Annotated in this window: 64 protein-coding genes (2 of these 64 only partly in view); 42 read left to right on the forward strand and 22 right to left on the reverse strand. The window is 63.5% G+C overall.

Annotated features, from left to right (window positions below):
- Positions 1-14: the beginning of a glycosyltransferase family 39 protein gene (locus AC1RQ5_RS12385; protein WP_493199266.1), read on the reverse strand. It extends 1636 nt beyond the left edge of the window; only the first 14 of its 1650 coding nucleotides appear in the window; its start codon is at positions 12-14; its stop codon lies beyond the left edge, outside the window.
- A 357-nt stretch (positions 15-371) separates the two neighbouring features.
- Here AC1RQ5_RS12385 and AC1RQ5_RS12390 point away from each other — a divergent pair, with 357 nt between their 5' ends.
- The 3 genes from AC1RQ5_RS12390 to AC1RQ5_RS12400 all read left to right on the forward strand — a co-directional run bounded on the left by AC1RQ5_RS12390 (position 372) and on the right by AC1RQ5_RS12400 (position 2580).
- The gene (locus tag AC1RQ5_RS12390; protein WP_493199267.1) at positions 372-1319 is read left to right on the forward strand and encodes a hypothetical protein; all 948 of its coding nucleotides are present in this window, start codon (positions 372-374) and stop codon (positions 1317-1319) included.
- A 25-nt stretch (positions 1320-1344) separates the two neighbouring features.
- Positions 1345-1767, forward strand: coding sequence for a Ros/MucR family transcriptional regulator (locus AC1RQ5_RS12395; protein WP_398482560.1), 423 nt, complete (start codon positions 1345-1347; stop codon positions 1765-1767).
- A gap of 216 nt (positions 1768-1983) precedes the next feature.
- Positions 1984-2580, forward strand: a complete 597-nt coding sequence (locus AC1RQ5_RS12400) for a DUF6456 domain-containing protein (protein WP_493199269.1) — start codon at positions 1984-1986, stop codon at positions 2578-2580.
- On the opposite strand, the gene AC1RQ5_RS12405 is transcribed toward AC1RQ5_RS12400, so the two are convergent.
- A complete protein-coding gene (locus tag AC1RQ5_RS12405; protein WP_398482564.1) occupies positions 2577-3011 on the reverse strand; it encodes a SufE family protein in 435 nt (144 codons plus the stop codon). The two genes, AC1RQ5_RS12400 and AC1RQ5_RS12405, sit on opposite strands and share 4 nt — an antisense overlap.
- 90 nt (positions 3012-3101) lie before the next feature.
- Positions 3102-3503, reverse strand: a complete 402-nt coding sequence (locus tag AC1RQ5_RS12410) for a DUF5330 domain-containing protein (RefSeq protein ID WP_493199271.1) — start codon at positions 3501-3503, stop codon at positions 3102-3104.
- A gap of 524 nt (positions 3504-4027) precedes the next feature.
- Between AC1RQ5_RS12410 and AC1RQ5_RS12415 the strand changes: the two genes are divergently transcribed.
- Genes AC1RQ5_RS12415 through AC1RQ5_RS12425 form a run of 3 tightly spaced genes read left to right on the forward strand, consistent with a single transcriptional unit; the run spans position 4028 to position 6950 of the window.
- Complete coding sequence (locus AC1RQ5_RS12415) at positions 4028-5854, forward strand: PAS domain-containing sensor histidine kinase (RefSeq protein WP_398482568.1); 1827 nt, start codon at positions 4028-4030, stop codon at positions 5852-5854.
- Positions 5847-6569, forward strand: a complete 723-nt coding sequence (locus tag AC1RQ5_RS12420) for a peptidoglycan-binding domain-containing protein (protein ID WP_493199273.1) — start codon at positions 5847-5849, stop codon at positions 6567-6569. The genes AC1RQ5_RS12415 and AC1RQ5_RS12420 overlap by 8 nt, the downstream gene beginning before the upstream one ends.
- Before the next feature lie 33 nt (positions 6570-6602).
- Positions 6603-6950 carry a DUF1491 family protein gene (locus tag AC1RQ5_RS12425; protein WP_398482572.1) on the forward strand — a complete coding sequence of 116 codons (348 nt, stop codon included), beginning with the start codon at positions 6603-6605 and terminating at the stop codon, positions 6948-6950.
- Here AC1RQ5_RS12425 and AC1RQ5_RS12430 read toward each other — a convergent pair.
- Entirely contained in the window at positions 6947-7924 is a 978-nt protein-coding gene (locus AC1RQ5_RS12430; RefSeq protein WP_493199274.1) for a DUF2336 domain-containing protein, read from the reverse strand. The genes AC1RQ5_RS12425 and AC1RQ5_RS12430 overlap by 4 nt on opposite strands.
- Before the next feature lie 102 nt (positions 7925-8026).
- Positions 8027-8944: a class I SAM-dependent methyltransferase gene (locus AC1RQ5_RS12435; RefSeq protein WP_493199276.1), complete on the reverse strand. Its 918-nt coding sequence runs from the start codon at positions 8942-8944 to the stop codon at positions 8027-8029.
- Between the two features lie 257 nt (positions 8945-9201).
- Between AC1RQ5_RS12435 and AC1RQ5_RS12440 the strand changes: the two genes are divergently transcribed.
- Complete coding sequence (locus tag AC1RQ5_RS12440; RefSeq protein ID WP_398482578.1) at positions 9202-9423, forward strand: hypothetical protein; 222 nt, start codon at positions 9202-9204, stop codon at positions 9421-9423.
- A gap of 25 nt (positions 9424-9448) precedes the next feature.
- Positions 9449-10219, forward strand: coding sequence for a hypothetical protein (locus AC1RQ5_RS12445; RefSeq protein WP_398482594.1), 771 nt, complete (start codon positions 9449-9451; stop codon positions 10217-10219).
- A gap of 68 nt (positions 10220-10287) precedes the next feature.
- On the opposite strand, the gene olsE is transcribed toward AC1RQ5_RS12445, so the two are convergent.
- From olsE to AC1RQ5_RS12465, 4 genes are all read right to left on the reverse strand, one after another.
- A complete protein-coding gene (olsE, locus tag AC1RQ5_RS12450) occupies positions 10288-11268 on the reverse strand; it encodes an ornithine lipid hydroxylase OlsE (protein ID WP_493199278.1) in 981 nt (326 codons plus the stop codon).
- 244 nt (positions 11269-11512) lie between these two features.
- Positions 11513-12091, reverse strand: coding sequence for a DUF1254 domain-containing protein (locus tag AC1RQ5_RS12455; RefSeq protein ID WP_493199280.1), 579 nt, complete (start codon positions 12089-12091; stop codon positions 11513-11515).
- Entirely contained in the window at positions 12088-12669 is a 582-nt protein-coding gene (locus AC1RQ5_RS12460; RefSeq protein WP_398482584.1) for a DUF1214 domain-containing protein, read from the reverse strand. The genes AC1RQ5_RS12455 and AC1RQ5_RS12460 overlap by 4 nt, the downstream gene beginning before the upstream one ends.
- A 27-nt stretch (positions 12670-12696) precedes the next feature.
- Positions 12697-14937 carry a transglycosylase domain-containing protein gene (locus AC1RQ5_RS12465; protein ID WP_493199282.1) on the reverse strand — a complete coding sequence of 747 codons (2241 nt, stop codon included), beginning with the start codon at positions 14935-14937 and terminating at the stop codon, positions 12697-12699.
- Between the two features lie 234 nt (positions 14938-15171).
- Between AC1RQ5_RS12465 and AC1RQ5_RS12470 the strand changes: the two genes are divergently transcribed.
- The 3 genes from AC1RQ5_RS12470 to AC1RQ5_RS12480 all read left to right on the forward strand — a co-directional run bounded on the left by AC1RQ5_RS12470 (position 15172) and on the right by AC1RQ5_RS12480 (position 18174).
- Positions 15172-15684: a YcgN family cysteine cluster protein gene (locus tag AC1RQ5_RS12470; RefSeq protein WP_493199284.1), complete on the forward strand. Its 513-nt coding sequence runs from the start codon at positions 15172-15174 to the stop codon at positions 15682-15684.
- Complete coding sequence (locus AC1RQ5_RS12475) at positions 15685-16437, forward strand: glycosyltransferase family 2 protein (protein WP_493199285.1); 753 nt, start codon at positions 15685-15687, stop codon at positions 16435-16437. It abuts the gene before it with no gap.
- Positions 16438-16587: 150 nt separating this feature from the next.
- A complete protein-coding gene (locus tag AC1RQ5_RS12480; RefSeq protein ID WP_493199287.1) occupies positions 16588-18174 on the forward strand; it encodes an MDR family MFS transporter in 1587 nt (528 codons plus the stop codon).
- Between the two features lie 102 nt (positions 18175-18276).
- Here the strand turns inward: AC1RQ5_RS12480 and AC1RQ5_RS12485 are convergent, their stop codons facing one another.
- The 9 genes from AC1RQ5_RS12485 to AC1RQ5_RS12525 are packed head-to-tail and all read right to left on the reverse strand — an operon-like array spanning position 18277 to position 27165.
- Positions 18277-18729, reverse strand: a complete 453-nt coding sequence (locus AC1RQ5_RS12485) for a hypothetical protein (protein WP_493199288.1) — start codon at positions 18727-18729, stop codon at positions 18277-18279.
- A 53-nt stretch (positions 18730-18782) separates the two neighbouring features.
- Complete coding sequence (locus tag AC1RQ5_RS12490; RefSeq protein WP_493199290.1) at positions 18783-19784, reverse strand: SphA family protein; 1002 nt, start codon at positions 19782-19784, stop codon at positions 18783-18785.
- A gap of 28 nt (positions 19785-19812) precedes the next feature.
- Positions 19813-21147, reverse strand: coding sequence for a DUF1214 domain-containing protein (locus AC1RQ5_RS12495; RefSeq protein ID WP_493199291.1), 1335 nt, complete (start codon positions 21145-21147; stop codon positions 19813-19815).
- Between the two features lie 11 nt (positions 21148-21158).
- Complete coding sequence (locus tag AC1RQ5_RS12500; protein ID WP_493199293.1) at positions 21159-22100, reverse strand: HlyD family secretion protein; 942 nt, start codon at positions 22098-22100, stop codon at positions 21159-21161.
- Positions 22097-22336: a DUF3302 domain-containing protein gene (locus tag AC1RQ5_RS12505; protein WP_493199295.1), complete on the reverse strand. Its 240-nt coding sequence runs from the start codon at positions 22334-22336 to the stop codon at positions 22097-22099. Before AC1RQ5_RS12505 ends, AC1RQ5_RS12500 begins: the two co-directional genes overlap by 4 nt.
- A gap of 8 nt (positions 22337-22344) precedes the next feature.
- Positions 22345-23358 carry a DUF1254 domain-containing protein gene (locus tag AC1RQ5_RS12510; protein ID WP_493199296.1) on the reverse strand — a complete coding sequence of 338 codons (1014 nt, stop codon included), beginning with the start codon at positions 23356-23358 and terminating at the stop codon, positions 22345-22347.
- 29 nt (positions 23359-23387) lie between these two features.
- Entirely contained in the window at positions 23388-24407 is a 1020-nt protein-coding gene (locus tag AC1RQ5_RS12515; RefSeq protein ID WP_493199298.1) for an HAD family hydrolase, read from the reverse strand.
- 50 nt (positions 24408-24457) lie between these two features.
- Positions 24458-26245, reverse strand: a complete 1788-nt coding sequence (locus tag AC1RQ5_RS12520) for an arylsulfatase (protein WP_493199300.1) — start codon at positions 26243-26245, stop codon at positions 24458-24460.
- Positions 26245-27165, reverse strand: a complete 921-nt coding sequence (locus AC1RQ5_RS12525) for a formylglycine-generating enzyme family protein (RefSeq protein ID WP_493203399.1) — start codon at positions 27163-27165, stop codon at positions 26245-26247. The genes AC1RQ5_RS12520 and AC1RQ5_RS12525 overlap by 1 nt, the downstream gene beginning before the upstream one ends.
- Before the next feature lie 723 nt (positions 27166-27888).
- Between AC1RQ5_RS12525 and AC1RQ5_RS12530 the strand changes: the two genes are divergently transcribed.
- The 13 genes from AC1RQ5_RS12530 (at position 27889) to AC1RQ5_RS12590 (ending at position 36798) form a co-directional block, all read left to right on the forward strand.
- Positions 27889-28053 (forward strand): Flp family type IVb pilin, encoded by a 165-nt coding sequence (locus AC1RQ5_RS12530; RefSeq protein ID WP_398478988.1) that lies wholly within the window; start codon positions 27889-27891, stop codon positions 28051-28053.
- A 201-nt stretch (positions 28054-28254) separates the two neighbouring features.
- The gene (locus AC1RQ5_RS12535) at positions 28255-28530 is read left to right on the forward strand and encodes a DUF3551 domain-containing protein (RefSeq protein ID WP_398478990.1); all 276 of its coding nucleotides are present in this window, start codon (positions 28255-28257) and stop codon (positions 28528-28530) included.
- A 29-nt stretch (positions 28531-28559) separates the two neighbouring features.
- Entirely contained in the window at positions 28560-28859 is a 300-nt protein-coding gene (locus tag AC1RQ5_RS12540; RefSeq protein ID WP_493199302.1) for a DUF3551 domain-containing protein, read from the forward strand.
- A gap of 314 nt (positions 28860-29173) precedes the next feature.
- Positions 29174-29326, forward strand: a complete 153-nt coding sequence (locus AC1RQ5_RS12545; protein ID WP_398478994.1) for a hypothetical protein — start codon at positions 29174-29176, stop codon at positions 29324-29326.
- 34 nt (positions 29327-29360) lie between these two features.
- On the forward strand, positions 29361-30074 hold the full coding sequence (locus tag AC1RQ5_RS12550; protein ID WP_493199304.1) for a hypothetical protein: 714 nt from the start codon (positions 29361-29363) through the stop codon (positions 30072-30074).
- Positions 30043-31317 carry a DNA-packaging protein gene (locus tag AC1RQ5_RS12555; protein ID WP_493203401.1) on the forward strand — a complete coding sequence of 425 codons (1275 nt, stop codon included), beginning with the start codon at positions 30043-30045 and terminating at the stop codon, positions 31315-31317. The genes AC1RQ5_RS12550 and AC1RQ5_RS12555 overlap by 32 nt, the downstream gene beginning before the upstream one ends.
- A 139-nt stretch (positions 31318-31456) precedes the next feature.
- A complete protein-coding gene (locus AC1RQ5_RS12560) occupies positions 31457-32632 on the forward strand; it encodes a phage portal protein (protein ID WP_493199305.1) in 1176 nt (391 codons plus the stop codon).
- Between the two features lie 9 nt (positions 32633-32641).
- Entirely contained in the window at positions 32642-33298 is a 657-nt protein-coding gene (locus AC1RQ5_RS12565) for a metallophosphoesterase (RefSeq protein WP_493199307.1), read from the forward strand.
- 114 nt (positions 33299-33412) lie between these two features.
- Positions 33413-33637, forward strand: coding sequence for a hypothetical protein (locus AC1RQ5_RS12570; RefSeq protein ID WP_493203403.1), 225 nt, complete (start codon positions 33413-33415; stop codon positions 33635-33637).
- A 22-nt stretch (positions 33638-33659) separates the two neighbouring features.
- The gene (locus AC1RQ5_RS12575; RefSeq protein ID WP_493199309.1) at positions 33660-33827 is read left to right on the forward strand and encodes a hypothetical protein; all 168 of its coding nucleotides are present in this window, start codon (positions 33660-33662) and stop codon (positions 33825-33827) included.
- Between the two features lie 259 nt (positions 33828-34086).
- Positions 34087-34743, forward strand: coding sequence for an HK97 family phage prohead protease (locus AC1RQ5_RS12580; protein ID WP_493199311.1), 657 nt, complete (start codon positions 34087-34089; stop codon positions 34741-34743).
- A gap of 151 nt (positions 34744-34894) precedes the next feature.
- Positions 34895-35380: a hypothetical protein gene (locus AC1RQ5_RS12585; RefSeq protein WP_493199313.1), complete on the forward strand. Its 486-nt coding sequence runs from the start codon at positions 34895-34897 to the stop codon at positions 35378-35380.
- Between the two features lie 164 nt (positions 35381-35544).
- On the forward strand, positions 35545-36798 hold the full coding sequence (locus tag AC1RQ5_RS12590) for a phage major capsid protein (protein ID WP_493199315.1): 1254 nt from the start codon (positions 35545-35547) through the stop codon (positions 36796-36798).
- Positions 36799-36844: 46 nt separating this feature from the next.
- On the opposite strand, the gene AC1RQ5_RS12595 is transcribed toward AC1RQ5_RS12590, so the two are convergent.
- Complete coding sequence (locus AC1RQ5_RS12595) at positions 36845-37174, reverse strand: hypothetical protein (RefSeq protein ID WP_493199317.1); 330 nt, start codon at positions 37172-37174, stop codon at positions 36845-36847.
- A gap of 271 nt (positions 37175-37445) precedes the next feature.
- Between AC1RQ5_RS12595 and AC1RQ5_RS12600 the strand changes: the two genes are divergently transcribed.
- Positions 37446-38279: a hypothetical protein gene (locus tag AC1RQ5_RS12600; RefSeq protein ID WP_493199319.1), complete on the forward strand. Its 834-nt coding sequence runs from the start codon at positions 37446-37448 to the stop codon at positions 38277-38279.
- Positions 38276-38668, forward strand: a complete 393-nt coding sequence (locus AC1RQ5_RS12605) for a DUF2019 domain-containing protein (protein ID WP_493199321.1) — start codon at positions 38276-38278, stop codon at positions 38666-38668. Before AC1RQ5_RS12600 ends, AC1RQ5_RS12605 begins: the two co-directional genes overlap by 4 nt.
- Before the next feature lie 130 nt (positions 38669-38798).
- Here the strand turns inward: AC1RQ5_RS12605 and AC1RQ5_RS12610 are convergent, their stop codons facing one another.
- The 3 genes from AC1RQ5_RS12610 to AC1RQ5_RS12620 all read right to left on the reverse strand — a co-directional run bounded on the left by AC1RQ5_RS12610 (position 38799) and on the right by AC1RQ5_RS12620 (position 40386).
- A complete protein-coding gene (locus AC1RQ5_RS12610) occupies positions 38799-39011 on the reverse strand; it encodes a hypothetical protein (RefSeq protein ID WP_398479017.1) in 213 nt (70 codons plus the stop codon).
- Positions 39012-39121: 110 nt separating this feature from the next.
- On the reverse strand, positions 39122-39439 hold the full coding sequence (locus tag AC1RQ5_RS12615) for a hypothetical protein (RefSeq protein WP_493199323.1): 318 nt from the start codon (positions 39437-39439) through the stop codon (positions 39122-39124).
- Positions 39440-39615: 176 nt separating this feature from the next.
- Positions 39616-40386 (reverse strand): S1 family peptidase, encoded by a 771-nt coding sequence (locus AC1RQ5_RS12620; protein WP_398479021.1) that lies wholly within the window; start codon positions 40384-40386, stop codon positions 39616-39618.
- Positions 40387-40458: 72 nt separating this feature from the next.
- Here AC1RQ5_RS12620 and AC1RQ5_RS12625 point away from each other — a divergent pair, with 72 nt between their 5' ends.
- The 16 genes from AC1RQ5_RS12625 to AC1RQ5_RS12700 all read left to right on the forward strand — a co-directional run.
- A complete protein-coding gene (locus AC1RQ5_RS12625) occupies positions 40459-41019 on the forward strand; it encodes a head-tail connector protein (RefSeq protein WP_493199324.1) in 561 nt (186 codons plus the stop codon).
- Between the two features lie 14 nt (positions 41020-41033).
- On the forward strand, positions 41034-41336 hold the full coding sequence (locus AC1RQ5_RS12630; protein ID WP_493199326.1) for a head-tail adaptor protein: 303 nt from the start codon (positions 41034-41036) through the stop codon (positions 41334-41336).
- Between the two features lie 15 nt (positions 41337-41351).
- Positions 41352-41762: a DUF3168 domain-containing protein gene (locus AC1RQ5_RS12635; RefSeq protein WP_493199327.1), complete on the forward strand. Its 411-nt coding sequence runs from the start codon at positions 41352-41354 to the stop codon at positions 41760-41762.
- 10 nt (positions 41763-41772) lie between these two features.
- Positions 41773-42180, forward strand: coding sequence for a phage major tail protein, TP901-1 family (locus AC1RQ5_RS12640; RefSeq protein WP_493199329.1), 408 nt, complete (start codon positions 41773-41775; stop codon positions 42178-42180).
- Positions 42181-42190: 10 nt separating this feature from the next.
- A complete protein-coding gene (locus AC1RQ5_RS12645; RefSeq protein ID WP_493199330.1) occupies positions 42191-42508 on the forward strand; it encodes a gene transfer agent family protein in 318 nt (105 codons plus the stop codon).
- Positions 42505-42708 carry a rcc01693 family protein gene (locus AC1RQ5_RS12650; protein WP_493199331.1) on the forward strand — a complete coding sequence of 68 codons (204 nt, stop codon included), beginning with the start codon at positions 42505-42507 and terminating at the stop codon, positions 42706-42708. Before AC1RQ5_RS12645 ends, AC1RQ5_RS12650 begins: the two co-directional genes overlap by 4 nt.
- Positions 42701-43234 (forward strand): phage tail tape measure protein, encoded by a 534-nt coding sequence (locus AC1RQ5_RS12655; RefSeq protein ID WP_493199333.1) that lies wholly within the window; start codon positions 42701-42703, stop codon positions 43232-43234. The genes AC1RQ5_RS12650 and AC1RQ5_RS12655 overlap by 8 nt, the downstream gene beginning before the upstream one ends.
- Positions 43235-43370: 136 nt before the next feature.
- Positions 43371-43997, forward strand: coding sequence for a phage distal tail protein, Rcc01695 family (locus AC1RQ5_RS12660; protein WP_493199335.1), 627 nt, complete (start codon positions 43371-43373; stop codon positions 43995-43997).
- 119 nt (positions 43998-44116) lie between these two features.
- Positions 44117-45016 (forward strand): phage/gene transfer agent baseplate hub protein, encoded by a 900-nt coding sequence (locus AC1RQ5_RS12665; protein ID WP_493203405.1) that lies wholly within the window; start codon positions 44117-44119, stop codon positions 45014-45016.
- A gap of 15 nt (positions 45017-45031) precedes the next feature.
- Positions 45032-45472: an NlpC/P60 family protein gene (locus tag AC1RQ5_RS12670; RefSeq protein WP_493199336.1), complete on the forward strand. Its 441-nt coding sequence runs from the start codon at positions 45032-45034 to the stop codon at positions 45470-45472.
- The gene (locus AC1RQ5_RS12675) at positions 45472-49314 is read left to right on the forward strand and encodes a baseplate multidomain protein megatron (protein ID WP_493199338.1); all 3843 of its coding nucleotides are present in this window, start codon (positions 45472-45474) and stop codon (positions 49312-49314) included. Before AC1RQ5_RS12670 ends, AC1RQ5_RS12675 begins: the two co-directional genes overlap by 1 nt.
- Positions 49315-49319: 5 nt before the next feature.
- Positions 49320-50390: a DUF2793 domain-containing protein gene (locus AC1RQ5_RS12680; RefSeq protein WP_493199340.1), complete on the forward strand. Its 1071-nt coding sequence runs from the start codon at positions 49320-49322 to the stop codon at positions 50388-50390.
- 169 nt (positions 50391-50559) lie between these two features.
- Positions 50560-51300, forward strand: coding sequence for a glycoside hydrolase family 19 protein (locus tag AC1RQ5_RS12685; RefSeq protein WP_493199341.1), 741 nt, complete (start codon positions 50560-50562; stop codon positions 51298-51300).
- A 2-nt stretch (positions 51301-51302) separates the two neighbouring features.
- Complete coding sequence (locus AC1RQ5_RS12690) at positions 51303-51875, forward strand: 3TM-type holin (protein WP_493199343.1); 573 nt, start codon at positions 51303-51305, stop codon at positions 51873-51875.
- 78 nt (positions 51876-51953) lie between these two features.
- A complete protein-coding gene (locus tag AC1RQ5_RS12695) occupies positions 51954-52625 on the forward strand; it encodes a response regulator transcription factor (protein ID WP_493199345.1) in 672 nt (223 codons plus the stop codon).
- Positions 52626-52805: 180 nt separating this feature from the next.
- Positions 52806-54193, forward strand: partial view of an ATP-binding protein gene (locus AC1RQ5_RS12700; protein WP_493199347.1) — the 5' portion only. Its footprint extends 1 nt past the window's final position; 1388 of the gene's 1389 nt are visible here — the first part of the coding sequence; it begins with the start codon at positions 52806-52808; only part of the stop codon is in view: it crosses the right edge, with 2 bases visible at positions 54192-54193.

Here is a 54193-nt window from a genome sequence, read left to right on the forward strand (position 1 = left end):
GTAATCGATGACATGGCTATAGACGATCCGGTGTCCCAAACCCAAACAATGGCTCGGCATTGCGCTTTTGAGCCTCGTTCCCCGGCATCGGTATAGCGCGTTTGTATTTTTGAGTAATTGAGAATTGTGGCTGAAATTCTCTTAAATTTAGTGCGGTGCAGTAAGAATAAAGCTTTGTTTCTTACTTGTTGGGAAAAGGCACCCAGCTCGACATCGCGGTGACGGGTCGCCCGGCGATCGAAACCCGTTATGGCATTGTGGCTTACCCCAAGCTGTGAACGTAAAATTGCCGTTTGGAAAACAGCGTTATATGACGCTATCGTGTTGCTCTGACGAGACTCGCGGAGCGTCCGTCCAGGAGTTCGAAGACCATGACAGTGCTGCTGATTGCCGGGACAGGCGTTATCCTGGCGGGCCTTGCCGCGATCGGATTTGGGGTTCCGGTCAAGGAATTCGGCTTCGGCAACACGTTGATCCTGACCGGCTCGGTCGGGGTTTGCACGGGCCTGATCATGATCAGCCTTGGCCTTGTGGTGCGCGAAATGCGCGGGTTGGCCGCGCAGATGGCCGCCGCCGAGCCGCGCGTCCCCGCACCGCTGCCGCGCCGGGAACTGAAGCTGCCACCACTTTCTGACGTTGCCGACGACGACAGCGATGAGCAGGCACCGCCGCCATTCGCGCGGGAGGCGTCTTCCCAGTCTGGCGCATCGATTCCAGCCGGTCCGGAAGCGGGTGTGCCGCCGTGGCAGGATGAGGTGCTGCGCGATCGTGAGCGTCTTGCCGCAGCTGCCGCCAGTGCAGCCGAGGAGCCGAAGCGGCGCAATCTCTTGTTCACCTCGACGCGCCGTGACCGCGAGAAGGATCGCACCGATGCGGTTGCGCAGGCGCTCGAGCTCGATCTATCCGGGCCTCCCGCTGCGCCGTCTCGCGAGGATGAGTCTCGGTTCGATGACGAAGCGCCTCAGGCCGAGCAGGCCCCGCGTTTCGAGGAGGCTTGGCCGCGGGGTGAGCGTCCCGCCGCTCAGCCAGATCGCCCGCGTTTCTCCGATGCGATCCGCCAGGCTGCGCGTGCGTCTGCCACCCACACCGATCGGTTCAGCGACCGGCTGCCAGACCCGAGCGAGATCCCCGATCGCGACGAGCCGGCGCCAGCCGCTCCCCAGCGCGCGCCGGGTGTGACCGTGCTGAAATCCGGTGTCGTCGATGGCATGGCCTATTCGCTGTATTCCGATGGCTCCATCGAGGCGCAGATGCCGGAAGGGCTGATGCGCTTTGCCTCCATCGACGACTTGCGCCAACATCTCGACAATCGCGGCTGATGCCTTCCCTCCGAAAGACGGCGCCATGAGCGACACCCCCGGCAAGAGCTTCATCGAACTGACGGCGAGTATCGTCTCGGCCTATGTCGGCAACAATCCGGTGCCGGCGTCGGAACTGCCGGCACTGATCAGTCAGGTTCACGGTGCACTGGCGCGCGTTTCGGGTACTAGCGCCGTGGCGGTGGCGATCGAACAGGCCCCCGCGAAGCCGGCGGTGTCGGTGAAAAAGTCGATGACCGCCGAATATCTCGTCTGTCTCGAGGACGGCAAACGCTTCAAGTCATTGAAGCGGCATCTCCGCACGCAATACGGAATGACACCGGAGCAGTATCGCGAGAAGTGGGGCCTGCCTGCGGACTATCCGATGGTGGCCCCGAATTATGCGGTCGCGCGTTCTCAGTTGGCCAAGCAGATGGGTCTCGGGCAACAGCGCAAGCGCCGAAAATAGGTATCCGGGTTCCATTCTGTGGAACTTTTGGCGAACAAATCGGGACGAAAAGTTGACCGATCAACCGGCCCGCGTGAGGCCGGCTACAAGCGCTCGGACAAATTTCGATTGTCGTTCGTGGGTCGCGGACTGAAACCACAAATAGGAAAGTGATCCAATATTTCGCTTGCAGGGGCGGCGGACTCGTGAACTTATGTCTCCAGCAAGGAGAACAAAATGAGAACTTTAGGAAGCCGCCAACCTCGTCCCGATCAAATCGACCCGCACCGCATGCGCCATATGTCGTTGGAAACGCGGCAGATACTCACAGAGGATGGCATTGCGAGCGTGCTGGTCAATGACAGCGAAAGCCCGCTGGCCTGGCTGGCGCGCCGCAAGGGGCGGGACGGGCGCAGCCTGATCGCGCCGCATCAGTTCATTGCCGGGGAGAAGCTGCGTGCCGATTTCACCCGCGGCAATATGGCCCCGCGTGTCACCGCCAATTGGGGCACGCGCACCGGCGGCCGTCCACGTGGGTCAGGCCTCAGTCCCGGCGAAATGACCGATGCGATGCTGGCGTCGCGGCAGAAGGTCGGGCATGCGCTCGATGCCTGCGGGCCGGAATTCGCAGGGCTTCTGATGGATGTCTGCTGCTTCCTGCGCGGGCTCGAAGATGTCGAGCGCGAACGCAGCTGGCCGCCGCGTTCGGCCAAGGTCGTGCTGCAACTCGGCCTCGACCGGCTCGCGCGGCACTATGGTTTCGCGGGAGAAGCGAAAGGCGGTCCGGCGAACGTGCGGACGTGGCTGGCAGAGGATGCGACGTTCGAGGTTTAGCTCGCCGTTTCCAGCGCGGCGCGCGCGTCATTGCGGATGCGCTCGACCATCGAGCGCAGGCCGTTCGAGCGCTGTGGCGTCAGGTGCTCGCGAAAGCCGAGTTCGTCGAACACGGCGATCGCATCGGTCTCCAGAATGTCCTTCGGCGTGCGATCGGACATGAGCGCCAGCAGGATTGCGATCAGGCCGCGCACGATATGGGCGTCGCTGTCGCCGAGATAGCTCAGTACCGGCGCGCCTTTGTCGCTGGTCGCCAGTTTACGCGACAGCCAGACCTGGCTGGCGCAGCCGTTGACCTTGTTGGCGGTCGAATGCTCGTCTTCGGGCATCGGCGCCAGCGTGCGGCCGAGCTCGATCACATAGCGATAGCGATCGTCCCAGTCCTCAAGCAGTTCGAAATTGGCGCGGATGTCGTCGATGCTGGTGGTCATGGCGGCCTTGATGCGAATGTCAGCCCTATATAGGGGCGATTTACATCGAATGCGACCGCAGTTCCGGCATTTATCGGCCGGAACCGGGGCTCATGGCACCAGTGGAGCGTCCGGCGACTGCCAGTCGACGGCGAGATCGTCCTGGGTCAGCGTATCCGGCTTCGCCATCACGACAGCGCCTTGCTCCTGGTCACCGCCTTCGCCGATCGAGCCGGTATGGTCGGGCTTCTTCTCGGTGATGATCTGATAGACTTTGCGCGCGCCTTCCTTGGCGCGTTCGCCGATAAAGGCCGCGGCATTGCCACCGACCTCGCAAGCCGCCGGCTGGCGCTTGCAGAATTGGCTCATATCCGATGCCGCCGCCGTTGCGGCCGATATCGCGTCGGAGGCGCCGACCTGGGGCGCCGCTTTCTCTGCTTCGGGCGTGTGATCCCGCGGCAGCAGAACAAGCACGAGCCCGATCCAAAATGCCATGCGCAGCAGGAAGAACATGAAAACCCCGTCGCCTTTTCTTGACGTTGCGGATGACCGCATTCACGGCCAAAGCTAAACCGCGTCGATAAACTTCAAGTATTTGCGAAGCGATTAATTCGATAAAAATTGATGCGATTGGAGATGGCGTAAATTTTTGATTGATGCCGACACTCTGCCCCTCATGGTGAGGAGGCGCGAAAGCGCCGTCTCGAACCATGAGCTGGTGAAGCTCGGAGCCTGCGGCCATCCGTCGAGACGCGCGCAATGCGCGCTCCTCAGGATGAGGGCAGAGGCTGTGTGCTGCTTATCCAGCTATGTCCATACTTTCGAAACCATAATGCCTGCTCCGGTGAAAGTTTCCGTTCACCACAATGCGCGAACAAAAACGCGAAAACTCCCTTCAAATCGAGACTTGCGCGTTAGGCATGGTCCTGTCTGCGATCGCTTTAGTGTTCGTTTAATCCCGCTCTGACAGGTTGGCTTCAACGATGAAGGAGGCGTTTCGACACGTCGATGTAGACGAGTATGTCGAGGCGAAACGAGTGACAGGTTTGAACATCATCCGCGACTGTCTTGATGCGATGCTGCACCCGTCTGTGCGCTATGATGCGATGACGAGCGCGCGTCATCGCGCCTTCATGGCACCGCGGCTATTGGGCAGTCTCGCAGCCTTTGCGGCATTCCCTGTCTATCTCGTGCTGCGCGGCGCGCCGACCGCGCTCGAGGTCACGGCCTTCGCCTGGCTGATTGCACCGATCCTGTTGTCCTATTTCCTGTCGCGTACCGGCCGCTATGAGAGCGCGCAGATCATGTCGTCGCTTGCGGTTGCGAGCCTCGTCATGATGGTCGCGATCTTCACCGGTGGCATCGCGAGCTTCGCCGCGATCTGGCTCGTCGTCGTGCCGATCGAGGCCGCGCTGTCAGCGTCGCGACGTATCGTCGTCGCGGCATCCACCATCGCGATTGCCTGTGTCGCCGTGTTGGTCACGCTCACGGCGCTTGACTGGCTGCCGGCATCCGAAGCCGGCGCCAGCCATATCGTGTTCATGACCTTCGGCATCGCCTCCGCAACGCTCTATGCCGCCGGTCTCGCTTTCGGTGCGGAGTCGCTGGCGCGCACCAGTGTGTCGCTGCTCAATGTCGAGGAAGATCGCTATCGCCTGCTGGCCCGGCATATGAGCGACGTCATCTCGCGTCATCGCCCGAACGGCACCGTGCAGTTCATCTCGCCTGCAGCCGAGACGCTGGTCGGCGTGCAGCCGCAGCGCCTGTTCGGCCATGGCCTGTTCGATCGCGTCCATGTCGCCGATCGCCCGGCCTATCTCACCGCGTTGTCGGATGCCGCACGCGGTGGTGAAGCGCGCAGTGTCGAATTCCGCCTGCGCCGCGATGGCGCGCGCGGCGAGGCCGGTGACTTCATCTGGGTCGAGATGCGTTGCCAGCCGCTGGAAGAGGCCGCCGATCGTTCGGCGCCTGCCAATCACGAGACCGAAGTGGTCGCCGTGCTGCGCGACGTCACCGACCGCAAGCTGCAGCAGCAGGCGCTGGAAGAGGCGCGCATCGTGGCCGAACGCGCCGATGCATCAAAGACGAGATTCTTGGCCACCATGAGCCATGAACTGCGCACGCCGCTGAATGCCATTATCGGTTTTTCCGATATGATGGCGCAGGAAGACGTGCTGATGCTGGATGCCGCCAAGCGCAAGGAATATGCGCAGCTGATCAATGATTCCGGCCTGCATCTGCTGTCGGTCGTCAACGGTATCCTCGATATGTCGAAGCTCGAATCCGGCAGCTTCGAACTCGCACCGGAGCCATTCGCGCCGCGTCCCGCATTGATCAATTGCTGCAATCTGCTGGCGCTGAAGGCGAGCGACAGTGGCGTCGATCTGATCACCGATGCGCCGAAGGATCTGCCGGAAATCAATGGCGATCCGCGCGCGTTCCGCCAGATCCTGCTCAATCTCGTTTCCAACGCCATCAAATTCACCGAGCGCGGTGGCAGCGTCACCGTCACGGCTGGCGTCGATTTGGCGCAACTGATCGTGCGCGTGCGCGACACCGGCGTCGGTATTGCCGCTGACGATCTCGCGCGCATCGGCGATCCGTTCTTCCAGGCCGGCGAGACCTATCATCAGCGCCGCCACGAAGGCACCGGCCTTGGCCTGTCCATCGTCAAGAGCCTGGTCGGCATGCATGGCGGCGAGATGCGGGTCCAGAGCCGGGTAGGCGAGGGCACCACCGTCACCATCGCGCTTCCGCTGGATTACACGCCGCCGCATGCTATGCCGAGCAACATCACGCCATTGAACATTGCGCCACGCAGCGCGTCGTCCGAGACGATCCATCAGGTGAAGAAGAGTGCCTAAAGCGAGTTCGAAATCCACCAAGTCCAAGCGCGCAAGCGTCGCCGTCATCGACGAGCCGGCCGAGCGCGGTCTGCTGATGCGCATGCTGCTGCACAGCCCGAAGGACATGGTGGCCGGTCTGATCGCATTCTCGGCGGTCAGCGCGATCATTGCCAATGCGATCTTCCTGCAGAAGGGGCACCACCCGTCGCCGATGTTCGGCTCCAGCACCGTGGTCGCCTTTCCCGCGCCGACGCCGACCGTCAACCCACTGCCGAAGCCGCGCCCGAGCGAGGCCACGCTGACGTCGTCCGATGCAAAGCTCGATGCGCGCATGATGGATGCCAAGCCCGTCAATCCCGTGAACGAGCCGAAACCGTCGGTGGTTGCCAGGCCCGCCGAGCAGCGCGGTGGCGATGCCATGGGCAATCTCGTGAAAGCGACCGCTGCGCCGACGCCGACCTCATCGGTGCAACGTCCGCCAGCGGCAATCCCGAACGCCGGCAAGTCCGATCCTCTGGGCGATCTCATCACCAATACCCGCCGCGTCGCCGCCGTGCAGCGCGCGCTCACGGAATACGGCTATGGCCAGCTCAAGCCGACCGGCAATGTCGGCTCGGACACGTCGGCCGCGATCCAGCGTTTCGAACGCGAGCGCAAGCTGCCGGTGACGGGCCAGATGTCCGATCGTCTGGTGCAGGAGCTTGGCACTGTGACGGGGCGCGCGATCAACTAGCGGTCGCCCGCTGGCTGTCGTATCGTCAGCGCCATGAGCCGTTTGAAATCAGCAATATGGGTGGCCGCCTATCTGCGCCGCTGCCAGACCGAAGGCATATTCGGTGCCGTGAGCCGGCGCGGGGCGGAGGAGGCAGGGGCGATCTTCGTCAAGCTCGTGCTGCTCGATGGCAATGCGATCCTGTACACGCCGGCACCGCAGACCGCCTATGACGACAGCCGCCCTGTCGATCGTGTCTTTGCGCCATCGCCGCCGCAGCCGGTGGACGAGCGCAAGATCGATGAGCGGCTGCAGAAGGAAATGAACTTCGATCCCGATCTGTGGATCGTCGAGATCGAGGACAAGGCCGGCCGCCATTTCCTCGATCTGGCAAAAAACTAGCTTCCCGAACTATTCCGGGTGCGCGTGATGTCCACGCCTGGCTGCATGCCCGGCTGGACGCTCGGCCGCGCCATCGGCGTTGCCGCGCGGGCGCGCTGACGTTCGTCGTCATACAGAGCCGGGCGGAATTTCGCGCGCGTGGCGGCAAGATGCGCGCCGCGCCAGGCGGCGACCATGATCAGCGCCGCGCGCTCGGTGAGCACGTCATACATCCGCGACAGCCGGTACACATTGTTCACCGATGTGCCGAATTCCGGATTGAGAAACAGCAGCACGCGCTGGAACACGGCGCCATGCATGCCAAGCGCCTTGGCGCAGCAGGCGAGCGGTTCGCCGCCGGGATCGCTCACCACCTGATCGGCGATCGCCAGCGGCAGCATCAAGGCTTCGCTGATCTCGCGGGCGAAATTCTCGCGGTCTTCGGCAAACGCAGCCATTTCCAGAATATGCATCGCACGTTCGGCGCGCGCCTGCGGGATGCGTGCCGACGGCTGCAGCGGCGTGTCCGCCAGATTGTGCAGCATCTTCGTGCGCTCGGTCGCATTGGCGGCAAAAAACAGATTGCTGATTTCGGCGGCGTCGTTCGGCTGCATCGTGCGATTGACGACGCGCGACGGCGGCGGTGTCGGCTGCGACAGGGTCGGCGCGGAGACCTCAGGAACGATCGGCGGCGCGACGGGGGCCGGCTGTTGCGCCGCCGCAGGGCGCAGCGCGAGTTGATTGAGGATCACCCGCGGCGTGTTCGGATAGATCGATAACCGCGCCCGCACGGCAGCGCGCGTGGCGTCATCCACCTGATCGATCAGACGCGATGTCAGTTCGACGAACTGTTTCTCCTCGTCGGCCGTATGGGTCGGCGCCTGCACATAGAGATCCGTCAGCACCCGCAGCAATGTCGGACGAATATCGACGCCCTCGCGGCGCGATAATGTCATCAGGCCGTCGAAGCCTGGAATCATGGACGGGTTTGTCATGGTCGATACGCTGACTGAGGCAGATTTGCCTCAAATTACGACCGACCCGTTAAGGCCCCCTTAACCATCGACGGTTCCATGTCCAGTTGTGACGTCCAGCCGTCAGATCTGGCCGTCATAATACATCGGCATGCTGCCGGGCTTGATCGCGCGTTCGTTTCGCCGGCCCATGAAATAGACGCCGCCGGCCGCATCGGCGCGGGCGCGGGATTTCCCGAAGCGATCGAAATAGCGCAGCCAGAAGAAGGGCAGCGTGGCGAGTCGCGAAAACTTGTCGCCGGCACCCAGGGCGCGTGAGAAATAGCGGATCGACCACAGCAGCGCGATGCCTGGGCCGGTCACGGCGCCAGCTTCGATCTCGTCGAATTTGCGGAATAGCCAGCGATGCCCGCTGCGGGTGAAGCGCGAGAAGTCGTAAGCGCGTTCGTGCACCTGCTGCATGAACGGCGTCTCGGCATAAACGAGCCCCTGCGGTTTCAGCACGCGATGAATTTCTGCGGCCACAGTCGCGGGCTCCAGCACATGTTCGAGCACGGCCTGGATCCAGACGCCGTCGAAGGTGGCATCATGGAAGGGCAGGCGATGCGCGTCGGCTACCAGCACGGTGTTTTCGGAGGAAAACACGTCACTGCCGACGACTTCAATATCGGGATCGTCATAGAGTTCATGCGAGCCGGCGCCGACCGTGGCGCCGCCGACCACCAGCACCACAGGATTCGGATTGTCCTGCTTCAGCAGCGTGATGAATTTCTGGCAGTTGCCTTCGGCCACGGGATTGCCGCCAAAAGTGAAGCGATGCAGGCGCGAGCCAAGTGAGCGGCCGGTCGTATCGCGGCTCAGCACCGAGCCGTGCTCGCGGCGATACATCTTGCGATCGAATACGCTGTCCTCGAAATCGATCAGCACCGGCTGGCCATCGACCATCGGAAAACCGTCGGTCGAGTAATCGCAGCGATAGTTCACGCAAGACGGCTTGGCGTGAATGTCGGAGATCGGCGAACCGCAACGCGGACAGCGCATCCGTTCTCTCCAGTTCGTCGCCAGGTGAAGATCGTCCACGCTTTGCAGTGTTGCGCTCATCGTCAGATTTCATCCTGCTTGTCTGTCGGGTGAGTCGAATGCGGGGAGGCGTCGCTCCGTTCCCCGGTGGTACTTTCAGACAAGAATGCGGCGAGATATCGTTAAAGTCTGCGCGATGTCGTTAACAGTGCATTAACCATAAATCCCCCTAATGCGACGGTGCCGTCCGCGAGGAGACGGTGCAAGAGGCGGAGACCATGGGCGATATCATCAAGTTCCCGGCAGATGCGGCAGCGCGCAGGCTGGGCGTGGATGTGGCCCTGCAACCCCGCAAGACATCTGCAAAAATGTCATCTGCACAAATCCTGATCCTGCCGGTGATCCGCATCGAACGTCATATCGATGACGCGAATGGTGGTCGTGGGCCGGAAGAGGGCACTGCGCCGAGCCGTCGCCGCAAGCGCCGCGCGCGATCCTGATCGCGGAACCCTGCTTATGCCGATGATGTGCACACCGAACCGCACGAGGCTTCGGCGCACGCCGCCGATTGTCGCATGCATCATCTTGCTGGCCACCACGCTTGGCGGATGCGCCGGTGGCGATTTCGGTCGTACGCGGAACAACGCCGTCACCGATGACATGCATCGCTGGGTTGGCGTCGAGGCCACCGGTAGCGTCGGCAAGAAATCATCCGAGTTCCAGCTCACCGATCTCGAACGGCAATTGCGTGATCAAGCCTATCCTTTGATCGAGCCACCGCATTCGCGCCCGCTGTGGAAGAGCGTGTTCGGCGACTACAAGCCGATTGAATCGCCGTGGCGGCAGAATGTCGTGTTTGATCGTACAGCTTACGGAAAGCTGCTCATCGACGAACCGCATCGCTCGCATTCGTCACGCTATGCGGTGCTGATGGACGATGTGCGCAACGACATCCTGCGCTTTGAAGTCTTCTATGGCACGGCGATGCGTGTAGCTGAACTCGATCGCAAGCGGGCGGCGAGTCTCAAGCTGGTAACCGGCGTGCAGCCGAACGAGCGCGGCGACGCGAATGCACGCATGGATGAGAATGCGCTGATCATCCAGTGGGTCGAGCAATGCCTGCAGCGTCGCGTGTCTTCTTATAAATGGGCGCTTGAACGTCTCGTGATTCACGCACCGGACAATATCGCAGCAAGCGCCGACATGCTGATCAATGAACTGGGATCGCAAGCCAATGCAGCGGCCGGCACCATCGTGCCAGTGCGTCCCGGCATGGCGTTGCGTGTCGGCGGATAGAAGTTGCCGTAGGGCGGATAAGGCGAAGCCGTCATCCGCCGATCTTGGCCACACACTCGGCCGGCGGATTACGCTTCGCTGATCCGCCCTACGGCCTCCGACTTTTCCGCAGGTTTCGTTTGATCGACAAGCCCAACCCGCTTTCCCAGAATCTCACGCGCGCCCCTGCGCGAAAACGGCTGCATGATCTGGCCGACAAAATCCGGCGCCACGCGGCCGCTGATGCCGAGACGATCCGGTGAGGCCTTATCGGGATTGAGATAGGTGCCGAACACATGATCCCAGATCATGATGTTCTCGCAGTAATTGCTGTTACCTTCTTTCAACGTCTTCGAATGATGCCAGCGATGCAGCTTTGGCGTTGCGAAGATCGGATCGAACAGCGCCGTGCGCGTTTCCACATTGCAATGAGTGAGGAGGCCCGTGATTGCCGTCACGGCGCCGACCCACAAGAACACCTGCAGCGGTGCGTCGAGCAGATAGAGTGGCGCCTGACTCAGCGTCATCTTGATCAGAGAATCCACCACATGGAAACGGCCGGTATTCACCACCCAGAGCCGGAGCACGCTGTGATGGAGCGCATGGAAGCGCCAGAAGAACAGGTTTTCATGCGCAATGCGGTGCGACCAGTAGAGACCGAATTCGGCGATCACCAGCGCGAGCACCACCTGCGCAATCAGTGGCCACTGCGTCGGCCATAGCTGCGACATATGATCGTCTGCGCGCGTCACGGTCGCAACCGCCATGGGCACGATCGACGTTGCGGCCACCGCAAGCTGCGCCGCGCCTTTGGTGAGCAGTGTATGGCCGATATCGTTCAGTGTTTCGCCGTCATGGTCGAGCCATTCCGGCCGGTGCGGCATCGCGCGTTCGAGCAGGACAATCGCGCCGAGCAACGCGGCGTAAACGGCATTGAACCACATGATGGGTGCAGTGCTGGCGAAGGCGAACCACGCGCCGGCCAGCGCGCTGGAATAAAGCAGGGGCCACCAGACGAAAGAGAGCAGATAGGAGGATGTCGTTTCCGCCGTGGCCTGATCGTGATGCATGTGCGTTCCGCTTCGTCGATTCGCCGTGTCATGGGATCGACACGCAGCATCGCTGAAGCGGATGGCAGGCAGATTACGGGGAGGCGCTTGTTAGACGTTTTCCATGCGGGAAAAGGTCACGGGCAGGGAGTCGTAGGATGGGTTGAGCGCAGGCGCGCAGCGCCGGAGCGATACCCATCACCGCAAGCTCCGTCCCTGGTGTGATGGGTATCGCTTCGCTCAACCCATCCTACGATCTACAATCTCAGCGCTTGCCCTTCGCCGGTGTCGTCGACGGCTCCGTTTGCACGCGGCAATTCGAGGCCGCGAGCGACGCCTGCGCTTGCGTCATCAAGCCGGGCTCAGCGGCCAGCGCCTTTAAGACGATCAGGCCGGTCTCGGTCGGCGAATCGATGATCAGCCGGTCGGCGGCGGTCACGTCTTCCTCTTCCGGCAGCGCCTCGTGCTGTGCCTCGGTCATCAGATCGAGTTCGATGACGCGGCGACCGGCGGACCGGTCATTGATGGCGTAATAGGCGACGTCGCTGCGGGTGTAGAACGACACCGAAGTATAGGACTGGCTCACGGGCACTGTCAGCTTGATCGGTCCCTTGGACAGATCGTAGCGGCACACAGCCATGGCGAATGCAGGATCCATATAGGGCAGCAACGCATTGGCCGGATTTGTCTGCGCCAGCGGCGTCACAGCGTTCTCTTTGGTCACCGCGGCCAGCCGCGAATAGGCATCCTGTGTCGCGATACGCGGCAGCGCCAGCACGCTGACCAGATGCACGACGCCGCCGAGCAGCACGCCGCCGATGATGGTGAAGAGCAGCCGGATCATGACGGACAGCCCACAGTGGCGATGGCCGGCATCGGCGCATCCTTCTGGCTGCGTGTGGCGACTCCCACCGGCGTATCGTAAAGCCGCAGCATCAGCACATAGCGATCGACAGCACTGGTCGGCAGCCAGTTGCCGGCGCGCGATCGGGCAGCGATGCGGATCTCGAAAGCACCGTCGGCGCTGCGCACCACTTCCTGGCTGGTGAAGCCATAGCGCTCCAGCGTATTGGCGACGAGGCGACCCTTGGTGTCATACAGCGTCAGTGTCCAGAAGCGGGCAGGCGGGGTGACGCCGCTGATCACCACATCGCAGCGGCCGTCGAGCAGCTTGTTGTTGTCGTCTCGCGTGGCAGTGAACGTGATGCCGTCGCCGGTGCCGATCGGCAGTTCACCGGAACGCGCGATCGAGGCGCGGGCATAGGGATCGATCTCGTTCGAGCCGCTGCGCGGACGCGCTGTCCACGAACCAATGGTCAGCGTGCCGAGTTCGACGCCGCGCGTCGCCGTCGTCCAGGTTAGGCCGAGGCCGACGCCGGCTGCGATTGCGAGCCCCAGAAGCGTGAGGAAGATCAGCCGCACGTCGCCACCACCGTCATGTCGTCAGCTTCAGTTCTTGCGTGTGGTGGGAGCAGGGGCCGGCTTCGCAGCATCGTTGCCAGCGGCCGCGTAGTTCTCCGGGAAGGCGAGCGTGGTGGAGGCGCGCGGCTTCGGTTGCTCGTCATTTGCGGATGTTCGGCCCACCGACTTGCCGGCATCGTCGAGCATCTTTTCCACGCGCAGCAGGATGTCCGCGCCGCGTCGCGTCAGCACCGGAGGTGGCCCGGGCTTCTGCTCCTGTGCATTGGCAGCCATGGCGGCGGAGGCTGCCGCAGCCGGATTCTTCGTGCCCATGCCGACGCCTGGCAATTCCCGGATCTCGATGCCCTGATGCGCGGCCACCATGATCTCGCGCCAGGTCTGCGCCGGCAGCGAACCGCCGGTCATGCGGTTGGTCGGCGAATAGTCGTCATTGCCGTACCAGACGGCCGCAGCGAAGTTGCCGGTGTAGCCGGCGAACCAGGCGTCACGATAGGCATTGGTCGTGCCGGTCTTGCCCGCCGTCGGAATGCCATCCATGGCAGCACGGCGTGCGGTGCCTTCGCTCACCACATGGCTCATCATCTCCGCCATGTCGGCAGCGACCGAAGCGGGGATCGCCTGCGTCGGCTTCGGCCCGTCGCGATCATAGCGCCAGACCAGATCGCCGGCACCGGTGCGCACTTCCAGCACCGAATGCGGCGCCACGGCGCGGCCCTTGTTGGGGAAGGTGACATAGGCGGTGGCGTGTTCGACCACCGACACTTCCGTCGAGCCGATCGGCAGCGACGGCGTATCGAGCAACGGTGCCTTGATGCCGAATTTGCGCGCGACTTCGACGATCTTGGCGCGGCCCGCTTTCGGGCTGCCTTTGCCGAGCGCGATGGAGATCTTTACTGGGACCACATTGATGGAGCGCGTGATCGCCTGGGTCAGCGTGACATTGCCGGAATAGGAGTGGCCGTAGTTCTGCGGGCACCAGTTGCCGATACAGACGGGCCCGTCGAGGATCACGGATTTCGGCGTGTAGCCGTTCAGCAGTGCCGCTGTGTAGACATAGGGTTTGAACGACGAGCCGGGCTGGCGCATCGCGTCCACAGCACGGTTGAACTGGCTGGCGCCGTAGTCGCGGCCGCCCACCATGGCGCGGATGCCGCCATCAAGATCGGCCAGCACAGCGGCGGCCTGGGTCGCGTGATAGTCGCGGCCGAACTGGCGGAGCTGGTTTTCGACGGCCGCTTCGGCGGTGCGCTGCACATTCATGTCGATGGCGGTGCGCACCACGAAGACGCGCTCCACATAGGATTTTGGAAATGTCTCGACGAGGCGGCGCATCTCGTCGAAGGCCCAGTCGAGGTAGTAGTTCGGCGACACTTCCTGACGGCGATCGACGGCGATGGCCGGATTGCGGCGGGCGCCGAACACCTGGCCTTCGGTCATGAAGCCGGCGTCGACCATGTTGTCGAGCACCTGGTTCGCGCGGGCGCGCGCGGCCGGCAGGTTGATATGCGGCGCGTATTTGGTCGGCGCTTTGAACAGGCCGGCGAGCATCGCGGCTTCCGCCAGCGTTACGTCGCGCGCGGACTTGTTGAAATAGAAATGCGCGGCGCCATCGACGCCGAAGGTGCCGCCGCCCATGTAAGCGCGGTCGAGATAGAGTTTTAGAATTTCGTTCTTGGTCAGGCGAGTCTCGAGCCAGATCGCAAGGAAGGCTTCGTTCACCTTGCGCTCGATGGTGCGCTCATTGGTCAGGAACAGGTTCTTGGCAAGCTGCTGCGAAATCGACGAGCCGCCCTGGCGCACGCCGCCGGCCTGCGCATTGGTGACAAGCGCACGCGCGGTGCCGGCGATATCGATGCCGAAATGATCGTAGAAGCGGCGGTCTTCGGTGGCCAGCGTCGCCTTGATCAGGTTATCCGGGAAGTCTTCCAGCGGGATCGAGTCATTGTGCTTGATGCCGCGGCTGCCGATCGGATTGCCGTAGCGATCCAGGAAGGTGACGGCGAGATCGGATTTCTTCAGCCAGTCTTCGTCAGACGTTTCGCGGAACGCCGACTGGGCGAGGGCGAGCATCAGCACGAGGCCACCGAGGCCGAGCGTCGCTGCTTCCGACAGCGGCTCGATGAACAGCCAGCGCTTCCAGCTGCCCACATGGAACCGGTCCATGAAGGTCGAATAGCGTTCCCATAATTCGCGGGTGCCGCGGCCGGACGAAAACAGGCCGGAATCGATGCGCGCGTCGAGATCCAGCAGGAAATGCCGGACTTTCATGATCCACTTCGACGGGTCAATTTTTGGCACTTCGGGCCTTGGTTTCGTTGCAGTGCTGGCGCGTCTGTTGCGGTATCATTGCGGCATCCCGGCGGCAGTGTTGCGGCACGGGAGACTCGTCAAGTTTTAGCCGAGCAGGGCCGATAAACCAATGGCAGCGCAGCACAATTGCTGCTCAGGGCTAACGCCGCTAGAAGGACGCTTCGCCCACACATCTGGACTCATTCAAGCCGCATGACCGCACGCTCCCCACGTCTCTCCGCGCAGGAGGGAATGTTCTGGAAGACCAAGGCGTTAGAGGACATGTCCGACGCCGAATGGGAGAGCCTGTGCGACGGCTGCGGGCGCTGCTGCCTGAACAAGCTTGAAGACGAAGATACCGGCCGGATCTATTACACGCATATTTCCTGCAAGCTCCTTGATGCCAACCTATGTGCCTGTAAGGATTATCAAAATCGCTCCGACCAGGTGCCCGATTGCGTCCGCCTGACGCCTGAAAATGTGCGTGAATTGAGCTGGCTGCCGCATAGCTGTGGCTACAAGCTAGCGGCGGAAAAACGCGATCTTTATTGGTGGCATCCGCTGATTTCGGGGAGTTCCGAGACCGTTCACGAGGCCGGGGTTTCGGTTCGTGGGCGGGTCGAGGCGTCGGAAGAAACCGTGCCGGATGAGGAGCTTGAGAACCACATCGTGTCCTGGCCGGCGCAATTGCCGCGCATCGCAAAGCTAAAGAAGCGGCCGGCGTAGATGTCGCCAGCGCCAAAGCTTTCTCTCATTGTCATTACGAAGAATGAGGAAGCCTGCATCGGCCGGTGCCTGGCGTCGGTGCCGTGTGCGGACGAGATCATCGTCGTCGATAGCGGTAGCCATGATCGGACGGTTGAGATCGCGGAATCGCTGGGCGCCAGGGTGATCGTCACATCGGACTGGCCGGGCTTCGGGCCGCAGAAGCAGAGGGCGCTCGCACAAGCGCAAGGCGCGTGGGTGCTGTCGCTCGATGCGGATGAGTGGCTGGATGCGGAGGCGATCGCGCCGCTGCAGGCGGCGATGGAGTCCGATGCGCCGGCTTTCCGCATGTCGCGGCGGTCGCGGTTCTGCGGCAGCGTCATCAACCACAGCGGCTGGTCGCCGGATTACGTCACGCGGTTGTTCCGGCGCGGAACGGCGCGGTTCTCCGACGATCTCGTCCATGAGCGCTTGATCCCGGACGGCCCGGTCCGCACCGCTGCGTTCCGCATCGAGCATGACAGCATCACCTCGCGCGCCGATGCCGAGGACAAGATCGTCCGCTATTCCACCGCAGCCGCGCAGCAGATGTTTTCGCGCGGCAAGCGCGCCGGTGCCATTCAGGCACCGCTGCATGGCTGGGCCGCTTTCTTCAAGACCTTCATCCTCCGCGCCGGTTTCCTCGACGGCGCTGCGGGATGGGATGTGGCGGACTACAACCGCCGCTACGCCTATGAGAAATGGCGCCGCCTCGCCGAGCTCAGCCGCGCCTGATCACGGACGCGCGAGCGGCTGCCTGCGGCGGGACGCTCCCATGCAATGAAACACCTGTTGCGGCCGTCGTTCGAAGCATAAAACATCTGCAACCATCCGTTGCGCCGCGCCTGGCGGTGCCGATGCCCGAGATTGCGAACTGCGCGCTTCATGAACCAGATTCAACGTCAGAGCCGCCCGGCGGCCGATGATCAGCCATTGTCCGACGAGCTTGCCGAAGAATTGTCGCGCATCCCGACCGAGGCCATCGCTCTCAAACATGCGTCGCCCGACATCACGCCGGCGCCGCTGACCCAGGCCGAGATCCGCACCATCCTGATCAGCCTGCTGCTTGCGATGTTCCTTGCGGCACTCGACCAGACGATCGTGGCCTCCGCCTTGCCGACCATCGGTCGACAATTTGCCGATGTCTCAAATCTCTCCTGGGTGATCACTGCCTATCTGCTCGCGTCGACCGCGGTGGCGCCAGTATTCGGCACGCTCAGCGACATCTATGGCCGCCGCGCCACGATCATCGCCGCAATGGCGCTGTTCATCGTGGGCTCGGTCCTGTGCGCACTCGCGCCGAACATGATTTTCCTGATCATCGCCCGCGCGCTGCAGGGCCTTGGCGGCGGCGGCATTCTGCCCATCGTGCAGACCATCATTTCCGATGTGGTCTCGCCGAAGGAGCGCGGCCAGTATCAGGCCTATTTCAGCGGCGTCTGGGTGGCGGCCGGCATTGGCGGGCCGATCCTTGGCGGCGTATTTGCCGAACATCTGCACTGGTCGATGATCTTCTGGGTGAACATCCCGCTCGGCATCGGCGCGCTCGCGCTCATGCTCCCGGCGATGAAAAAGATTCCGGTCTTCCATCGCCGGCGCAAGGTCGATTGGCTCGGCGGCGTGCTGCTGATGATCTCGGCCGTGTCCTTCATGCTGGCGCTGACATGGGGCGGCACGCGCTTCTCCTGGCTGTCGCCGACCATCATCGCGCTGGTCGGCTCCGCCGTCGTCATCGGCGTTGCCTTCGTCTGGCATGCGATGCATACCGATCAGCCGTTCCTGCCGCTGTCCCTGATCGGCGGCCGCGTGGTGCCATTTGCGATGGCCGCGGGCGGCTGCTGCATGGGCGCGATGCTCGGGCTCACCGTGCATATGCCGCTCTATTATGAAGTGGTCTATGGCCTCACGGCTGCTGAAGCCGGCCTGGCGCTGATCCCGATCGCGGCGGTGTCGGTGCTTGGCGCGCTGATCGCCGGCCGCACCATGGCCAAGGCCGTGCATTACAAGCGCATCGCCATTTTCGGCACATCGGTGGCCGCGGTGATGGGCCTTGCCATCGCGCTGCTGACGCCGCTGCCGCTGTGGCAGTTGCTCACCATGCTCGGCATTCTCTCCATCGGCCTCGGCATGATCTTCCCGGTCAGCCTCGTCTCGATCCAGAACGCAGTGCCGCGTCCGCAGGTTGGCACGGTGACCGGCGCCATGAACTTTTTTCGCGCACTGGTGTCCTCCTTCACGGTGGCGGCGTTCACCACGGTGCTGCTGATGGCGCTCGGCCCCAATCTCGCGATCCATGGCGAGCATGCGCAAGCGACGCAGGCGATCGCGCGCGAAGACATGATCATCGCGTTCCGCTACGTGTTCGAATCCGCGGCAGCGATGCTGGCGCTGGCGGCGCTCTTCCTGGTTCTGATGGAAGAGCGCCCGTTGGCCGGACCCGCGAAGCACGCGCCGAGTGTGGTCGCGGAATAGTCGCGTAGGATGGGTTGAGCGAAGCGATACCCATCACCACAAGCGCTGGCGGCGATGGGTATCGCTTCGCTCAACCCATCCTACGAAACAGCGAAACACGGTCTATCGCGGGCACGCGTCCCAGAATCCCTGCGTCTTGCTCGCATCGGTGTAGTACCAGCAATAGCCCGGCGCCGGTGGTGGGCCGGCCCAGGCGGCGGCGGTCGCGGCACTGGCAAAGCCGATGGCAGCACCGGCTGCGACCGCTCCACCCACCGGCCACCAGTAGTTGCCCGGCCTGACCCAGCGTGTGCCGCCACCGTGCCAGCCCGGTCGCACCACGGCGGCGCCACGCACGGCGGTGCGGCTGTGATAGACGCCACCACGCGGACCGACGACGGTGCGCCGACGCACGGCACCGCCGCGGCGATAGGCGACTTCGGCGACAACATTTTCCTGCATGACGATATCGCTCGCGCGCGTGGCGACTGTCAGCGGCGCGGCCGCGGCATCGATGGTGGCAAGTGATGCAAGGACGATCGCAGCCGCGACGCTCAGTGTGACATGTGATTTCATCTCGTTTGCTCCCTAGTTTGAACTGCTGTTGCTTTCATTCTTCGCGGAGGCATCTATTTTCGATGTAAGCGGGGCGGTGCTGGCGTGTGCTCCGGTGCTTTTGGCGACAGCGCAAAAGTGAGCCAGGTATTGAATCCCTCCGGCCGGTTCTGTGCTGCGAATTCGCCGTAAGCCTTGATGTTCAGATAGCCCTGCATGTCGCCGACGGGAAACAGGAAGCCGATCTGCGGCCCGATGCCGGCCACCCGCGAGCGAAAGCCGCCAAGCGCTGCAGGCGCGCCAAAATCATCGGTGATCTGCTGGAAGTAGTAGCCGACAAGGCCGAGCTGCACCTGCTTGGTGATGAAGTGCGAGGCGCCCCAATCGAGATGAACGTCGATCCCGTTCTGATACTGCGTCGATGTGTTCTTGAAATTGTAGGTCATGCCGGCGACGGCGGAAAATTCGTTGCCGGTATGCGGATTGAAATAGGTGTAGCCGCCGCCGAAATCGATGGCGCCGTGGCCGATGCCGAGATTGGCGAGCCGGTTGGAATCATAGTCGCCGACCGGAATGTCACCCATGCCATAGGCGATGATGTTGTGCACGCCCATATTCCACTTCAGCGCCACCTGCGCGATGACATCGCCATAGGAGGTAAGATCCTGCGCGCGGTTGACGGCGATGGTGTTGCCGAGCGGACCGGTGAGCGACAGATCGGCGGAGGCATGATTGCGGCCAGCGATGCCGAGCACGCTGACTGACGCCTGGGCGCCGAGCACGGGCGTGGCGAAGACATAGGTCGGGCCATAGGCGACGAGATCACCGCGACCGCTGATGCCCACATCGACGCGACCGCCGCGCGGAAACTGCTGGCCCGCGCCGGAGGCGACGCTGGTGTGAATATAGATGGTTGCCCATGACCAGCCGGGCGTGACAGGTGTGGCGGCGAGGCTTCCGAACTGGCCGGGCAACCAGAAGCTCAATCCGCCTTCGTCTGCCGCCGCGGGCTTGTTGCTGGCAAAGCACAGGAGCAGGCCGAGTCCTGCTGCGCCCCAAATGTCTGTTCGTGTCATGCCGTCCCCTCCATTTTCATCGGGTGCGCTATTGCTGCTTCACCAGCGGCGGCGGGAAATAGGTGCCGTTGGCGACGCCATCGAGTGGTCCGTAAAAGCGGAAGGTGAGGCGATAGGCCAAGCCACGCAGTGTGGGCAGCCAGTTGCCGTCCGGTGCGTTGGCGGGCTTGTCGGCGGCGAAGTACAATGTCAGCGAGCCGTCGCTGCTGGTTTCGGGCCTGGTTTCGCGATTGAGCAGATAGCGCTGCTTCGGATTGGGCAGCACGCGGAAATGCGTCGTATCCACCGCGATGACCGACCAGAAATATCTGGCGAAGGATTGCGGGAGCTGGTCCTTCGGGAAGGTGATGCTGTAGCTGTTATCGCCGGACAGTGTTGCGCCGGCGCCGTCCACGCTGGCGCGATAATACAGCACCTCCGGCATGATATTGGCCCAGATGCCCCCGTAATTGACGAGGCTGCGTGTGACATAGTCGATGTCATAGGTGCCGACCACGGCAGGGCGGGCCCAGCCATTGACGACAACACCATGGCCGATCGGCGGACCGTATCGGCCGAAATCGGGGTGGGCCTTTTCGCGGACCACTGTCGCGAGACGTTCGCGGATCGCAGGATCCCTGATCGCCTGCTGGATTGCACGCGCATTGGCTGCGTAGGAGTCGAGACCGGGATTGAGATCGGGGTCGCTGCTCAATGCGACATCGGCGGAGTCGAAAGCCTCGACGCCCGGAAGCTTCTCCAGATCGAAGGCTGGGGTCACGGGAATGACGGGGAGGCGGGGCGTGCCTGTCGCGCGCATGGTGAATTGACGCTGCAGGCGGACGGCCTCGTTCCAGTCGTCACCGAGTTCGACACGCAGCAGAACGCGCGAATATTTGACGGGGAAATCGACACGCTTGGTGCCTTGCGGCAGATCGACCTTGGCACCACGCAGGCAGATGGCGAAATCGCCGTCGGGTTTGCTGGGGAATAGGCGTTCGCTGAGGTTGGCGAGGGTCTCGCCCCAGCCATTGAGGAACTGCACCGTGTAATAGCGCCCGGTGATCTTCGGCACCGTCACGATGGTGCAGCTTGTCTCATCCGCTGCGACCCAGGCTTCGGAATAGGCGACGTCGAGATTGGGATTCGGCCAGTCGACCGCGCCGGGCTTGCGGTGGACGAGTTCGTTCCACTTGAAACCGTCCTTGAAATCGAGCTGCTGCTGCCGCAGCACCAGCAGGCGCGCGAAAAGATAGATCCAGGCATCGGAGACATCCTGATCGGTGATCTGCTTGCCTTGCGCCTGTGCGGCCGATGTGGAGGTGAGGGCGCCGATGGCGATCGACAGCGCCGTCAACCATGAAGCCGTTCGGAAAAATCCCACAACGCGCCTCCTCAGAATGGAATCACATAGTTCAGGATCGCGATCTGCCGGAGCAGGACGCGGCGGATGACATGGCTGGCTTTGACGTGATCGGTGAAGATCGCCGCCGTCCCGGTGGCGCCGGCAGGCAGCGTGTTGGCGAAAACGCTGTCGTCGAGTGCGATGCGCGCAATGAAGGGTACGGTGGCGATGGTCTTCGGCATCACGGCTTCGCCCGAGACCTGTGTCTGGCCGGTCGCCACGGCTTGCAGCACGCTCTCGACCTTGCCAGTGACGACGCGGCCGGGCACGAATTTGAAGGCGATCTCGACGCTCTGGCCGGGCGCGACATAGCGTGCGTCGATCTGGGCGATCTCGACAGCGACGCTGGTGGTGGATGTGTCGATGAAGGCCATCGCTGGGGCGACCGGCAGATTGCCGACGCGGGCGCCGCTGCGCAGCGCGACATTGGTGACATAGCCATCGGCGGGTGCGCGTATGGTGGTCTTGTCGAGATTCCAGCGCGCATTGTCGAGCTGCGCCTGCAATTGATCGACCTCGGATTGCCGCTGTTCAACATCGAAGGCGCGGCCGGCATCGCGCTCATAGAGCGTGGCCATCTGGGTGAGGCGGGTGGTGGAAAGCTTGAGCTGCGCTTCGATTGCTTTCACCTGTGCCGCGTAAGGCAGCGGATCGATCCTGAACAGGACATCGCCATGCTTGAGGGCGGTGTTGGGCGCGACCGGCACATCGACGACTTCGCCGGCCACATTGGGCACGATGGCGACGGCGTTGCGGAACACGATGGCATGGCCTTGCGGCGCGCCCCAGCCCATCGGGATGAACAGCAGCAGGTTGAGCAGCAACAGCACGATGAAGGGCGACGCCTTCCAGAACGCGTTGAAGCGGATGGCGCCGAGCCACACCAGCGAGAACAGCAGCGCCAGATAAAGTGCCATCAGCGCGATCATCATGGCCGCTGCTCCTTCCGACGGGGCGCATCGACATAGGCCCAGACCATCGCCAGCGGCCACAGCGCAAAGCCGAAGATCAGCGTCACCCATCCGGCGACGCTGACGGCCTCGGCCCATGGATGATGGCGCCGCCGGGCCACGTGGCCAGGCGTGCTGCCCATCAGCCAGATCACGAGCACGAGCACTGCGACCAGGATGATCAGCACGGTCCAGGCGAAAAGATCGAGACCGCTCATGATGGCTGTCAACTTGCAGGTTTGGCGGCCGGGAATGTCCAGCTGCCGTCGAGAATCTCGCGCCGGGGCCGATACAGGCGGGTCATGTAGTTCCAGCCCTTCATGATCGGCAGGCAGTTTGCTGCCTTCTCACCGCAGCCGCCGAACTGCACGGTGATCGCACCGTCATTGTCCTTCTGCGCCGTGATGTTGTTCAGCGTGTAGGCATTGGCTGGATTGGCTTCGTAATAGCCGTCGGCATTGTAGACGCTGACCGACCAGAACCCATCGACGGGCACATCGCCGATCTTCAGCGTGTAGGGTGTCTGCCCGTCATTCTTGTCGGGCACGGTGGTGAGATAGATGGCGTCCCGCGGTGCATTGGCGCCCCAGGCCGATGCGGTGCCGATCAGATGCTGGATCGGATCGACCTGGCTTTTGCTGCCAAAGGCGCGGCGGGTATCGGAGACGGTGCTGGCGAGGACGAGCAGCGCGTCGCGCACTTTCTTCAGGCTCGCTTTGTCCCAGTTCGGAATTGCGAATGTGCCGGGGCCGCCCGACTGCGCGGTGACGAAGGCGTCCTGCAAGGCATGGACGCGCTTGACGTCGTCGGGATCGTTGGGGTCGACCAGTGTGCGGACGCCGACGATGGCATAGCGGGTGCCGAGTTTCGCTTTGTCCACGACATGCGGGCCGCGGCCATAGGCGGTGGTGGTGTAGTGATCCTCGTCGATGACCTGCACGGACATATAGCGCTTGCCGGCATCGGGCAGGGTGATGGTGACCGGGCCGGCATCGAGATCGAATACGCCGGACGAATACAGCGTGTCGCGATTGCCGCGGATCACGCTCTGGTGGTCGATCGGAAAAGGCGCGCGGTTGTGATGAAATCTTCCGAAGCCGCCGTCGCGCACGGAATTGGCGAAGTAGGTGTCGGTCTCGGCGCGGATGAAATTATCCACGGTGACGGGGACGGTCGGTTGCGCATGGGCTTGCGAGATCGTCGAGGTGAGCAGGAGAGCGGCGATGGCGATGGTCTTCATGATGATCTCCTCCCTTGATGCTGTGGCCGCTATGGTTCGAAGGCGAACACCTTGCGCCAGTCGCGTTTCATGTCGACGATGGTCCAGCCTTTAGCTGTTGCCTCGTCCCACGCCTTGTCGAGCTGTCCGATTTTCGAGGAGCGGTCATAGGCGTATTCGCGGGTGCTATCGGTGTGGTGCACGATGCCGGCGAAGCGGGCGCCGGGGCCGGCCATCACATATTGCAGCATCTGGTGGTCGCCGTCGGAATTGCCGAAGGCGAGGATGGGGCGGCGGCCGATGAAGCGGTTGATGCCGACAGGCTTGCCAGGGCCGTCATCGACGAATTCGATCTTGGTTTGCTTGACGAGTTGGGGCGTGCCGTCGGCGCCGAGCTCGAACGTCACCACGCCGGAGGAGCCGACCACCTGTTCGGGCGGGATGCCATAGGTTGTCTCGGCAAAGACGCGCATGAATTCAACGCCGCCGCCGGAGACGATGAAGGTCTTGAATTGATGGGCGCGGAGATAAGCGAGCAGTTCGATTTGCGGCTGGTAGACGAGCTTGTCGTAGGGTTGCCGGAAGCGCGGGTGGCGCGCGGTGGCGAGCCAGTCGGCGACGGTCTTGGCGAAGGCTTCGGTGGTCATGCCGGCATGGCTGACGGCGAGGAGCTCGGCGATACCTTTCTCGCCGGTCTCTGCAATCGCCTTGGCGTCGCCCTCGATCACCCCTCTATAGGGCTGCGTCTTTTTCCATTCGGGATGCTGAGGCGCGAGTGCCTTGATGCGATCGAGTGCGAAGACGGCCTGGACATAGATGGGCTGTTCGGCCCAGAGCGTGCCGTCATTGTCGAACACGGCGATGCGCGCGGCGGTCGGCACATGGTCCGGTCCGCCGTCGCGCGTCACGCGGGCGACGAAATCGAGAATGGCCTGTTTGGTCGCGCCGTCATTCCATGATGGCAGCGGATCGGATTGCGCGCGTGTATCGCCGGCAATGCAAGCCAGCATCACCACGGCAAGAAGGACGACATGTCGGGCGCAGGATAACAGCGTAACCATGACCACCATCCGCTTGTCTTCGGTGGCCCCGGCCCATCGCAGGGCCGGGGACGCGGTCGTCAGCGATTTTGCATCTGTTCGCGAATGATCCGGTTGAGGCCGCCGCGCACCCGGTCGAGATCGACGCCTTCGGTGAGCGCACGTTTCTGTTTGATGCCGTCCATCACGCCCTCCATGATATTGGCGGGATTGAAGCTCGGCGGGAACGAGCGTGGCGGAAAGTCCTTGAAGCTCACCACGAATTCGGAGACCTCGTCGAACATGCCGTAAGCCTGTCCGGCGTGATTGACGAAATAGTCCCAATAGGTGTTCGAGGTGATGTCCGCGCGCTCGAACGGATCCTGCATCAGGTTGAATGTCTTCTGCATGCGCAGCGTGGTCAGGGGCTCCGCCCAGACGCCCATCGTCCCCTGCAGGCGCTGCTCCGAGAACACGTATTTGTAGTCGCCGGACCGGAAGCCGACCAACAGCCCGTCATCGTCGGTATAGAAGAACTTTGTGCGGGCGCTCCTGGTGCCGTTATTGTTCGCAGCACTGCCGTTCACATTGCGCAGGAAGGCCGACTGGTCGTAGCCGTCGAGATGGACCTTGTAGGTGATACCGTTGGCCGTGTAGCCGGCCTTCAGCTTGTTGACGATATCCGGTTCGCCGGCGATGGACGCGAGTGTTGGAATCCAGTCATTGTGGCTCATCAACTGGTTGGTCACCGTGCCCGGCTGGATCACGCCGGGCCAGCGAACCAAGCAGGGGACGCGGAAGGCGCCTTCCCAATTGGTGTTCTTCTCGCTGCGAAACCAGGTCATGGCGCCGTCGGGCCAGGTGTTCATATGCGGGCCGTTGTCGGTGGAATAGACGACGATGGTGTCATTCGCGATGCCCATCTCGTCGAGCGACTTCAGCAGGGCGCCGACGGTGTCGTCATGCTCGATCATGCCGTCGATATATTCGCTGTCGCCATGCGGATAGCGGCCGCGATGGCTGGACCGGACATGGGTGCGCAGATGCATGCGCGTGGAGTTGAACCAGACGAAGAACGGCTTGCCTGCCGACTGTTGCCGCTTCATGTAGTCGATGGCGGCGGCCGAGGTTTCGTCGTCGATGGTTTCCATGCGCTTCTTCGTCAGCGCGCCGGTGTCCTCGATGGTCTGCTTGCCGATCTTGCCGAAGCGCTGATCGACTGTCGGATCGTCGCGATCCGAGGCCTTGCAGCGGAGGACGCCGCGCGGACCGAACTTGGCGCGATAGGCAGGATCCTTCGGATAATCCGGCAGCTCCGGCTCTTCTTCGGCATTCAGGTGATAGAGATTGCCGAAGAATTCGTCGAAGCCGTTCACTGTCGGCAGGGATTCATTGCGATCGCCCACATGGTTCTTGCCGAACTGGCCGGTGGCATAGCCGAGATTCTTCATCAGACCGCCGATGGATGGATCGAGCTGGCTCATGCCCATGGGCGCACCGGGGAAGCCCACTTTCGTGAGGCCGGTACGGATGCCGTGCTGCCCGGTCAGGAAGGCCGCGCGGCCTGCGGTGCAGGACTGTTCGCCGTAATAGTGCTGAAACTTGATGCCCTCGCGGGCGATGCGATCGATATTCGGCGTCTCGTAACCCATCAGCCCATTGGAATAAGCACTGATATTGGTGATGCCGATATCGTCGCCCCAGATGACGAGAATGTTCGGCTTGCGGCCTGATGCCGATGCAGGCGGTGAGGTCGATGGCGGCGCAACTGCGGGTGCAGGTGCAGCCTTTTGTGATTGCGCGAAGGCGCTGGTGGCCGCGGCGACGAGCGCCGTTCCGCCGAGAAGGATGCTGCGACGGTCGGGAAGCGGCTGCTTGTTGTCACTCATCACTGACTCCCATTTCTAAGGACGCATCTGAAACCGACATGACTGGTGGACGTGTCGACAGGCTCGGCATGGCGTGCCGCTGGGCGATAGCGCCGGCAGTAATTCGGCGCGCACAGATGCGAGCCGCCTTTCAGAACCTTTCGTGGAATGCGGATGGCGGGCTGGCAGAGGTCGTAGCTTGCGGCCTCCGGGCCGCCGCGCGGGTTTTGTGGAATGCAGCACGGCTTGGCGGCATCGGCCGCGTGACGCGCCGACCAGAAGTCCGATGTCCATTCCCAGACATTGCCGATCATGTCGTACACGCCATAGCCATTGGGCGGGAAGGCCGTCACCGGCGAGGTGCGCGCAAAGCCGTCCTCGACGTCATTGCTGAGCGGGAAATTGCCTTGCCAGATGTTTGCCATGTGGCGTCCGTCCGGCGTGAGCGTATCGCCCCAGGCAAACTCCGCGTCATCCAGCCCGCCGCGCGCAGCGAATTCCCATTCGGCTTCGGTGGGCAGCTCCTTGCCGGCCCAGCTCGCGTAAGCGAGCGCGTCCGCATAGGAGACATGGACCACTGGATGGTCGTCGCAATCCGCGATGTTGCTTTTCGGGCCGTAGGGGCGGCGCCAGTTTGCGCCTTTCATGAAGCGCCACCACTGGCGCCAGTCACTGTGGTTCCCGATACGCGCCGGCGGCGTGAACACCAATGAGCCCGCATACAACATGTAAGGCAGTGCGCCCGGATAGTCGCTGATGTCGGGAATGATCTGTGCCGTGGTGATGTAGCCGGTCGCGTTGACGAAGATCTTGAAGTCGCGATTGGTGACGGGCGTGCGATCGATCCAGAAGCCATCCACCGAAACGCGATGCGATGGCGCTTCTTCGGGATAGTGGTGGTCGGAGCCCATACGGAAGGTGCCGCCGTCGATCCGGATCATGCCGGCGGGCGCCGCTTTGTCGCTCACATCCGAATCTGTGCGCAAAGCAGGCTGATCGGAGCGCTGCAACGGTCGAACGGATTCCACTTTCATCTCGATCAATCCCTGTTGCTGTCGCGATCGATGCGACAGACAAGCGTGATCGTTCCGACGCATCAGCGTCGGTCGGGGCGAACGGAGTTGGCACCGCTGAAAAGCCGGTGGAGCTGAACGTCAGTTCGGCCGTTCTGGCCAAACGAGGCGCGTTGATGTCGCGCTCTCGCACTCCGCGACGCTGACGCGCGCGGGGGATGGCAGATTTCCTGCCATGGAGAGTTTCAGCAGATCACGTCAATGAAACACGCTGGCACGAATTCGATCATCAAAGGTAGCCAGTCACTGACGAAGCTAATCGCGCTCAAATTGCTTGGCAACAACTTTCGGTCGTGCGCTGCACGCGTGCAAGTCGTTTCAAAAGTGACGCGATATGGATGCGATAAATCCGATACTACACATAGGATACACGATGCATAGACGACGCGATGTCATCGCGTCGTCGTGTTGTGTGATCGCATCGAGATATCGCCATCGAGGCTTGGGCTCAGGGCATCGTAGATAGTTACCACATCATTAATTCATAATTGATGCTGTTCATGAACTTGACCGCAACTTCTGGCGGGTAAGGTGCAACCATTGCTGGGGACGGTGACGGAAGAATTTCGGCATCGGAGCGAGGAGGCAGAAGTGCTGCGTTTGATTTCGAACTTTGCAAAAGATGAGTCCGGCGCGACCGCCATCGAATATGCGCTGATCGCCTGCGGCATCAGCCTGGCGATCATCGCTGCCGTGCAGGGGCTCGGCACCACGCTCAACGGCCGCTATGCCGCCGTCAACACGTCATTGAAATAGGACAGGCGAGGGCAATCCGGTTCCGGCATCGTTCGGGACGTTTGGCTGTCGCATCGCCGTGTCGTCATCGCTCCGTGATCCTGCAAAAGACGTGGCTGTCTTGCCGGAACGCAATGTCGTGAACGTTCTATCCGTCGCGATGACGCTGCCTATATGATCTTGCGCGGGCATTCGCCCGCGCATTTTCATATGGGGCACATCATGACCTTGCATTTGCGACTAGCGGCGTTAGCCGGCCTGGCCTCCGCATCTTTTCTCTTTGCTGCACCGACGCCGGTATTGGCTAACGGTGCGCAATATTGCATCGCCCAGAGCGGCGCCAACGGCTCCGGCTCCTATGTGGGTAACTGCATTTATTCCACATATGAGCAATGCAGCGTTGCTGCGGTCGGATCGCGTGGCAATTGCGTTGGTAATGTCGAATATCGCGGCGATTCCGCCGCATCGCCAGCGCCGGGGAATCGTCGTAGGCGGTGAGAGACGCGCGCAGCACGGCAAGGACAGGCATGACAACGAGCCGGTTTTCAGTTCTCTCTCTCGCAGCATTGGCTGTGACACTCGTGGCATGTATTCAGACCCCTGCGGATGCGCGCCCGTCGAAAAGCGCGCGCTCCGGCATTCCGCCTTACTGCGTGCTGATCACCGGGCCGCGCGGGTGGCCGCTGCCGCAGATCTGCGAGTTCTTCGACTATCGGCAATGCCTGCAGGCCGCAGCCGACATGCGCGGCAATTGCGTGATCAATATCGATTATCCCTATGAGATCAGGAGCGCGCCGGGCGCCAACTGGTCGAAGCCGCCGCGCTGACGCAACCCGCTGAGGTTGCTCCAGGATCGGCGGATTGAGAGAATTATATCCGATCTAAGATTGTATGCCTTGACAGCGTTGCGCTGCCCGGATAGGTTTACGGCATGCTCCACAACTGGGTTCCGAAACGGGCGGTTATCGCCCGGGCTCGAACCGGCCGAGTGTCCTCCACAACCTGATATCGCTGCGCGTCGGAACATCACTTCCGATGACGCGTTGCTTTTCGACAGGGCGCCTGTGCGCGCCCATCTCATGCGGTGCCTGAAGGTGCCCGACGGTGATGCATTTCATCTCACCAGAAAAGCGAGGACGCCATGGCAGTGAAACAGAATGGACAGATCATTGAATCCGCGACCGAGGCACGCCAGGCCGAGCCTGGGCCGTCGGTGCTCGCGCTGCTGTCGATGAGTACCGGGCTTGCGGTGATCATTCTTGCGATCGTTTGGTTTGTGTTTTTCCGGACGTGACGTGAGCATCTAAGGTCACAAGCGAGTTTTCATCATGGACGACACGACAAGCGCCCGCCCGGCAGACCAGCCGGAGCGGGCTTCTGCTTTAGGTGACGACGGCGAGATCGACCCGGATATTGCCGAAGCACGCAAGCGCGCCGGCATTGCCCTGCGCAAGCTGACGGTCGCATCCACCACGGTTTACGCCGGGCTGGGCGTGCGTGCGTCGGAACGTGCGAAGCAACCGGGCGCGAAGAAGGGGACGACCGCAAGACCGCGTGCACGATCGACGGCGGAACCGGCCGCAGCGGCGGCGCCCGAGCCCGCGCCGCCTGAAGCGTCGCCCGGTTCAACAACGGCGGCGGAGACTGTGCGGCCATCGCGCAAGCGATTGCGGACGCATTCGCAATTCATCCTGCGGATCTCCGAGACGATTGCCGGCCAGCTCGATGCCATCGACGCCATCACCCGCGATCCCAAGCGCGGCGAAGGCGGCCCCGGCGAGGCCGAGCGCCATGCGCGCACCGTGGCGGCGCTTGCGCGCGTGTCGGCCGAGTTGCGCAAGGAACTGGAAGCCGACAGGCGGAGACGCGCCGATGACGACGACAGCGCCCGCGATGCCGGCCACTCCCGCGACGCCGATCGCCCCCGCGATCTCGACGAACTCCGTGAGCGCCTTTCTCGACGTCTGGAAGAACGGCACCGAAGCGGACCGGCTATATCTGTGGGAGACGATGCTGCCGGGGGAGATCGACTTTCTGACTGACGATTGCTGGCAGCTGTTCGCGCATCCGCATCAATTGCCGCCGCGTGTCGCGACAAGTGGCGAGCCGTGGCTGACCTGGCTTCTGATCGGCGGCCGCGGCGCCGGCAAGACACGTGCCGGGGCCGAATGGGTGCGCGCGCAGGCGCTGGGCCAGCGGCCTTTTGCAGAGCGTGCCGCCGGCCGCATCGCGCTGGTGGGCGAAACCGAACATGATGTGCGCGAGGTGATGATCGAGGGCGTGTCGGGCATTCTCGGCGTGCATCCGCGCCATCAGCGACCGCTGTGGACGCCGTCGCGGAAGCGGCTGGAATGGCCGAATGGCGCAATTGCCGAGGTGTTTTCGGCGGAGGATCCGGAGAGTTTGCGCGGGCCGCAATTTCATTGTGCATGGTCGGACGAGATGGCGAAGTGGCGACAGGCGGAAGCGGCTTTCGACATGCTGCAATTCGGGTTGCGGCTCGGCCAGCAGCCACGCCAGCTGATCACGACGACGGCGCGGCCGAGCGCATGGCTGAAGCGCCTGCTCGCCGATCCCTCGACCGCAGTGACGCGGGCGGCGACGGCGGCCAATGCGTTTCATCTGGCACCGACATTCTTGAAGAATGTGATGGCGCGTTATGCCGGTACGCGGCTGGGGCGGCAGGAGCTGGATGGCGAGATCATTGAGGACCGGCCGGATGCGCTGTGGTCGCGGGCGCTGCTGGAACAGTGTCGCGTGGATGCGGCACCCGGCCTGCAGCGCATCGTGGTGGCGATCGATCCGCCGGCGTCATCGACCAAGCGCGCCGATGCCTGCGGCATTGTGGCGGCGGGGCTGGCGGAGAGCGGCATCGTCTATGTGCTGGCCGACGACAGCGTGAACGGCGCGACGCCGACCCTGTGGGCGAGCAAGGCGATCGCGCTGTGGCGCCGGCTCGAGGCAGATGCGCTGGTGGTGGAGGTCAATCAGGGCGGCGACATGGTGCGCACGGTGATCGACGGCATCGAAGCCGGCCTGCCGGTGAGGCCGGTGCGCGCCACCCGCGGCAAGTGGACGCGCGCCGAGCCGGTGGCCGCACTCTATGAGCAGGGCCGGGTCAAACATGTGGGCGCCTATCCCGAGCTCGAAGACGAGATGTGCGACTTTGCGAGTTCGGGATTGTCGAACGGCAGATCGCCGGATCGATTGGATGCGCTGGTCTGGGCGGTGGCCTCGCTGACGCCCGGACGGCGCGGGGATGGGCCGCGGATCAGGACGCTGTGATCTTCCACTGTCATCGCCCGGCTTGACCGGGCGATCCAGTCGACACTCGCCAATTCAATTCGACTTCAACGCGATGCCTGCGTCTCCCGGAGCGCCCGCTTTCGCGGGGGATGACAGTCAAAGAATATGGAACAGGCCGATGTTCGAACGCCTGAAAGCCTATCTCGCAACGCCGGAGACGAAGGCGTCGCGGACCGCGAAGCTACTCGCGTTTCAGTATGAGGGGCGGGCGCGGTGGACGTCGAAGGACTACGCCTCGCTGGCGCGCGAAGGTTACATCGCCAATGCCATCGTGCATCGCGCGGTGCGGCTGATCGCGGAGAATGCGGCGGCGTGTCGCTTCATCGTGTTCGATGGCGCCGACGAGCGCGAGGCGCATCCGCTGGCGCAGCTTTTGACGCGGCCCAATCCGCGGCAGGATGGCAGCGTGTTCTTCGAGGCGCTCTATGCGCATCTGCTGCTGGCCGGCAATGCCTATATCGAATCCGTGACGCTGGATGACCGCGTGCGCGAACTCTATGCGCTGCGGCCGGATCGCATGAAGCTGATCGCGGGCCATGATGGCTGGGCCGAGGCCTATGAGTACAATGTCAATGGCCGCAGCCTGCGCTTCGACCAGGCCGCGGCCAAGGTGCCGCCGATCCTGCATCTGACCTTCTTTCATCCGCTCGACGATCACTATGGCCTGGCCCCCATCGATGCCGCGGCGACGGCGCTCGACACGCACAATGCCTCGGCCAAATGGAACAAGGCGCTGCTCGACAATGCGGCGCGGCCATCGGGCGCGCTGGTCTATGCGGGCGCGGACAATTCGGTGCTGTCGGATGGGCAATTCGACCGGCTGAAGCGCGAGCTGGAGAACAACTACCAGGGCGCGGTGAATGCCGGCCGGCCGCTGTTGCTGGAAGGCGGGCTCGACTGGAAGCCGATGGCGCTGACACCGAAGGATATGGATTTCCTCGACGCCCGCCACACCGCCGCGCGCGAAATCGCGCTGGCCTTCGGCGTGCCGCCGATGCTGCTGGGCATTCCCGGCGATAACACCTTTGCGAATTTCGCCGAAGCCAATCGCAGCTTCTTTCGCCAGACCGTGTTGCCGCTGGCGACCCGCACCGGCAATGCGCTGGCGCAGTGGCTGGCCGGTGAATATGGCGAGGGCATGCGCGTCGAGATCGACACCGACCGCGTGGATGCGCTGGCCGGCGATCGCGTCGCGCTGTGGGACCGGGTGAACGCCGCGGCGTTCCTGACGCTGAACGAAAAGCGCGAAGCCGTGGGCTACGCGCCGGTGGAGGGCGGGGACAGGTTGGGGTAGGATCGCCACATGCCGCTCACTTACGTCATCCCCGATCTCCACGGCCGCCGCGATCTGCTGGATCTCGCGTTGGCGCGCATCGATGCGCACGCCGCCGGCGCCGCGGCGACGCTGGTGGTGCTCGGGGACTACGTTGACAAGGGGCCGGACACACGCGGCGTGATCGGGCGGCTGCGGGCAGGAATGCCGACGCCGTGGCGGACCGCAATGCTGAAGGGAAATCACGATGTGCTGATGGTGGCGGCGCTGCGCGGAGAGATCGCCATGGCGGAATGGCTGGAGCGAGGCGGCGATACCGCGCTTGCCTCTTACGGCGGTGATGCCGCCGATGTTCCGGTGCACGATATCGCCTGGCTCGACGGGCGACCGCTGTTCTACGAGGATATGCATCGGGTCTATGTGCATGCCGGCGTCGATCCCGCACGGCCCTTGCGCAAGCAGGATCCGATGGTGCTGCTGACCAAGCGCTATGCCGATGACGACGACTGCGGCCTCGGCCCCAAGCATGTGGTGCATGGCCATGATCGCCATGCCGACGGGCCGCTGCTGCTGCACAACCGCAGCAATCTCGATACCAATGCCTGGGCCACCGGGCGGCTGGTGGTCGGCGTGTTCGACGACGATGTGCCGGGTGGACCGGTGGAGCTGATCGAGATCGCGCTTTAAGCGACGATACCGCGCCGCCGCCAAGGCGGCGTCTTTTCTGACAACTGGAATACGTGTGCACGCTGCCTCTCACGGGGCCGGCGCGCTTGCGACTGAGTGCACATCATGACCGTGATCTCCGACCTGATCGACACGTTTCTCACCCGCGGCGATCTCGCGCATCTGGCGCTGTTCCTGTGGGCGTCGGTGGCGAGCCTGGCGGCGCTGTTCGCGCTGCGCGAACTGGCCGGTGCGTCGCGGCGGTTCGATGAATTCGTGCGGCAGCTCGCGCTGTTCAATCGCCGCGTCGGGCGGCGCGGGCGCAAGGCTGACGAAGAATCCCACAGCGATCGCGAATGATCGCGCTTCAAGGAGTGCGATGATGGACAGTTTGCATGACGTGCTGCGCTCGATCCGGCCGGAGACGAAGGCGGCGAAGGATCATCTGACGGTGTTCCGCGAATTCCTGGCGCATCTCGATGCGCTGCAGCGCCAGGCACCGGATGCGCATGCGCCGATGCGGCGGAAGGCCGTGCGGCGCGGGAAGTAGCGCTGTCTTTTTCCCTCCCCCAAGCGGCGAAGCCGCGCAGCGGGGAGGGTGGATCGATGCGAGCGTTCAGCGAGCATCGAGACGGGTGGGGCGTCTCCACACGTGACGTCATCTGTGGCGGCCCCACCCGACTTCGCTCTGCGAGCTTCGCCGGGGCAAGCCCTGACCCTCCCCGCTGCGCACAGCTTCGCTGTGCTGGAGGGAGGGGACACATCTGTCCGTGCCCAGCCAATTCATCGTCCAGCCCCCGAGGCCGCCCATGCTTGCGCCCGCGCTTCCACCTGCACGTCTGGCGCTGACGCCGGACGGGCTCATCGAGGGCTATGCCTCGCTGTTCGGCGCCCTCGATCAGGCGCGCGACATGGTGATGCCGGGCGCCTTCAAGCTGACGCTGCAGCAGCGCGGGCAGCGCCGCATTCCGATGCTGTTCCAGCACGATCCCTCGGAGCCGATCGGCATCTGGCTGGAGCTGCGCGAGGATTTTCGCGGACTGTGGGCGCGCGGAAAACTGATCCCCGAAGTGACGCGGGCGCGCGAGCTCTATGCGCTGCTCAAGGCCGGCGCCGTCGATGGCCTCTCGATCGGCTATCGCACTCGGCACGGCGCCATCGATCCGAAGACGCGGATTCGTCGGTTGCATCAGGTCGATCTCTGGGAGATCTCGCTGGTGACCTTCCCGCTGCTGGATGGCGCCCGCGTCGATGCGGTGAAGCAGTCGCGTCTGCGCACGGCGGCCGAGCGGGAATGGCAGCAGCTTATCGGTTCGGGTCAGATCTCTTCAGGCGATGGCGCGGACGCACCGCCGCCGCCTGCACGGCGCGGGAGGGTGGTGGCTTGCTCACTGCACTCCCGCGCCGCTCGGAAAGCGGCGCTGCGCGGCGTGAGCGCGAGTCTTGCGTTCGGAGCACAGCGATGACGTATCATGCTCATAACGGACCAGCACCTCTGCAGGCGCGCCATCTGCGACCAGACACCAGAGGGATTATCCGTTCGGATGCAGCACACGTATCGGCGCCAGCCACAATCCGCACCGAGATGTTGACTCTGTTCGTCTCCTGCGCAGACTCGTGCTGCTGCAGACAGAGCAGGGCTCCGATATGGATATCGATGCGGACGTCAGGCAACAGCGAGACTGGCAGCTTCTTCATGATGCCATCACCGGCGTCCTTGATCTGTATGGCGTGAAAGATCCTCTCAGACGAGGCGACTACTGGCTGCTCGATGAAAACTGGGGACGATACTCCCAGCAGCTTGAATTTCAGAATCTCGATCTGTTTGACAGGCTCATCCTCAATGCCCTGCAGGACCTGTTACGCCCGTTTCCCGAATGGTACATCACGATACGGGTCGACGTTGTCGGCAAGGAAGACCAGTGGCCGGGGATGGGCGTCATCATCTATCGCGACCGCATGATTGACGACCTGAACCGCGATTGTCTTCCGGCAAGATTTCGTGACCTTGTGTTCGGCGAAACGCAGGCTGCCGAAGCAGAACGGGCGGCCGAGCGCGTCAGACATTTGATGGCTCTGACGCAGCAGAAGCGACGCCGCTAACGTTCAACGCTGGTGCCCGATGCGGTCGACGCCGAAGCGCATGATCCATGCGGTGATGCGCTCGGTGCGTGACGCTTCCATTCATTCCGCAAGCGATATCGTCCGCCCGCGGCGGAGCGTTCGCGCGGCATTTTCGACGTATGTTGTTCAAACCGGAGACCATCATGAACTTCGATCTCACTGATACCGCCCCCGAACACAAGGCCGGCTTTGCCGCGCCGCGCGAAGACTTCGACGATCTGCGCCAGACCTTCGAGGACTTCAAGACGGCCAATGACGAGCGCCTGGCGCGCATCGAGCACAAGCGCGGCGATGTGCTGCTGGAGCAGAAGGTCGATCGCATCAATGCCGCGCTTGATGCGCAGCAGCGGCGGTTCGATGATATCGTGCTGCGCGGTGCGCGGCCTGGCATTGGCGGCACACGGGCGCAGCGCGACAGCGGTGCGCGCGAGCACAAGAGTGCCTTCGATGCCTATGTGCGTTCCGGCGATGTGGAGGCGCTGCGGGCGCTCGAGACCAAGGCGATGTCGGTGGGCTCCAATCCCGATGGCGGGCACTTGGTGCCGCCCGAACTTGAACGCACCATCGGCCAGCGGCTGATGGCGATCTCGCCGATCCGCAGCATCGCGTCGGTGCGTGAGATTTCGAGCAGCGTCTACAAGAAGCCGTTCATGACGGCGGGGCCGGCGACGGGCTGGGTCGGCGAGACCGATGCGCGGCCGCAGACGGCATCGCCGACGCTGGATGCGCTGTCGTTCCCGGCGATGGAGCTGTATGCGATGCCGGCCGCGACCGCGACGTTGCTCGACGACAGCGCGGTGGATCTCGACCAGTGGATCGCCTCCGAGGTCGAGCTCGTCTTCGCCATGCAGGAGGGCGCGGCGTTTGTCGGCGGCGACGGCGTCAACAAGCCGAAGGGCTTTCTGAATTACACGACGGTGGCGAATGCGTCCTGGAGCTGGGGTAATCTCGGCTATCTCGCTTCCGGTGCGGCCGGTGCCTTTGCGGCATCGAATCCGTCCGACACACTGGTCGATCTGATCTATGCGCTGAAGGCGGGCTATCGCCAGAACGGCTCCTTCGTGATGAATCGCAAGACCCAGGCGACCATCCGCAAATTCAAGGACTCGACCGGCGCCTATCTGTGGCAACCGCCGGCACAGAGCGGCGGCCGCGCCACGCTGATGACCTTTCCGGTTGTGGAGGCGGAGGACATGCCGGATGTCGCGGCGAATTCGCTGGCGGTGGCATTCGGCGACTTCCAGCGCGGCTATCTGATCGTGGACCGCGTCGGCGTGCGGGTGCTGCGCGATCCCTACAGCGCCAAGCCGTATGTGCTGTTCTACACGACCAAGCGCGTCGGCGGCGGCGTGCAGGACTTTGATGCGATCAAGCTGCTGAAGATGGCGGCAAGCTGAGGGATCGCGGTGGCGTGGGCGATGTATGTCGCTCACGCCTGGTTACTCAGCAATAGGTGAAATAGTTGCAGCCGAATTGCGGCCGGCCGATCAACAGCTCCTGCGGCGCGCCGTAGTGGCTGTAATAGTAGGACACCTGCGGCGGGCCGAAATAGCGGTGGACCTGCAAAGGTACCCCGCCTTTTGGTGCAGGTGAGTAAGAGGTGATCTTGTCCCACGCAGGGGATTGGACCTCAAGGAAACGCCCGCGACCAGAAAGTGGCGCGGGCTGTGGTGCCTTGGCGTAGCCGGGACGCGGATAACCTGAGAGATCAGCAGCGATCGCAGGCTGCGTCACGATAGCAACGATGCAGGCGAAGACGAGCGAGCGCAGCATGACGAGCTTTCCCTCTCACAGGCGTCTCCGCAAGCACGATGACGGCGTGTATGCCGCATGGTTGACAGACGGGGCTTGCGCGAGGCTGGCGCTCCGCGCGCGAGCGGCGTTCACCCGGGAGAGCTCGGGCCGCGCGATGCGGTTGATGCTCCGACGTCATATGCGGACTTGATCCGGGTCTCCACCTCGCACCTTTGCTGAAAAATGAATAGCCCGCTCGAGCCCGCCATGACGATGTTTTTTGTTTGTTGTCGCTCCCATGGAGGTGCGCATGAACGCCTGGCTGCAGCATCAGCAACTTCGGTTCATGCGTCCGGACGGGAAACGTTATTTGCGACCAGATATCGGACGCTATCTGGCAACCGAGCGGAAGTGGGAGGGGCAGCCGCGTATTGAGGCAGGTGAGCCGGATGGCGGTCAATTTACGTTCGGTGCGCAGTCTGACCTCAGCGACGAAGGCCGCGACGAATTCTCCGACAATCCAGTGAATCATCTCGAAGAGATCGTCGTCGTGGCGATCCGAGACGGGGAAGGTGGCACGGAAGGAGAGCCAGGCGAGAACTCGATCAATTCGTCGGACAATCGTCATATTGGAGATAACAGTAATAAATATCCCGAAGATGCGCCCCAGATTCCTCAAAGCATGCCACCGACTCGTGAAGCGCGTATGTCATTCGTACGCGCCGCGGCGGCTTGGCTGTTGGGGAGGTCTGCGATCGGAGCAAATGCGTTCTTCGGTTTACTGGATCAAGTCGATGAGATCGCGCGGCTCTCGCATATGATCCGAAGCGCCAATGATCCGCCTGCATCGCTCGAAGATCTCCAGCGGCGGGCGCGGATGCCGAGCGAGCCCGGCTATGAAAATCATCACATCGTCAATCAGCACAGCGGCAACCGCGCTCAATTCGGCGATCGGCGGATCGACGCGCCAGAAAATGTGGTGCGAATACCGCAGTTGAAGCATATTGAGATCAGCAGGTGGTACGCGACGAAAAATCCCAGTTTCGGTGGTCGATCGCCGCAAGAGGTCATGCGTGGTATCGGTTGGGAAGAGCAAACTCGGATTGGCCTGGAGCGACTTAGAGATTTGAAGGTGCTCAAATGAAGCGGGCGAAGATCGAAAACCTCACGACGGAAGAGCTGGTTGCGCAATTTTCCGATTTGGCGCTCGACCAGCATGAGGCTGTCGAAACGTTTCAAACGGCTCGCTACAACCGGCTTTACGACCGCATGATGCTGGTCAAAAAAGAACTCAAAGCCCGCGACGGCGATCACCGTCGTGCGCTTATTCCTTTGCTGGCATCGCCTAATATTCAGGTCCGCTTTATGGCTGCCTATGCATTATTGACTATCGTACCCGACCAGGTCCGGACAGTTTTGGAAGGCATTCGTGCATCTGGCCGATCTCCTCAATGTATCGATGCAGGCTATACTCTCGATCGCTTCGAGGAAAGTATCACGAAGTTTGTTCAGTTCGACGCCGACGGCATTTAGATCGAAGAATTGCCACGGGATTGCGCTAACAGGTGGAGGACGTACGATGGGCTGATCTGAATGATGACCATCGGCTCTTGACTCTCGTGGCGATGGGTATCACTGCACTCAACCAGTCCTAAGGGCGGCGTCACTCCCCCTTCAACACAAACTTCTTCCGCAGCTCCACCGCCACATCATCCGCCATCTTCTGCGCATAGGTCGCGTGTTTAGGCGCGGTGATGACCATCGCGCGCCAGCCGAGCACGGGGTCGGGGCGGACGGACACATAGACGCCGCCCACGACGATGCGCTGGGCGATCATCTCTTCCAGTTCGGCTTCGGTCTTTTCTTGTCGGCCCAAGTGGCTTTCCTCCCGGCGGTGAAAGCTACTTCCTCATATGGTGACGCGTTTCGGATCTGACTGTTCACAAATCGGCGAGGCGGAGGTCATTCCGCCGCAGGCTGCCGCAGTTAGCAATAGCCATACCAGCCGCAGCCATAGGGCGCGCGGCTGAAGATCGTTTCCGGCTTGGTGCCGTAATAGGAGCGATAATAATACGAATTCGGCTTGCCGTAATAGCCATGCACGATGGAGGGAATGTCCACCTCCGGGGCATAGGTGACGATCGGTTCCTCGACCGGCTTTTCCTTCTCCGCCACCACCACGCGGCGGGTCCTGGCCGCCGGTTCGGCGAACACGGCGCCAAGGCGGCTATGGCCGGCGAGATCGGCGGCGTCGGCCGTGGCGCTGCCGAGGGTGAGGAACAGGATGAAGGCGAGATTGCGCATGATTCGCAAAGGATAGCGGAGAAGCTTTCACAAAGATTAACGGGGGCTGCGTGCACCCTTTCTGTCGTGACCCGCGAAAGCGGGTAACCCAGTCGACACTCCCGTCACGGTTGAAACCTAATGGTTGTTGTTGACGGGATCGCCCTGTCGAGCGGGGCGATGACAGCCAAGGGCTGTTAAAGCCCCGCGCCCCAGGTCTTCGCCGTCTGCAAAATCCAGTCGCGATACAGCGTCAGCGGGGTCACGCCGGTGAGGCCGCCGCAGCCCGCGGTGTTTTTGGCGCCGGTGGACCACGAGATCACGCCGATCACGACGCTGCGGCCGTTCTGCTGCTGCAGCACGGGGCCGCCGCTGTCGCCGGTGCAGGCCCCTAGGCCCGGGCGCTCGTTGTTGGTGGCGGGGTCGAGCAGGCGGATCTGCAATTTGCCGGGATGGCTGGTGGAGACGAGGGCGGCCGCGCGCACCGTGCCGCCGCTCTTGCCATCGCCGCGCGCGGCGACGCCGATGCCGGCCACGGTGTAGCTCTGGCCGGCCTCGAACGGCTCGGTGGGAATGCCGAGCGGCAGCGCGGTCTTGCCGGGCAGCGGCTCGGTAAGCTGCAGCAGCGCGATATCGGCACTGGCGCGATGCGCCTTGATGCCCTGCGCATTGAATTGCGGATGATCGGCGACGCGCTTCACCGCGATCAGCTGCGGCTGACGCTGCGCATCATATTGCACGATCTTGTAGCTGGCGCCGGGCGTGACGCAATGCGCGGCGGAGAGCACCAGGGTCGGTGCGATCAGCGCGCCCGAACAGAAATTGCCGCGCGAGCCGACAATGGTGAGCACACTGCGCCCGAGCGCATCGCTGCTTGCAGGCGCGCCGCCGACCAGCGCATGCGCGGGAGATGCGAAGAGTGACAACACAAGTGTGGTGAGCGCCAGCGCGCGACCTGTCTGAATCATGGCGGGATGTCACCGCCGCGCCACCCCGATGTCAATGCACCGATTTGTCCCATCACATATGCCGAGGGCTGCATGGCCGCGATCTTGCTGACACCGCCGGTGATCGAGCCGCTGACGCTGATCGAGGCGAAGGCGTTCTTGCGCGTCGAACATGGGGATGACGATGACGTCATCGCCGCATTGATCGCGGCGGCGCGGGTTCGTGTCGAAGCGATGACACGGCGCGCGCTACTGGCGCAGAGCTGGCGCTTCGTGCTGGATGCCTGGCCGCGGGATGGGCGGTTTTCACCGCGCATCGGGCCGCTGCGGGAGCTGATGGCGGCGCGGGTGTTCGATGCCGATGGGGCGGCACGCGACATCGATGCCGAGAGTTTTGTCGTCGATGGTGCGGCGAATGTGATCGCGGCGCCGTGTTTCGCGGTGCCGGTGCCGGGGCGCGCGAGCGCAGGCATCGCGCTCGATGTGTCGTGCGGCTATGGCGCTGATACCGGCGATGTGCCGGCGGATCTGCGCCAGGCGGTGCGGCTGCTGCTGGCGCATTGGTATGACAATCGCGTGGCGACGGCGGATGGCGCGGCTGTTCCGGTCGGCGTCGGCGCATTGCTCGCGCCGTATCGGATGTTGGCGCTATGAAAAATCCGGGCCGGATGAAAACGCGTCTCGTGATCGAGGCGCCCGATGAGAGCGATGACGGGCAGGGCGGCGTGCTGCGCGGCTATCTGCCCGTGGCGACTGCCTGGGCGGCTGTCATGCCGGACAGCGTGCAGCATCACGGCGAGGCCGATGCGGATGGCGCCGTGGTGCGATTGCGCATCGTGCTGCGCAGCGGACGGGCGTTGACGCTGCGGCATCGGCTGGTGGATGGCGGGCGGATCTGTCGCATCACCGCGCTGAGCGAGAGCGCGGACCGGCGCTTCACCGAGATCCATGCGGACTATCGCATCACCTGATCGTGGGAGGGCATCATGCCTGCTGCCAATGTCGCGCTGCGCACGGCGGTCCATGCGGCGCTGAAGGCTGATACGGCGCTCGCGGCCGTGCTCGGCGGGGCGCGCGTGCATGACGAGGTGCCGCGCGATGCGGCGTTTCCTTATGTGACGCTGGGCGATGCCCGCCTCACCGATATTTCCACCGATGATGGCGACGTGCAGGAGCATCAGTTTGTGCTGCATGCGTGGTCGCGCCAGGGCGGGCACAGGGAGGCGCATGTCATTGCCGGCGCGCTGCTGCAGGCGCTTGACGATGCGCCGCTGAGCCCGGCGGGGCATCGGCTGATCAATCTGCGTTTCGCCGTGGCCGATATCCGCCGCGAGAGCGATGGCCGCACCTATCACGCCGTGGTGCGCTTTCGCGCCGTCACTGAACCGCTGAGCTAGGGAGCGCCGCATGGCTGCACAGAAGGGCAAGGATCTGCTGCTGAAGATCCATAATGGCACGACATATGTGACGGTGGCCGGGCTGCGCAGCCGCCGCATCGCGTTCAATGCGGAGCTGGTGGATATCACCCACGCCGAGTCCGTCGATCGCTGGCGCGAATTGCTGGCCGGTGCCGGCGTGCGGCGCGCCTCGCTGTCCGGGCGCGGATTGTTCAAGGATGGCGCGTCGGATGCGCTGGTGCGGCAGCAGTTCTTCGACGGCACCATCAATAACTGCCAGATCGCGGTGCCGGATTTCGGCACCATCACCGGCCTGTTCCAGATCGCCAGCCTGGAATTCGCCGGCGAGCATAATGGCGAGGTGACGTTCGACATCGCGCTGGAATCCGCGGGGCCGCTGAGTTTTGCGGCGGCGTGAGGAGCGGGTGATGGCGAACCGGTATCGCGGAGAGATTGCTGCGGAGCTGGGCGGGCGCAGCCGCACGCTGGTGCTGACGCTCGGCGCGCTGGCGGAACTGGAAGCGGCCTTCGGTGCGAGCGATCTTGTTGCGCTGGCTGAGCGCTTTGGCAGCGGGAGGCTCTCTGCGCGGGATCTCGTCGTGATCATCGGTGCCGGGCTGCGCGGTGCTGGCGAAGCCGTGAGCAATGACGAGGTGGCTGCGATGACGGCCGGCGGTGGCGCTGCGGGCTTCGTGGCCATCGCGGCCGAACTGATCACCGCGACGTTCGGCGAGGATACGCGATGAAGCCGTTTCCGTGGGAGGCGGCGATGCAGGTTGGCTTCGGTGTGCTCAGGCTGTCGCCGGATGCGTTCTGGCGGATGACGCCGCGCGAGTTGGCAGCCGCAATGGTGGTGTTGCGCGGAGGCATGCCGGAAGCAATCGGCCGGGCGCGCTTGACCGAGATGATGCAGCTGTTTCCCGATCGTGAGGGTGATCATGAGTGAGACATACGATCTCAATACAGCGGCCGAGAGCGTCGACGGGCTCAAGGCGAAGACGGTCGGCCTCACCACGGCGGCGGCGAATTTTTCGAAGACGATGACGCAGGCGTTCTCGTCGTCGAGCGCGAGCGGGCAGGCATTCGAAGGTGTGCTGAAATCACTGGCGACGAAGCTGATGTCGCTGGGATCAACGCCGACCACCGGCATCGCCAACGGGTTGCAAAGCATCGTGTCGGGGCTGACGGGCAGCATGAACAACGTCAAGGCCTTTGCGGCCGGGGGCATCATCGGCACGCCGAGTTATTTTCCGATGGCGGGCGGCACGGGGCTTGCGGGCGAGGCCGGGCCCGAGGCGATCATGCCGCTGCAGCGTGCTGCCGATGGCAGTCTCGGCGTTGCTGCGCAAGGCGGGGGCAATGTGATCCATGTGCAGATCGCGACGCCCGATGCCGAGAGCTTTCGCCGGTCGGAGAGCTACGTGACCGGCCAGATCGCGCGGGCAGTGGCGCGTGGGCAACGGAGTCTGTAGGGCGCCGTCCCTCATGGTGAGGAGGCGCGAAGCGCCGTCTCGAACCATGAGCTGGCTTGGCTCCGAGTTTGTCGCCATCCTTCGAGACGCGGCCGGTGGCCGCTCCTCAGGATGAGGGAGAGTATGGGGAGCGAGGATGAGCGGCTTTCACGAGGTGCTGTTTCCGCTCGACATCGCGCTGAAGAGTGCGGGCGGGCCGGAGCGGCGGACGGAGATCGTGTCGTTCGGCTCGGGCCGCGAGGAGCGCAATGCACGCTGGGCGCATTCGCGGCGGCGTTTCGACGCCGGCTATGGCGTCAAGACGCTCGATGCGCTGCGCAGCGCCATCGCATTTTTCGAGGAACGGCGGGGGCGCCTCTATGGCTTTCGCTGGCGTGACCGGCTGGATCAGACATCGGGCCTGTCGGGCATCTCGCCGCTCGATCAGGGCATCGGCGCGGGCGACGGTGCGCGGCATGTGTTTCAACTGACGAAAACCTATGGCGGCAGTTTTGCGCCTTATCAGCGCGTGATCGACAAGCCGGTCGATGGCAGCGTGCGGGTGGCCGTGAATGGCAGCGAATTGCTGCCGACGGCCTTCGCCTGTGATGCGACGACGGGGCTGGTGACGCTTGTCTCGGCGCCGGTCGCGGGTGCTGCGATCACCGCCGGGTTTCGTTTCGATGTGCCGGTGCGGTTCGATACGGATTATCTCGAGGTCGATCTGTCGGCCTTCGCAGCGGGAGCGATCCCGAAAATCCCCGTGGTGGAGATACGGCCGTAGGATGGGTTGAGCGCAGCGAAAACCCATCATTCAAACCACGCTGCAGGCTCGGCCGATGGGTTATCGCTCCGGCGCTTCGCGCCTGCGCTCAACCCATCCTACGAAGAGAGTGCATGATCATGCGTGTCATCCCAGCCGCCTTGCAGGCCAGACTCGATTCCGGCGTCACCACGCTGGCACAGGCCTGGAAGCTGACGCGGCGCGATGGCGTGACGGCGGGCTTCACGGATCACGATCGCGATCTCGTTTTCGATGGCGTCACGTTTCGCGCCGGCACCGGTTTTGCTGCATCGGAAGCGACGGGGCGGTTCGATCTGTCGGTGGAGGGCGGCGACATCGCCGGTGCGCTGGATGGCGATGGGCTCAGCGAGGCCGATCTTGCCGCGGGAAAATATGATGCGGCGGAGATCGAGACCTGGCTGGTAGACTGGAGCGATCTATCGCTGCGTGTCCTGACCGCGCGCGGACGGCTCGGCGAGGTCAAGCGCGAAGGCATCGCCTTCATCGCGGAAATCCGCGGGCTCGCCGATCTGCTGTCGCAGGAGAGCGGACGTCTCTATACGGCGAAGTGCAATGCCGATCTCGGTGACGGTCGGTGCCGTGTCAATCTCGGTGATCCCGCACGGCGCGGCAATGGTGTGGTCGGCGAGTTGCTGGGCACATCGATTTTCCTGGCGGGCGGTCTTGTCGGCTTTGCTGATGGCTTCTTCACTGCGGGACGGTTGAGCTGGAGCAGTGGTACCAATGCAGGATTATCCATCGAGGTGAAGCAGCATCGCGCCGATGATGGCGAGGTGGTGCTGTCGCTGTGGCAGGCGATGCCGGAGCCGATCGCGGCCGGCGATACATTTTCGGTCACGGCCGGCTGTGACAAGACGCTGGCGACCTGCCGTGACCGCTTTGCTAATAGCGAGAATTTTCGCGGCTTTCCGCATATCCCCGGCAACGACTTCATCATGAGCTATCCGCTGCCGGGCACGCTGTCCGAGAACAGCGGTGCATCCCTGTTCGGCGTGTGATCGGGAAACACGATCATGACATCCCTATCGACCCGCGCAGCCATCGTGGCCGAGGCGCGCAGCTGGATCGGTACGCCGTACCGGCATCAAGCCTCGCTGAAAGGTGTCGGCTGCGATTGCCTTGGATTGGTGCGCGGTGTGTGGCGACATTGTATCGGTGCCGAGCCCGAAGTGCCGCCGCCTTATGCGCCGGACTGGGCGGAGGCACGGGGTGAGGAGGCACTGGCGCTCGCGGCATGTCGGCATCTGGTCGCCGTAAAGGCGGATGAGCTCGATGCCGGCGATGTTTTGCTGTTCCGATGGCGCAGCGGCTGCGTTGCCAAGCATGCTGCGATCGCGAGTGGCTTGGGAACGATGATCCACGCTCATGACGGCGCGGCCGTCTGCGAAGTCGCATTGGCGCCGTGGTGGCGACGGCGGCTGGCATTTGCGTTTCGGTTTCCGGGAGCGACCTGATGTCCACGCTCGTTCTCTCCACCGCCGGTGCCGCCATCGGCGGGCTGTTCGGGCCGGTGGGCTCGATCGTTGGGCAGATCGCCGGAGCGGCGCTCGGCGGATTCGTCGATAATGCGCTGTTCGGCAACGGCAGTGCGGGGAAGGAGGGGCCGAGGCTTGGCAGTCTCGATGTGATGTCGTCCAGCGAAGGGGCGCCAATTCCGCGCGTCTATGGGCGTGCCCGACTTGCGGGGCAGGTGATCTGGGCGACGCAACTCGAGGAAGTTGCCGGAACTGACGAAGGCAGTGGCGGCAAGGGATTTGGCGGAGCGAGTGACAGCCCCGCGACCTATAGCTATTTCGCCAATTTCGCCGTCGGCCTGTGCGATGGTGTCATCGGCCGGGTGGCGCGGGTGTGGGCGGATGGCAAGCCGCTCGATCTCGATGGCATCAATTTTCGCGTCTATCGCGGCAGTGAAGATCAGGCGCCCGATGCGTTGATCGTCGCCAAGGAAGGCGCAGGCAATGCGCCAGGCTATCGCGGGCTGGCCTATGTCGTGTTCGAACGCCTGCCGCTGGTGAATTTCGGCAACCGGATTCCGCAGCTGTCATTCGAGGTCATCCGGCCCATCGGTCTGCTGGAAAACATGACGCGGGCGGTGACGCTGATCCCTGGTACGACGGAATTCGGCTATGAGCCATCGCCGGTGGTGCAGGTGGTGGGGCCGGGACAGGCCGCGCCGGAGAACCGGCATATCGCGTCGGCGCGCAGCGACGTGGTGGCGGCACTGGATGATCTGCAGGGCATGTGTCCGCATCTGGAACGCGTGGCCGTCGTGGTCGCCTGGTTCGGCTCGGACCTGCGCGCCGGGCATTGCGCGATCAGGCCAGGTGTGGATAGCGCAGGGAAGGCGACCGATCCGCTGCTGTGGTCGGTGCAGGGCGTGGCGCGGGATTTCGCCTATGTCGTCTCCCAGGCGGATGGCCGTCCGGCCTTTGGCGGCACGCCGTCCGATGACAGCGTGCTGCATCTGATCGCGGAGCTGAAGGCGCGTGGATTGAAGGTCACGTTCTATCCGTTCGTGATGATGGATATTCCCGCCGGCAATGCGCTGCCCGATCCATGGAGTGGTGCAGCTGCGCAACCAGCCTATCCATGGCGCGGGCGGATCACCTGTGATCCCGCGCCGGGCGTTGCAGGTTCGCCGCAGGGGACGAGCACGGCTGGCGCCCAGGTCGATGCGTTCTTCGCCGGTGGCGTGTGGAATTATCGCCGCATGGTGCTGCATTACGCGCAGCTGGTGACGCTGGCAGGCGGTGTCGACGCATTTTTGATCGGCTCGGAATTGCGCGGGCTGACGCGCGTGCGCTCGGGCCCCGGTGTGTATCCCGCAGCGGCGCAGCTGGTCGCGCTGGCGAGTGACGTGAAGGCGATCGTCGGCGGTGGCACGGTGGTGACCTATGGCGCCGACTGGACGGAATATGGCGCCGATGTCGTGGCGCCGGATGGATCGGAGGTGCGCTTTCCGCTCGATCCGCTATGGGCATCGCCGGCCATCGATGCGGTGGGGATCGATTACTACGCGCCGCTGTCGGACTGGCGCGATGGCGCGTTGCATCTGGATCGTGACAAGGCGGAATCGATTTACGATCGCGCCTATCTGCGCAGCAATGTCGCCGGTGGCGAGGCCTATGACTGGTTCTATCCGGACGATGCTGCGCGTGATGCGCAGGCGCGCAATACGATCAGCGACGGGCTCGGTAAGCCGTGGATGTTTCGCCTGAAGGATCTGTCGGGCTGGTGGTCGAATCCTCATTTCGAGCGCGTCGGCGGCGTCGAGATCGGCGCCACCGGCTGGGTGCCGCAAGGCAAGCCGATCTGGCTGACGGAGGTCGGCTGTCCGGCCGTGGACAAGGGCGCCAATCAGCCCAGCGTCTTTCCCGATCCGAAATCATCGGAAAACTTTGCGCCGTATTTTTCAAGCGGTGCGCGCGACGACCTGATGCAACGGCGTTATCTCGAGGCGTTGCTGTCGGCCTTCGATCCCGCTCATGGCGGCAGCGATGCGCTCAATCCGGTGTCGCCGCTCTATGGCGGGCGGATGATCGACGTCTCTGCGATCCATCTCTGGACCTGGGACGCGAGGCCCTATCCGGTGTTTCCCGCAGCGGAGGATGTCTGGAGCGATGGTACCAACTGGCATAGCGGGCATTGGCTGAACGGCCGTCTCGGCGGCGCGCCACTGGATGCGCTGTTGGAGCGACTGGCGAGCGACAGCGGTGTGAGCGGCATCGATGCGTCCAGGCTGCGCGGCGGGTGCGACGGCTATGTGGTGGATCGGCCGATGACGCCGCGGGCGATGATCGAACCGCTGGCCGTCGCCTATGCCTTCAATGCGACGGCGGCGGATGGCGTGCTGCGCTTCATCCCGCGCGGCGGCGAGGTGTTGGCGGAGTTTTCCGAGGATGATCTGGTCGCGCCCGAACAGGGAGCGCTGGCGCAGGTGGTGCGCGCGCAGGAGACGGAATTGCCACGCCAGGTCGGCATCGGATTCTCCGATGCGCTGGCGGATTATCGCCGCGGGGCCGTGACCTCGCGAAAGCTGGTCGGCGGCGCCAATCGTCTGCTGCAGGCCGATCTCGCTGTGGTCACCAGCGATGCGGCGGCGACGCAGCGTGCGGATGTGTGGCTGCAGGATCTGTGGGCCGGGCGCGAGCGCGCGGAATTTTCACTCGGCAGGGCGCAGCTCATGCTGACGCCCGGCGATGTGGTGGCGCTGACGCTGAACGGGCGGCGGCGATTGTTCGAGATCGACGGGCTTGTCGATGCAGAGGCGCGGCGGGTGACGGCGCGCAGCATCGATCCCGATCTCTTCGATGTGCCGCTATTGGCTGCGACCATCAAGGCGCCGGCACGGCCACCGGCGCTAGGGCCGGTGCAGGTGGTGGTGCTGAATCTGCCTGTGATCGACAATAGCAATGCCGACGTGCTGACGCGGCTCGCCGTGTTCGCCAATCCGTGGCCGGGCGGCGTGACGGTCTGGCATTCGAAGGACGGGGCGAGTTTCCAGGTTGCGGCGCAGGCGGTGATGCCGGCCGTGATCGGCGAGACGCTCGATCCGTTGCCGGCGGGGCCGGTGGCGCGCTGGGACCATGCATCATCACTGCGCGTGCGGCTCTATGGCGGCGTGCTCAATGCGCTCTCCGATGCGCGGGTGCTCGGCGGCGGCAATGCAGCGGCGGTGCAGAATGGCGAGGGACGATGGGAGATCTTCCAGTTCGCGCAGGCCGAACTGGTGGATGAGCGGACCTATCGCCTGTCGCGCCTGCTGCGCGGGCAGGGCGGCAGCGAACAGGCCATGGCGGCCATGCTGCCGATCGGCGCCCGTTTCGTCCTGCTCGATGCCAGCCTCGTTCCCATCGCCCGCGGACTGGATGCATTGGACCGGCCGTTGTCGTTGCGGCTCGTCGGTCGCGGGCGCAGTACCGACGATGCGAGTGCCGTGGCGCTGACGGTGGTGCCGGACCGCACCGCATTGCTGCCGCTGGCGCCGGTGCATGTGAAAGCCGTGCGCAAGACCGATGGCGTGCATGTGAGCTGGATCCGCCGCACGCGAATCGATGGCGATGGCTGGGCCGCGGAAGTGCCGCTCGGCGAGGATGGCGAGGCGTATCGGCTCGACATTGTTGCGGGCAGCGAGGTGACGCGCAGCATCGCCTGCGCCGTGCCACTGGCTCTGTATGCGGCAGCGGATGAGCTCTCTGATTTCGGCGGGCTGCAGTCGAGCCTGCATCTGCGCATCGCGCAGCTCTCCGGCACGGTCGGGACCGGGCTGTTTACCGACGTCACACTGGCGGTTTGATTATCATGAGCGACACCCCCAATCTCGGACTGCCCTATATCGATGGCGGGCAGGCGCAGAAACACGTCACGCACAACGAGGCGCTGCGCATGCTCGATGCCGCGATCCAGATCGCGGTACTGGACAGGACGCGGACGGTGCCGCCAGCGACGCCGGGTGAGGGTCAGCGGCACGTGGTGGCGGCCGATGCCGGCGGCGCATGGAGCAGTCATGGCCAGGCGATTGCGAGCTGGCAGGATGGCGCCTGGGCGTTTCTCGTACCGAAAGCCGGCTGGTGCATCTGGTCGGTGGCTGATGATGCCATGCTGGTGTTCGACGGCGCCACATGGCGTGACCTGCGCAATCTTGCGCTTGATGATGCCGCGCATCTCGGTGTCAATACGGCGGCCGACGCCACCAACCGGCTTAGCGTAAAATCCGATGCGGTGCTGCTGTCCCATGACGATGTGACACCCGGCAGCGGCGATCTACGGATGGTGCTGAACAAGGCGCTGGCGGCGAGGGATGCCGCGCTTGTCTTCCAGACCGGATTTTCCGCGCGCGCTCTGTTGGGGCTGCTCGGCGATGACAATCTTGCCATCAAGGTCTCGGCCGATGGCGCGGTGTTTCGCCCGGCGCTGGTGATCGACCGGAGCAATGGACAGGCCAGTCTCGCGCAGTCACCGAAATTCTCTGCCTATATGAATTTCGACAAATATTGCGCGGCAAATACGCCGACGAAGGTGCAGTTCAACAACGGGCGGCACAACGATTTCAGCGCGTTCGATGCCGCGAACAATCAGTTCGTGGCGCCGGCGGCGGGATACTATGCGATCGGCTACCGCGTGTTGTTCAAGGCCAATGCAGCGCTGCCGGCCTCGATGATGGCGACGCTGTACAAGAACGGGGTCGAGCTGATCGACGATGCGCGCATGCAGACAGCGTCGGCGCTGGTCAGCAACAAGACCTCGCTGAGCGCCGATGCCGTGCTGAAGCTCGCGGCCGGAGACACCATTACGGTCTGGGCCGTTCTGGAAGCCAATGACGGCTACATCGCCGCTGCCCAGAACAGCTTTTACGGCTATCGCATTCCCTAAAGCGGAATGCCATGCCGATCTCCGTCCCTCATGGTGAGGAGCGCGCATCTCGAACCATGAGCTGCAATGCTCCGTCGCCATCCTTCGAGACGCGCGCGATGCGCGCTCCTCAGGATGAGGACGGAGTGTGTGGTCGCCTTGCGATTCATGTTCACAAGAGAACAGCACCATGCAACTCGATGAAGCCACCTTGCGGCGCCTGTGGCCGCAGGGCGATAGCCGCGTGCCCGGACTGATCGGCGGCATCGCCCGTTCTTCGCAAGACGTGTTCGCACGCTACGGCATCACCACGCCAAACCTCGTTGCGCATGCGATGGCTCAGATCAGCCACGAATGCGGGGCCGGGCGCAATGTCGTGGAGAACATGAACTACACGGCGTCGCGCATGATGCAGGTATGGCCATCGCGCTTTCCGATATTGGCGAGCGCGCAGCCTTATGCCGGCAATCCGCAGGCGCTGGCCAACAAGGTCTATAACGGCCGCATGGGCAATCGCGCGGGTTCCGACGATGGCTGGAATTTTCGCGGCCGCGGCGGCGCGCAGACGACGGGGCGCGAGGGCTATCAACGGGTGAAGACCGCGACCGGGCTGGATGTGATCGCGCAACCGGAGCTGCTGGTCGATCCCGCGCATTTTTTGAACTGCGCGGTGTCGGACTTCATCAATTGCGGCTGCCTGCCATTTGCCAAAGCCGATGATGTAGTCGGTGTCACGCGGCGGTTGAATGGCGGCACCATCGGTCTCGCGGAGCGCAAGGTCTGGCTGGCGAAATGGAAGCGCGAACTGACGACCGCCGCAACGAAGCCGGTGATCGCATCGCCGCCGCTCGCGCCAGACCCGCAGGCCGCAAAACCATCCACCGTCGCATCGATCATTGCCGCTGTTCTCGCGGCATTCCGGAGGGCGTGATCATGGAATGGGGCGATCTTGCAAAGCAGGTGATCTCGCTGGGGGCGCCGATGCTCGGGACGGCGCTGGGCGGGCCGTTTGGCGGCATTGCCGGGGAAATTCTCGCCAAGACCATCGGTGCGGCGACATCGACGCCGGCGAGCGTGCAGGCGGCGCTGCCTGCGGCCGATCCCAACAAGCTCGCGGAAGCCGAAGCGCGCTGGGCGGAGATGATCCGCGCCGAGGCGGAAACCCAGCGCGTTGCGATCGCCGAAACCCAGGCGACCATCCGCGCCGAACTCACCAGCGAGGACGCGCTGCAGCGCTGGTGGCGGCCGGCTTACGCGCTGGAATTGACGGTGGAGTGCGGGGCGCTGTGGGCGGTGCTGATGCATGAATTCTGGACCGGGGACATCCAGACCATCAATGCGCTGGTCAATGCCACCGCGCTGCTGGTGGCCTATTGGGGGTTCCGGTTCGGCGTGCTAGGCGTCTATATCAGCGGCCGCACCCGCGAAAAGGTCAGCGCGGTCACCGGGCAGGATGTGCCCGGGATGATCGAAAAGCTGGTCAAGGCGGTCGTGAAGAAAAAGTAATATCGGCAAGCGCCGGTATTCATTTGGCGTTCACCCGCCGGGGGCTCCACTCGGGCGCGTGAATGTGGAGAACGAAACGTGCGTCTGCTCGTCGTCGAAGATGATCCCGATCTGAACCGCCAGCTCACCACGGCGCTGACCGATGCCGGCTATGTCGTCGATCGCGCCTTCGATGGCGAGGAGGGGCATTTCCTTGGCGACAGCGAGCCCTACGACGCCGTGTTGTTGGATATCGGGCTGCCGAAGATGGACGGCATCTCGGTGCTGGAAGCCTGGCGTCGCAATCACCGCGTGATGCCGGTGCTGATCCTCACCGCGCGGGATCGCTGGAGCGACAAGGTGCAGGGCTTCGACGCCGGCGCCGATGATTACGTGGCAAAGCCGTTCCATCTCGAGGAAGTCCTGGCGCGCATCCGTGCGCTGCTGCGGCGCTCGACCGGCCATGCACAGTCGGAACTGAGCTGCGGGCCTGTGGTGCTGGATACGCGCACGGGTCGCGTCAGCGTCTCCGGCAATCCGATCAAGATGACGTCGCATGAGTATCGGCTGCTGTCCTATCTGATGCATCACACCGGCCGCGTGATTTCGCGCACCGAACTGGTCGAGCATCTCTACGACCAGGATTTCGATCGCGACTCCAACACGATCGAGGTGTTCGTCGGCCGCATCCGCAAGAAGCTCGGCGTGGATATCATCCAGACCGTCCGCGGGCTTGGCTATCTCCTGACGCCGCCACAGGCCGGCACGTGATGATGGCCTGCGGACATGCGCGCAAAGCTCAGCCCTCATGGTGAGGAGGCGCGCAGCGCCGTCTCGAACCATGAGATGGCTTGGCTCCGCGTATGCGGACATCCTTCGAGACGCGCTTCGCGCTCCTCAGGATGAGGGAAGGGTCAGGGCTGCTTGTGCTCCATGCTGGCGGAGCGTCGCATGACCCGCACCAATTCGCTCGCCACCCGCCTGTTTCTCACGGCGACGGCCTGGGTGGTGGTGATTCTCGTCGTCACCGCCTTTGTCCTGTCCTCGGTCTATCGCGGCGCCACCGAGCGCGCTTTCGATCGCCGGCTCAATCTCTACCTGCGCACGCTGGTCGCCGAAGTGGCATCGCCGCCCGAGCCCGGCGAACAGCAATCGCCGTCGCTGGGCGAGCCGCTGTTCGAATTGCCGTTGTCGGGCTGGTATTGGGAAATCGCGCCCACCGATGGCGAGAAGACCGAGATCCGCGCCTCGCGCTCGCTATGGGACAAGAAGCTGCCCAAGCTGGAGGACCAGGGTGCCGAGCTGACCACGTCCGGCGTCCGACTCGGCTATGTGGATGGGCCCGAGGGGCAGCATCTGCGCATGGTGGAGCGGCCGGTCGATCTCGGCGCCGACGGCAAATTCCGGATCAGCGTGGCCGGGGACGCGACGGAAATTACCGAAGAAACCCGCGCCTTCGATTACTATCTCGGCGGCACCTTTGCGGCGCTGTCCATCGTGCTGGCGCTGACCACGCTGTTCCAGGTCCGCTTCGGCCTCGTCCCGCTAAAGCGGCTCTCCCAGGCCATTTCCGATATCCGCTCCGGCCAGGCCGAGCGACTGGAGGGCACCTATCCCGTCGAGCTCGCGCCGCTGGCGCGCGAGATGAATGCGCTGCTCGATGCCAACCGCGCCATTGTCGAGCGCGCGCGCACCCATGTGGGCAATCTCGCCCATGCCATCAAGACGCCGCTGTCGGTGATCGTCAACGAAGCCGGTGCCGTGCGTGCGAATGGCAATACGGATGATCCACTGGCGGCGAAGGTGCTTGAGCAGGCCGATGTGATGCGCGACCAGGTCACCCATCATCTCGAACGCGCGCGGATCGCGGCACGGGTCACCATCATCGGCACCGTCACCGACGTGACGCCCGCGCTGGAGGCGTTGTGCCGGACCATGGAGAAGATTCATCGCAACTGCGATATCGACCTGAAGGCCGATGCGAGGGCGAAATTCCGTGGCGAGAAGCAGGACCTCGAGGAGATGGTCGGCAATCTCGTCGACAATGCCTGCAAATGGGCCGAGCATCACGTCACGATCGCCGTCGAAGTGGAGCGTGTGGGGGCCGGAGATCCCTCGCCGAAGCTGCGTATCGTGGTGGATGACGATGGCCGGGGATTATCCGATGACGAACGCGCCCGCGTCGCCCGCCGCGGCCAGCGGCTGGATGAGACCAAGCCGGGCTCCGGCCTCGGCCTGTCCATCGTGGTCGATCTCGCCGCGCTCTATGGCGGTAGCCTGACCCTGGGTCAGGCACCGGTCGGCGGGCTCCGGGCCGAGTTGGTGCTGCCGGGGGTGTA

It is taken from the genome of Tardiphaga sp. GW821-FHT12E02 (genome assembly GCF_058807155.1).

Bases quoted from the DNA above. Each gene is read 5' to 3' on its own strand.
- AC1RQ5_RS12505 (WP_493199295.1), bottom strand. From the start codon at position 22,336: ATGAGCGGTCTCGATCTTTTCGCCTGGACCGTGCTGATCATCCTGGTC.
- AC1RQ5_RS12440 (WP_398482578.1), top strand. From the start codon at position 9,202: ATGGGCGATATCATCAAGTTCCCGGCAGATGCGGCAGCGCGCAGGCTG.
- AC1RQ5_RS12680 (WP_493199340.1), top strand. From the start codon at position 49,320: ATGAGCGACACCCCCAATCTCGGACTGCCCTATATCGATGGCGGGCAG.
- AC1RQ5_RS12455 (WP_493199280.1), bottom strand. From the start codon at position 12,091: ATGATCCGGCTGCTCTTCACCATCATCGGCGGCGTGCTGCTCGGCGGC.
- AC1RQ5_RS12660 (WP_493199335.1), top strand. From the start codon at position 43,371: ATGAGCGGCTTTCACGAGGTGCTGTTTCCGCTCGACATCGCGCTGAAG.
- AC1RQ5_RS12535 (WP_398478990.1), top strand. From the start codon at position 28,255: ATGACCTTGCATTTGCGACTAGCGGCGTTAGCCGGCCTGGCCTCCGCA.
- AC1RQ5_RS12560 (WP_493199305.1), top strand. From the start codon at position 31,457: ATGTTCGAACGCCTGAAAGCCTATCTCGCAACGCCGGAGACGAAGGCG.
- AC1RQ5_RS12600 (WP_493199319.1), top strand. From the start codon at position 37,446: ATGAACGCCTGGCTGCAGCATCAGCAACTTCGGTTCATGCGTCCGGAC.
- AC1RQ5_RS12485 (WP_493199288.1), bottom strand. From the start codon at position 18,729: ATGAAATCACATGTCACACTGAGCGTCGCGGCTGCGATCGTCCTTGCA.
- AC1RQ5_RS12465 (WP_493199282.1), bottom strand. From the start codon at position 14,937: ATGAAAGTCCGGCATTTCCTGCTGGATCTCGACGCGCGCATCGATTCC.
- AC1RQ5_RS12635 (WP_493199327.1), top strand. From the start codon at position 41,352: ATGCCTGCTGCCAATGTCGCGCTGCGCACGGCGGTCCATGCGGCGCTG.
- AC1RQ5_RS12410 (WP_493199271.1), bottom strand. From the start codon at position 3,503: ATGTTCTTCCTGCTGCGCATGGCATTTTGGATCGGGCTCGTGCTTGTT.
- AC1RQ5_RS12595 (WP_493199317.1), bottom strand. From the start codon at position 37,174: ATGCTGCGCTCGCTCGTCTTCGCCTGCATCGTTGCTATCGTGACGCAG.
- AC1RQ5_RS12480 (WP_493199287.1), top strand. From the start codon at position 16,588: ATGAACCAGATTCAACGTCAGAGCCGCCCGGCGGCCGATGATCAGCCA.
- AC1RQ5_RS12515 (WP_493199298.1), bottom strand. From the start codon at position 24,407: ATGGTGGTCATGGTTACGCTGTTATCCTGCGCCCGACATGTCGTCCTT.
- AC1RQ5_RS12620 (WP_398479021.1), bottom strand. From the start codon at position 40,386: ATGATTCAGACAGGTCGCGCGCTGGCGCTCACCACACTTGTGTTGTCA.
- AC1RQ5_RS12565 (WP_493199307.1), top strand. From the start codon at position 32,642: ATGCCGCTCACTTACGTCATCCCCGATCTCCACGGCCGCCGCGATCTG.
- AC1RQ5_RS12630 (WP_493199326.1), top strand. From the start codon at position 41,034: ATGAAAACGCGTCTCGTGATCGAGGCGCCCGATGAGAGCGATGACGGG.
- AC1RQ5_RS12675 (WP_493199338.1), top strand. From the start codon at position 45,472: ATGTCCACGCTCGTTCTCTCCACCGCCGGTGCCGCCATCGGCGGGCTG.
- AC1RQ5_RS12685 (WP_493199341.1), top strand. From the start codon at position 50,560: ATGCAACTCGATGAAGCCACCTTGCGGCGCCTGTGGCCGCAGGGCGAT.
- AC1RQ5_RS12490 (WP_493199290.1), bottom strand. From the start codon at position 19,784: ATGACACGAACAGACATTTGGGGCGCAGCAGGACTCGGCCTGCTCCTG.
- AC1RQ5_RS12445 (WP_398482594.1), top strand. From the start codon at position 9,449: ATGTGCACACCGAACCGCACGAGGCTTCGGCGCACGCCGCCGATTGTC.
- AC1RQ5_RS12605 (WP_493199321.1), top strand. From the start codon at position 38,276: ATGAAGCGGGCGAAGATCGAAAACCTCACGACGGAAGAGCTGGTTGCG.
- AC1RQ5_RS12435 (WP_493199276.1), bottom strand. From the start codon at position 8,944: ATGCGCTGTCCGCGTTGCGGTTCGCCGATCTCCGACATTCACGCCAAG.
- AC1RQ5_RS12430 (WP_493199274.1), bottom strand. From the start codon at position 7,924: ATGACAAACCCGTCCATGATTCCAGGCTTCGACGGCCTGATGACATTA.
- AC1RQ5_RS12625 (WP_493199324.1), top strand. From the start codon at position 40,459: ATGGCCGCGATCTTGCTGACACCGCCGGTGATCGAGCCGCTGACGCTG.
- AC1RQ5_RS12500 (WP_493199293.1), bottom strand. From the start codon at position 22,100: ATGATGATCGCGCTGATGGCACTTTATCTGGCGCTGCTGTTCTCGCTG.
- AC1RQ5_RS12475 (WP_493199285.1), top strand. From the start codon at position 15,685: ATGTCGCCAGCGCCAAAGCTTTCTCTCATTGTCATTACGAAGAATGAG.
- AC1RQ5_RS12690 (WP_493199343.1), top strand. From the start codon at position 51,303: ATGGAATGGGGCGATCTTGCAAAGCAGGTGATCTCGCTGGGGGCGCCG.
- AC1RQ5_RS12400 (WP_493199269.1), top strand. From the start codon at position 1,984: ATGAGAACTTTAGGAAGCCGCCAACCTCGTCCCGATCAAATCGACCCG.
- AC1RQ5_RS12580 (WP_493199311.1), top strand. From the start codon at position 34,087: ATGCTTGCGCCCGCGCTTCCACCTGCACGTCTGGCGCTGACGCCGGAC.
- olsE (WP_493199278.1), bottom strand. From the start codon at position 11,268: ATGCATCACGATCAGGCCACGGCGGAAACGACATCCTCCTATCTGCTC.
- AC1RQ5_RS12405 (WP_398482564.1), bottom strand. From the start codon at position 3,011: ATGACCACCAGCATCGACGACATCCGCGCCAATTTCGAACTGCTTGAG.
- AC1RQ5_RS12645 (WP_493199330.1), top strand. From the start codon at position 42,191: ATGGCGAACCGGTATCGCGGAGAGATTGCTGCGGAGCTGGGCGGGCGC.
- AC1RQ5_RS12655 (WP_493199333.1), top strand. From the start codon at position 42,701: ATGAGTGAGACATACGATCTCAATACAGCGGCCGAGAGCGTCGACGGG.
- AC1RQ5_RS12670 (WP_493199336.1), top strand. From the start codon at position 45,032: ATGACATCCCTATCGACCCGCGCAGCCATCGTGGCCGAGGCGCGCAGC.
- AC1RQ5_RS12545 (WP_398478994.1), top strand. From the start codon at position 29,174: ATGGCAGTGAAACAGAATGGACAGATCATTGAATCCGCGACCGAGGCA.
- AC1RQ5_RS12540 (WP_493199302.1), top strand. From the start codon at position 28,560: ATGACAACGAGCCGGTTTTCAGTTCTCTCTCTCGCAGCATTGGCTGTG.
- AC1RQ5_RS12525 (WP_493203399.1), bottom strand. From the start codon at position 27,165: ATGATCCGGATCGACGGCGGCACCTTCCGTATGGGCTCCGACCACCAC.
- AC1RQ5_RS12390 (WP_493199267.1), top strand. From the start codon at position 372: ATGACAGTGCTGCTGATTGCCGGGACAGGCGTTATCCTGGCGGGCCTT.
- AC1RQ5_RS12650 (WP_493199331.1), top strand. From the start codon at position 42,505: ATGAAGCCGTTTCCGTGGGAGGCGGCGATGCAGGTTGGCTTCGGTGTG.
- AC1RQ5_RS12590 (WP_493199315.1), top strand. From the start codon at position 35,545: ATGAACTTCGATCTCACTGATACCGCCCCCGAACACAAGGCCGGCTTT.
- AC1RQ5_RS12510 (WP_493199296.1), bottom strand. From the start codon at position 23,358: ATGAAGACCATCGCCATCGCCGCTCTCCTGCTCACCTCGACGATCTCG.
- AC1RQ5_RS12615 (WP_493199323.1), bottom strand. From the start codon at position 39,439: ATGCGCAATCTCGCCTTCATCCTGTTCCTCACCCTCGGCAGCGCCACG.
- AC1RQ5_RS12575 (WP_493199309.1), top strand. From the start codon at position 33,660: ATGGACAGTTTGCATGACGTGCTGCGCTCGATCCGGCCGGAGACGAAG.
- AC1RQ5_RS12520 (WP_493199300.1), bottom strand. From the start codon at position 26,245: ATGAGTGACAACAAGCAGCCGCTTCCCGACCGTCGCAGCATCCTTCTC.
- AC1RQ5_RS12470 (WP_493199284.1), top strand. From the start codon at position 15,172: ATGACCGCACGCTCCCCACGTCTCTCCGCGCAGGAGGGAATGTTCTGG.
- AC1RQ5_RS12555 (WP_493203401.1), top strand. From the start codon at position 30,043: ATGCTGCCGGGGGAGATCGACTTTCTGACTGACGATTGCTGGCAGCTG.
- AC1RQ5_RS12550 (WP_493199304.1), top strand. From the start codon at position 29,361: ATGGACGACACGACAAGCGCCCGCCCGGCAGACCAGCCGGAGCGGGCT.
- AC1RQ5_RS12395 (WP_398482560.1), top strand. From the start codon at position 1,345: ATGAGCGACACCCCCGGCAAGAGCTTCATCGAACTGACGGCGAGTATC.
- AC1RQ5_RS12640 (WP_493199329.1), top strand. From the start codon at position 41,773: ATGGCTGCACAGAAGGGCAAGGATCTGCTGCTGAAGATCCATAATGGC.
- AC1RQ5_RS12665 (WP_493203405.1), top strand. From the start codon at position 44,117: ATGCGTGTCATCCCAGCCGCCTTGCAGGCCAGACTCGATTCCGGCGTC.
- AC1RQ5_RS12425 (WP_398482572.1), top strand. From the start codon at position 6,603: ATGAGCCGTTTGAAATCAGCAATATGGGTGGCCGCCTATCTGCGCCGC.